Origin of the sequence: Ruminococcus sp. YE282 (assembly GCA_900101355.1) — a bacterium.
GTDB classification, from domain to species: domain Bacteria; phylum Bacillota; class Clostridia; order Oscillospirales; family Acutalibacteraceae; genus Ruminococcoides; species Ruminococcoides bromii_A.
The window spans coordinates 1-57,671 of the sequence record FMUV01000005.1 but is presented as its reverse complement, the minus strand read 5'-3'; the positions used below and the strand labels follow the sequence as shown (position 1 = coordinate 57,671).

The window sequence follows — 57,671 nt, the reverse complement described above, 5'->3', positions numbered from 1 at the left end:
GCATAATCGCAAAATTTTTTCTTTAGACATTCAGCCATAATGAGACAAATACATTCGGACTAATCACAAACAATTTCTTGAATTAAGGATATTAATTTAAAATTCAATAGTTAATTAGTTAATTATCTATTCTTATTTGTTAGAAAATAGTTTACTAATACAATGCTATGATGTTTAAAGTTGCTCATACTTATCTCTTCATAAAACCTTATTTCAAGGAGCGGTTATGTAGCGGTTTCTATTTTTCATCTATTAAAATATTTAGGTTTTTTAATCATTTAACATGACACCTTTCCCCGAAAATGCATGGATTTTTCCTGCTTTTTACTGAAAAGAGTATCAACTTCTTTAAGAATCCTTAACTAATCAAATGCAGTGTAACAAAATAACGCCCAGATGTATCAGGCAGAATTGTTACAATGGTTTTCCAATTTCAAGTTTTTTGCACACTCAATTGCAGCTACGACAATGGTAATGCTTGAAACACCACACAATATGCCTTCCATATCATATTAAATACCGTACATATTTTAATTGATTCGCCGATATTGAGACTTCAATTACAACAGGAAAATCAGCACAATTAGGATATACAATTTTATTCAGCTTAACAACAAGAGAATTTCCTATCAACTCCAAAAGGTTTTGGTATATCATTAATAACCATCATTGGGCATTTTAAATAATATTCCAATCATTCGCTATTTTCATCAATAAGTCATAGGTTTTCTTCCAACCGATACATGGATCGGTAATTGATTTACCATAGCAACAACCGTTCACATTTTGTCTTCCATCTTCAATATAGCTTTCTATCATTAGACCTTTTATCATTCTATTAACCCATCCATACAAATTACATAATTTTATTAGATTATAGCAATTGTAGATTTGATTATTATAGTTTCCTAATGCATTACTGTGACTAACATCCACAATTACAGAAGGAACTTGAAAAACTGGCGTTTTATAATGTTTTCTCAAATAATTGAATTCGCTAATAGTACAGTTTTGTTTTTCTATTCCAAACAAAGAAGAGCCACGTAATATTGCATGTGATAACGGATTTCCATCCGTTTGAACTTCCCACCCCATGTAAAGCATTCGATGCGGCATTTGACTTGCAAAAATTGCATTAAGCATGACAGACAAATCCCCACTGGTTGGATTTTTCATACCTACTGGGCATGAAATTCCACTAGCCAATAATCTATGCTCCTGACTTTCTACAGTTCGTGCACCAATAGAACAATATGTAAGTAAATCAGATATATACTCATAAACATCAGGGTATAATATTTCGTCAGCTGTGCTCAATTCTGATTCGTTGAAAACCTTTATGTGGATTTTTCTAACTTGCTCAATTCCTTTAACAACGTCTTCATTACTTGATTTGTCTGGCTGATGTAGCATACCCATATAGCCACAGCCCTTTGTTCTTGGTTTAGCAGTATAAACACGAGGAATAATAAGCAATTTGTCTTTTACTGACTCTTGAATAATTGCAAGGCGACTTACATAATCAAGAATTGATGATTCATTATCGGATGAACAAGGACCAATTATTATAATCTTTTTTTTCGATACTCCTCTTAAAATATCAGCAATTTCTTGATCGCGTAATTCTTTTTTATGGAACATGTCATGTGAAATTTTAAGCCGCTGTTTTAATTCATTTGGTTCTGGCAACCTATTAAGATACTTCATCAAAATCATTCCCGGTATTGTTATTCTGAATCTGTTAAACTCGATATAAAAAAACTCAATTGCTTTTTTGTGGAGTAAGCTCATTAAGAGATGGCGGCGTAGCCGATCATTTTAATCTTGGCAATAATCTGAAAATATGCTAAGACTTTTTCCCTTAGTTTCTCAATACTTTTTAAATATTACAGAAAAAGGGACTGAACCTAAAAATCATTAATAAGTAGTATTTATCAACAAAAACGTTACAAAAAATATACACATGGTGAAAGCAAACCATCATCGTAGTATCTTATTTCACATAAAACTCTATCACTAGATAAAGCTGTTTATGTTTAATTCGAGCATCGTCTATAGTGAACTGCCAATCAACACACTTTTGTGAGTAGTTGCGATTACAACTCAATGCAGATAGCGTTTCATCAAAAGTGTCAATCGAGGGAATACGCTTCCCAAGAAGAGCTTTGATTCTAAGGGAAGATAACTCTATTTCAGCAATGTCAAGCCTAGAAACATGCTTAAGAGTTTAGTGAATTTTCAACTTTTGAGATATGCGAAAAGCTTATTCAAGAGAGTAAACTTTATAGAGTAAAGGAACTAAGCAAGTTTTACGATCATTATTATAACTAAGACAATCTTTTCTGACTTTGGATATTGTTCGTCTACCAACCACTTATTCTGGTGTGTACAGCTACCGTTTATTCTGAGGAGTAAAACATGCGCTTATCGCCATTAATCTAACGGTTCCGTAAACATGAAGATAGAGCAAGAGCTTTTGTATAAGTATTCACAATCATACTTTTTGACATTATAGCTTTTTTTCATAGGAAGTGGTTCCAAGTATTCATCCATGAATCGGAAAATTTTTTCATTCATAAAGATAACTAGACAACTTTCGTCGTTGCGTTTTTCGCATTTTGAAGATACTCCTCGCTGATGATTCTTATCCTAGGGTAATACGTAGTTTCAGTAATACCGTTAGTTTTGTACCATTTGCCCACTCGCTGTGCCGCAAATATTTTTTTCTTCCCTGATATTTGTCATGCAATTCACTCCTTAGTTTTTGATTCCTAAGTGATTGTATAATGTTGCGCATAGCTTATGTAGGACGAGATTTAGTTGGCAGTTTCTTTTGAAAAGCTATTTCACTTCCGAGAAAGGCATTAACTCCGCACTTTCTGTGGCGCGTATACCTGCTCTACTTGGCACGAAATAATCACATACACTCAAACTATATTCAATCCATTATTCTTGCTTATTATTCTTTTTATAAAGCAAAATAAAAACCCCTACAAGTACAACTATTGTTATTGAAGTAATTTTCAAGCAATCAAAAAATTTTTCATTATTTGAGAGATCAGCAAGTGAATTATTAATCTGTTGAGTATATAAAAAGCCAAAATAACATTTAATATCAGGATTTAACATTGAAATCATAGGAAAAAAGGATATCATCATTCTTATAGGTGTAGCAATTGAGGTTGCAGCACTTTGATTCTTAGTGAACATGGCAATTACTGAACCAATAATCATAGATATAATAATTCCTAAACTTTCAATGACAATATACATTATAAACTGACTAAATGAATACCCTGCCACAAAACCAAAACTGATTGATACCAAAAGACACATAAGAAAAACACTTGATCCAGCACCAATAAAATACTCCACAGATTTAACCCTGAGCATTCTCAGCATCGAAAGTGTTCCACTTTCTTTCTCTTCAGCGATTATGGAATTCATACTACTTAGCGGAGTCATTCCAATATACATTGTTGAAAAAAGATTCGCAAAAAACATATGTGTAAATTGTTCGGTTTTTATCAAAAATGTCATCATTAAACATAAAAAAGGGAAAAGGGTAAATTGTATCAAAATAGCTTTATTCTTCCATAAATCCTTACACTGCTTTTTAAAAATCGCTTTTATCGAATTAATTGACATTATTTCAAACCCTTACCTGTTAATTTTATGAAAATGGTTTCCAAATTAACATCAGATGAATGAATTGACTTTACACAATTATTTTTTAAATAATTATATAAAATATCGATATTCTTGTTGGTTAAGAATAATTTTTCAATTCTTCCATCATCAAAAGTTAAAGCAACTTCTAATTCAGATTGATATTTTAAACAAATCTCATCTGGATTTCCATACTCAACTATTTTTCCATTACTTAATAATGCGATATTATCACACAACTTATGAGCTTCATGCATATTATGCGTAGTCAAAAAAACTGTTGTTTTTTCTTTTTTCAAATCACGAATAACATTATGAATCAAAAGTGTAGTTGATGGATCGAGGCTACTTGTGGGCTCATCAAGAAACAATAGCTTTGGTTTATGAATAATGGCACGAGCAAACAATAATCTCTGTTTCATACCTTTAGAAAGCTTTGAAACAGCTTTATCTTTGCTATCTTCAAGTCCGACTTTTCTTAACACATTAAATATTTCATTTTTGTCAATTTTCAAGATATCAGTGATAAGTAAAAGATTATCAAAGCAACTCAATCTATCATATAAAGAATAATCATCAAACATTATTCCAATGTTTTTCAGTACATCATCAGGAAGCATTTCCGACTTTATTCCGTTTATAATAGTTTGTCCGCTTGTCGCTTTTCTTTGACCGCATAAGATATTCATTATTGTGGTTTTACCAGCACCTGATGGACCTAAAAGTCCAAATATCTCACCTTCATCAACATGAAAAGTAACTTTATCAAGAATAATTTTACCGGCAATAACTTTGGATAATTCATTTATCTCTATACATTTCATCTACTCACTCCGTTTATTATAGGAAGCGGATGAAAAAGCCATCTCACCTTTTGCAACTAATTTATTTTCTCCAGAGTATATCTCACCTTCAAAAGTCGCCATAGCCAAGGACTTATTTTTTCTTCTTACATTGACCTTCAAAATATCTCCTGGTGTTACAACTCTGACAAATTTAAAATCTTTTACTTTTACTATCATCTGAACTTTTTCATTATTCTCACTACCATCTACCGAAGCCATAACAAGAGCACAAGTCTGGGCAAAAGATTCCATCAACAGTACGCCCGGCATAATAGGCTGATCAGGAAAATGGCCTAAGAAAAAGTCTTCATTAGAAGAAACACACTTGATACCAACTGCACTTTTCCCTTCAACTAATTCTTCTAATCTGTCTACCATTTGAAATGGAGGCTTTTGTTTTAAAATAGAATTGACTTCATAGTTACTCTTTTTCACAGTGACAGACCTCCATCAACAATAACAACTTGTCCTGTAATATAAGAAGCTTTTTCGCTACATAAAAAAGAAACAACGTTAGCTACATCTTCAACATCAGCAAATTTTCCTAAAGGAATATTTTCTATATGCTTTTTAATATACTCTTCATTTAAAGCATCGAGCATTTCTGTTCTTACAAATCCAGGTGCAACGGCGTTAACTCTTATACCATAAGGTGCAAGTTCTTTTGCTGATGTCTGAGTCATAGAATTGATAGCACCCTTAGTTGCAGAATATATCACCTGACCAGGTAATGCTATTTTAGAACTCACAGAAGAAATATTTATTATGCACCCACTTTTCTTTCTAAACATTTTTAAGGCGGCTTGTTGCAAACAATATACATATCCAACTATATTGGTATTAATACATCTTTGAGTTGTAGCACCATCAAGCATAAGCAAATACTGATCTTTTACAATACCTGCATTATTTACCAACACATCTAACTGTTTAGTGGTTGCGTTGATTCGTTTAAACATGCTTCTGACTTCGTCATTTTTTGATACATCAGCTTTTATAGATATAGCATTTACACCTAAAGCCTTTATTTCATTTACTGTAGCTTCAGCGGCAGCAGAATTGTTGCAATAATTAATTATTATATCATATCCATTTTCAGCAAGAGATAATGCACATGCCTTTCCGATACCTCTTGACCCACCAGTGATTAACGCTGTCTTAGACATAATCCGCCCCCTTTTTACAATATAACTGGCATAACAGCCCATGTTCCGGGGCCACCGTATACGCCTGTTATAGGTCCGAGGAACTGAGTATAATAATCAATATTATTTATTATCAATAACCTCTCCAGTTTTTTCAGACTATTCTCGCAGTTGGCGTGTGAAATGATAGCGTATACTTTTTTTCCGCTTTTCTTTTCTTTAACAAGTTCTTTTATCATTTCATTAATAAGCCGATTCAGACCATTTTCTCCCTTATAAGCAAACATAGGTGTTATCATTCCGTCAGTAATAGTAAAGTTTTTCAACTTTACTATGTTAGCAAACACGAATTTAAATGTACTCATTCTGCCACAACGGTGCAAATATTCGCTACTTGGATTTGTCATTATCAACTTTGAATTAAGCGAAGAAATCATTGAATTTACAAGCTTTACGATATCTTCAGCAGACGCTCCACGATCTCTTAGATTAACAGCTTCACGTATCATTGCACTATATCCGTTTGAAATCTGAAGAGTATCTATTACTATTACATTACAGTTATTTATACGTTTAGCAGCTACTTTTGCCTGTTCAACTGTATATCCGAGCTTATGTGAAAAATGAATAGATATGATCGTATCACATTTTGAAGATAGTACATTGTATATATTTTGAAATTCACTGACTGTTACCGGAACGGTACGTGGCACATATTTTTTTTCAGCCATTTTTTCATAGAATTCGTTTATTGTATAAACTCTTTCATCTTTGCCAAACTCGGGCGAAATATCATACCAATCCTTTAATGACTGCAATCCTAATCTTACTGTAAGGGGCATCATTACGACATTTTCATGCTCTTTATAAAATGATAACGGGAGATCAGCACTGCTATCGGTTACAATTCCTATCATAAAAAACCTCACTTCCTAAAATATTTTGATAATTATTTTTTTAATATAAGCGCCATTACAGAACCACCAAAACTATGTCCTATAATAACACCATATTTAGTTTCATTATTAACAACAATTCCTTTGCCAACACTATAATCGCTAGCAATATCTTTTGGAATATTACCATCAAGCACAAGAGCACCATGTACAACCTGCAAAGCAGAACCCACAGCTCTGCAATCGCCAACGATTGGCTTAATATTCACTACAGATATCTTCTTGTTACAATGAGCAAAGAGCTTCGTATAGCACTTTCTTTCTGCTTCAGTTTCTCCGAAACCTATGATAAAATCAATATCATCTATAGAAATATCAGCAGCTTTAACTGCACCAATAACAGCATCACTAAGAAGAGATTCTGAAATTGATACATCCCCGCTCTCTAAAGGTTCATGTGTCATAAAATACCCTGCAACTTCAGCATATATTGTAGCATTGCGCTTACAAGCACTTTCATAATCTTCAAGCATAATCGCAGTTCCGCCCTCACCTAACGGGTAAACTTTGTTTCCAATTATATCGTAGAGTTTCTCAACAACATCAGAAATCTCATCGTTTCCGCAAGCAAGCATATTTTCCTGCAAACCGTGTTTGATAACATTTGAACTGTAGCATATGCTCTCAATGCCTGACATATTTCCATTGTTGACGGTTGCAGAATAGCCTTTGATCCCTAAACATATAGAGAGGAAACCACTAGCAGCATTATATACTGTATTAGGAAATACAAAAGCACTTCCGTGAGATGGTCCACTTTTCACAACTCCTGATACGAATGTTGCAATTGATGTAACAGGACCACTTGCAGTTCCAATTATACAACCGATCCTATTTTTATCAATAACATCAAAATCAATCTTAGAATCGTTTATAGCTTTGATACCTGAAATAACAAGGTATTTTCCAAGTCTATCCATTTTCCTGTATAATGCAGACTTAATTTTATAAGTATTATTTTTTATTGCATATGCCGATGATGATTCTTCAGATCCATATTCGGATTTATTTTTGAAATTATTAACTTTGTTTATATATTCATCTACACCTTCAACACAATCTGTAATTACTCCCAAACCTGTAATTGCAATCCTCTTATCAGCAGAAAAAAATGATTCTTTTCCAATAACATCATCATTATACTGTTTCAGAAGAATAGAAGCATTATTTCCACCAAACGCAAATGAATTTGACAAAGCATATTCCATTCCCATTTTTTTAGCAGTATCGATAACAATATTTAAACCACTATCGTCATCGCCCTTAAAATTAATTGTAGGTGGAACAATCGAATCGTATAAACTCTTTATTGTAAACACAGCTTCAATAGTACCTGCAGCACCTAAGCAGTGTCCTGTCATAGATTTTGTTGAGCTTATAAACACATTATTGCCAAATATTGAACGGATAGACTCCTTTTCAGTAGAATCATTCACAGGAGTTCCTGTTCCGTGAGTATTAATGTATCCAACTTCATCTACACTTACACCAGCTAGCTGTAAAGCGCTTCTCATTGCGCTTCTCTGTCCGACTCCTTCTGGATGGGGTGCAGTAATATGATGTGCATCACTACTTACTCCAACGCTTGATACTACACAATAAATTCTTGCGTTTCTGCTTTTAGCATGATCTATGGATTCGATTATTATAGCTCCCGCCCCTTCTCCAAGGTTAATTCCGTCACTTGCACTTAAAGGAGCACAAGCTCCATTTGCTAATGCGTGAAGAGAATGGAAACCTGAAAAAACAAGAGAAGATAAGGTATCAGCACCACAAACTATAACAATATCTAATATTCCTTGCTCAATAAGGTCGCACGCATAACCTATATTAAGAGTTCCAGCGGCACAAGCATTTCCTACACTTGAAATATAACCTTTAATGTTAAAATAATGAGCAATATTTACTGCCATAGAAGAAATTGGCATTTGAAATACTTCTTTTCTATCAACGGATTTGTTTCCTTCAATTAATGCTTTATATACTTTTTCAGATGTCAGTGCTCCACCTGTACAGCTTCCAACAATTACACCAGTTTTTTTATTGTTTTTATCATTTATAATGACACCTGAATCAGTAATCGCTTCTTCAACAGCTGTGAGACAAAAATCTGATACTAAATCAAGTTCTGCTTTTTTAACATTATATCCCTTAACCTCACAAGCGGTCTTTGTATAACATCCTTCAACTTCAATAGATGTTACATCTCCTGAGCCAGGCACGCCTTTTAATGCGTTATCCCATGCCTCTTGAAGATTATTACCAATCGGACAAACCACTCCTAAACCTGTTACAACGCACCTATTGTACATACGCTTCCCACCTCATTAATCTAAACTTTTTATTCTACAAATCAATTCCTCAAGTTTGGACAAATCATTTAAATATGAAACAATATCTATCATAACACAATCAATCTCTTTTGGAACGTCCTCAATACTATTCTTCTTGAATATGCAGTTTCCATTTACATAAAGTGTACCATAAAGCTCCTTTGCGTTTTCACTTTTAACTAAACTGTTGTTCATATCAGAAACATTCTTAATTTTATCAAGTGTAACTTCTATAAAACTCTTACAGATTGATGAACAGTCTCCAACTTTGATATGCTTATGATGCGCAGTTATGCACACTCTGCTTGAAGCAACATAAGTATATCCCAAATCAGCTGTTATAAGATATCCTTTTTCTTTAAGCTTTATGTATGAGGCCTTTTGGTTTTGAGTAATATTACAATGAACACCTTTAACATTTAAATCATTAAGATGTTCAATAACAATATCTGAGTTAGCACTGTTAGTATACATTACTTTTTTTATAAAATCATTCTCGTTTCTTATTATATGCTCGCTCCATGGACAGCTTTCGATATTCTTATTAAGTAAACGTCCAAGTATTACAGAATAATCCACATACTTATATTCTGTTTTCAAATAATAAAGCATACCTAAATCATTAATTATATAAATTATTTTTATGCCAAGTTGCATTAATTCAGCGCAAATTTTCTTACATTCAACAAGATGAGATTGTTGAATTATTGGTATTGCAACAAAAATCATTTTACCAGCCTTAGAAAATTCTTTTATTTCATTATAATATTTTGTTACGTTCTTGAATTTATAAAAACAAAACTCATCACCGAAACAATAACCGTCAAAATTTATTCTTTTTGCTTCTTCTAAGCACTTGTTATCAAACACTTTTGCGATGTTCAGCATTGTTTCACCTCACCCTATAAGATAATCTGTAAATTTACCGTTTTTAGAATACTTACAAGCATGATTATCACAGTACGTACTCTTCCACCAAGTTTCTTCATTGATTATCTCTTGTCTGATTGCCATACAGTCACCGTTTGAAAGAACTGTTTGTACCATCTTTTTATAAACCTTTGTCATTCTTGATGTAATTTTATAAGATGAGGAGCGACCGATTATCTTTAATGAATTAACTCCAGCATCAATCAGATTCTTTACCTGACACAAGGCACAATCACAATTAAAATCAAATATGTGACAAATTTCCACTTCACCATCTTCATTTTTACAAGTGTATTTATTCCTGCACGGGTATCCAAGATCAACTGCTTCTCCAAATTTATGATATAAATGGCATCCTCCGCTTAACATCGCACACGAAAGATGCGCAAAAACGCCAATCTCTATATCTTCACTAATACTTCTAATAGCTCTAATCTCTTCAATATTTGTGTCATGCGGTAAAAAAAATGATTTCACACCCAAAGAATACAAATACTTTACATACTCTTCATTTGAGATCATAAATAAACAGCTCGCAACTACTTTTACATCAGGAAAGGATTTCCTTATTATTAATACCTCACTGAGCGTTGCAACAATTATAGAATCAACACCACACCTAATAGCGGTTTCTACATATTCAAGGTAACCATCAGAAAGTGTTTTACCATTCACTTCATTAACGTCAGTATCCGGTAAGTTGAAAAAATTTGCAGTAAAACTGACAGTAACGCCATGTGAATGTGCATAGTCTATAATTGCTTTTAATTCTTCATCTGTAGTTATGCAACCATCTCTATCACTTGATAAATTTTTTCTTCCCCTATGAGAAAAACTTAAGTTCGCAAACCATTCAGGCGAAAACATTCCAAGATAAATCTCATCAGCCCCACAGGATATCTGTATCTTAGCAGATGCCAATGAATTCACAGGAACTTTTATTTTTACACAATCCATAATACAACTCCTATTTCAGCAATCTATTTCTAGATCCAAATAGCTCTCTATTATTTAACCCAGCGACTTGCACACGGAGTGAACAACTAAGAAGAAATGTGATAACAAGGCATTGTTTCTTATCAATAGATTTAATTTTCAAAATTCTAAATCAAAATTAATCTACTAAACATCATAAAGACCCGTTTTACAAGGGTTCCCTCCGCATGCGAGTCGGGATTTATTAATCAGTAATTTTGCTCTCGATATAGCTACTAAGTTTGTTTAGATTTTCAAAATATTCACTATCCTTGTCAGTAAGAGCGATATTATACTTTTCATCTACACCTGCTACAATTTCAAGCATATCTACTGAATCAAGTTCAAAGCCCCCTTCAAACAATGATTCATTTTCATCAATTTCCTCTGGATTTAAAGAAATATTAAGGTTATTGATAAGAATCTCCTTTAAAGTTGTTAAAATCTCATCACGTGTTGCTTTCATATATTACTCTCCTTTAAAAATAATTATATTATTATTAGCACATGCATCAGCAAAAGACACTTTGCTTTCATCATGTGAAACAAAAACCGATATATTTGACGCGTTATCATGAATTATTTTGTTTATTTTTACAGCTGATGATAAAGACACCTCATAAAGCGAATCCTTTTTGTTGCCAAATGGAATTATACTTCCTTCTTCATCAAAATAACCCACATCACCTAAAACTAAAAAATTTTTGTCACCATGTTCTATCAATACAGACTGATGTCCCTTTGAATGCCCAGGTGTAAATATCAAATTTACGCTAACTTCATCATCTTTATAAATGACTTTATCACCTTCAACCATTTTATAATCGATTCCATCAATCAATTGATTAATATACATAGGGTTTTTTTTATTCGCAATAAAATCATCCATCTCCTTCTTTTGTATATAAATCGGAATATTTCGAAATAATTTGTTCCCCCCACTATGATCAAAATGGAGATGAGTATTGATTATAAAATCAATTTTATTACAGCCAATATCTGCTAATGAATCTGTAACTTTTTTTTGATCTGTAACTTTAAAAAATTTACCTATCGTTCCAAGGCTCGCATAAGTCTCTTTTGCCATGCCCGTATCTACTAAAAAAGATACTTTTTCAAACATAAATAAAAATGAGTAAACAGGATATTCGTCTTCCATATTTGAACTTGGAAATAAACTAAATCCTTTTTTCATACTAAGAACACAGTTTTTTATTATACAAATTTTCATATATACCCCACTACTTTTCTCTGCTGATGATCATATCTGATACTATTTTTCCAGAAGCAATTACACGCGGAATTCCCCCTCCTGGAAATGACCAATGACCTACGCGATAGAAGTTTTTGATAGGTTCTTTTCTTAATATGCCGCCTTTACCTTCTTCCCACCCCATCATTGAACCTTCTGTATTTCCGGTATATCTTTCATAAGTTATTGGAGTTATAAAATCAGTAAAAAATATATGTTCTCTAATATCAGGAAAAACTGTTGATATAGAATCAAGAACCTCTTCAACAACTATCTTTTTTAAATCGTAATACTGTTCATTCCTAGTTCTGTCAAAATCAGTCTTCCAATAATTCATATAGTTATATGGTAATCTAAACCCGATTTCAAGAGTGTTAAAATTTTCAGGTGCATACGACCTATCATGCAAAGATCTGAAATATAAACTTTTCCTACAATACTTCAAATCATATCCAAATACTTTTTCAAGATCATCCGAAGGTAAAAAAGTAATTGTCTCTCCCTTATACCCCATTTTGGCAAAATCATAATCCACGCCCAAGGATATACGACAATAGGATGGATATATTTTTTTATCTTTTATTTTTCTAATAAACTTTTCAGGAAGATTTTTTTCACCTATAAGTTTGAAATAAGTTGCATTGGCATCAATATCAGAAATGATATTTCTTCCATAATATTTTGTTCCATCCTTACATTTAACTCCAACGGCTTTTTTATCCTTAACAATTATCTTCACAACTTCTGTATTTTTTTTGATTTGAGTACCGTTTTCTAATGTTATTCTTTCTAATGCTTCAGGCAAATTATCCTTGCCATTCTCTTTAGTCAAATAATAATAATTTTTTGAATAAGCCCATGCTATTTTACATAAAATAGGGTATATGGAGCGATCAGGAACTGTTCCCAAAGAATATAATATATTTTTTAATTCTTTTGATTTGAACATTGATTCAATTACATCACAAGCTTTTTTCCCTGAATATTTCCTTATAACTGGCATTTTATTTGTAACATAGTTCATGCCAAATTTTACAAAATCCATCAATTTCATATACTTAAATGAGCTATTCATTAAAAGCTCCATTTCATCGCCGAATTTTTTAGCCTCTTCAAAAAATAAAATTATGTTGTCCTTATCATCTTCAAACTTATTAATTAGTTTCTCTTTAAAATCTTCAACATCAAATGACAATAAATACTGACCATTTGTGGTAATTATATTCATCATTGGATCGAATTTTTTAAATTCCACATATTCTTCTGCATTAAGTTCTGCTAAGAAACGTTTTATCATTTTAACATTATTTATCCAATGCGTAGACGAATCAAATTTAAATCCCTTGCGCTTATATTCAACAATACATCCTCCGCAGTTAGCATTTTTCTCAATAAGCAATACTTTTCTTTTAGCTTTGGATAAGAAAGCAGTAGCAACAAGTCCCCCAAGTCCACCACCTATTATAATATCATCATATTTCATTTGATTTCCATCCTATTTAATCACTTTTCCGTCTTTTAATTTAATTAGATTATCACCATACTCAGAAGCCTCTAGTGAATGTGTTACCTGAATAAAAGTTACGCCTTTTTCACGATTAAGCTTACTGAAAAGCTCCATTATTTCCTTTCCTGTAATTGAATCCAAATTACCGATTGGCTCATCAGCTAATATTATCTCAGGATCGTTTATAAGAGCTCTTGCAATAGCAACTCTTTGCTGTTGACCTCCTGATAATTCACAAGGGAGATTTCTTTCACGCTTGCTTAATCCGGTTATTTCTATAAGTTCCTTATATCGTTCTTCATAATCTTTTGCTTTTTTCTTATCAAGCAAAACAGGAAGCATAATATTATCTCTAACATTCAATGTAGGAACAAGATTATAAAACTGAAAAACAAAACCTATATTTTTAAGGCGCATATTACTTTTTTGTTTGTCGTTAAGCTTAACAATACTTTTTTTATTAATCTGTATATCGCCTGAAGTTGGTTCGTCAAGTCCGCCCAAAAGATAAAGAAAGGTACTTTTCCCTGAGCCAGAAGGCCCCATAATACTTGTAAATGATCCCTTTTTTATTGAAAGATCGATATGTTTCAGAATTGGAACTTCTTCTCCTGCTATATAAAATGATTTGCATACATCTATTACATCAACAATTTTTTTCATATATAATTACCTTCCCTTTATCTCTTCGGATATACTCATTTTTCTTGTTTTCATTTCAAGGAATATAAACGAGAGAACACTTGAAACTAAAGCTATTGTGAAAAACATTACAAAAACCGAAGGATTAATTTTAATTGCATATGGTTTATTTATCGCCTTCATTACAAATTTAGAAATATGTATTATTCCCAAGCCTTCTGCAACACCGATCAATCCACCAAATATTCCGCAAGTAAGAGCTTCAACCAGAACTATAAGTATTCCTTTTGATTTTGTCATTCCGATAGATCTCATTATCGCTTTGGTTTTTCTTCTTTCAAGGTAATTCATTATAAGATTATTCAAGAGTCCAAAGAAACATATTATAATAACAACGCATGATAAACCGTTAAAGATGTTGGTTTTCTGTTCACTGCTCTTTTTGCTCACTTCAATTAATTCATCAATTGAAGTGATTGAAATATTGTCATTTGGAAATTCCAAAAAGAGCTTTGTCTCAATTGCAGGATCCTCGCTTTTTATGTAGAACTGACTGTAGTTAACAATATTGAAATCTTCTTTCAAATTTTCCTCACTTATCAAAGCGTAATTTCCGCCGCTTTCAAGCATGGAGTAAAATGAACCAACAACTGTATAATCAACTTTTCCGTCGTTTGTTTCAAGAGAAACAATATCGTTTTCTTTAAGATCATATTTATCCATGAGCATGTATGTCATAATGATGTTTTTGCCTGAATCGAGTTTCTCAATGCACTCCTTTTTTTCAGCTTCTGTACCTTCAAAATCAAAGCTGCGGAAATCTAGATAATTATGTGTATCTATTCCTTCGACCACATTTATTGTCTTTTCACTATCATTTATGGAAACATTTCTCTGCGAAAACAGACCATAACTATCCTGTATTTCTTCTATATTTACGAGTTTGTCCCTAAATTCATCATTCATCGATTGTGATTTAATGATATAATCAAAATGATACGACGAAGAAACAACATTATTTATTTCAAAAACTATACTTCCTGTTACAGTGAAGACAGAGATTGCAGTTGCGACTGCTAACGTAAGTAGCAAAACATTATTAATACTTTCAGAAGAGTTCTTGATGTTTTTTAATGCAATTAATCCTGCATTTCCAAAAAACAAAGAATATAACTTTTCGAATTTGGAGGCTATAAAATGAATGATATATGAAGTAATTCTGAATGCACCTATTATAAGAAGTACAAGAGAGATCGAATCAAAAACTATTGCGCCCTTCTTAAACGGAACATACAATAAACCGATGGCTGCACAAATTATTATCAAAGAGATCATAAATCCGACAAACGAACCTTTTTTCACTTTTTTGATCTCAGGCTGATTTAAAACAATAGTCTTGATAGACTTTTTATTAGCACTTAAAACAGGCAGTATTGCACTGACAACAGCTAAAACGACTGCCCACAAGAATGCTATGATAATATCGATAGCTGAAAAAGTTAATTCGATATTAACATTCTCAAGATCTCCTGTCATACTCATGCGAACAACAATATAAAGTATTAATAATCCGGTAAAGCAGCCTAATATTCCGCCCAAAACACCATATACTGAACTTTCAAAAATAAGCATTAATGAAGTTTGACGCTTATTTGCACCAATGCTTCTGAAAGTTCCTATAACAGGCATTCTTTCAAGAATTAACACTTTAAATGATGAGTAGATGATGTAAAAACTCATTATAGATATAATTATAAGCAAAACATACATCTGCACTATCAAATTCTTTGATTCTTCTTCGATTTCTTCCTCAGAATAAGAATAATCTACTTTTAACTCTGGATTCTCATCCGAGAGTTTTTGGAGTGCATTTTCTTTATCAACATCTGTTTTCAATACAACATACAATTCTGATACACTTTCTTGAGGAAGTTTAAGCATCTCCCTTAGAGTCGTTATAGGTATTATAGCACTGTATCTTTGTCCATCAAAAGCAAACAATCCCGTTTTTTTAGCAATTCCGTAAACGTTAAAGTTGTATTTTACATCATTAATAGAGATCTCAAATTCAGAGCCAATATCAAGACCAAGCTTTTCAGCTGTGTAAGATCCGATTATTACTTCCTTTCCTTCAAAACTTTTATTATCAACCTTATCAAATTCTATAGGATTAAAGTTCTGAATATCATCATAATCAAATCCATTAATTTGGAAAAATAAACTTCCCGATTGGGTTTTTTTATCAAACAAGCCAGTTACATTAAGTTTAGGTATAACACGGTCTGTCGCTACTTCGTTGCAATTAAGATCGGTAAGTTCAAAAAATTGTTTTTCCTTTGATAATACAACAATATCAGCAGTTCCTACACTTGCTTTATATGAATCTCTTTGAAGCTCTACAAGTGTCTTTGATAATGTCAAAGATGCAAACAACATAGCTGATGCCAAACAAATTGAAAGCACCAAAATAAATGTTCTCAGTTTTTTGCTTTTAAATTCTTTTAGTATATATTTTAATAAAATCATTCTTCAGCTCCATATTAATTACATCTTTTGACTTGAATTTCCAAATCGTTCAAGCAAAAAACTACCTATAACTACCTAAATTATAGGCAGCACCGAACAATTTGGTTAGAAAATGGTTGTGGAAATCTTTTGTTTCCAGATTCAGAGCAAAAATTTTCAAGTTAAGTAGCCAAACAAGGTATGTCAGCCAAAATCAAATTTGCTAAGATAAACACGATATTGAGTTTTGGTATCTGTTTTTGCAGCTCTCAATAACGCATTTTCTTAAAATCGAGCTGTCATTTGACAATAGCGGATAAATGCTCAGCATTTTCTTTTACCGATGACTTTTGATGTTCTCTTTTCTTAGCTTTATATTTGCCGCTTCTGCTGAACTCGTTTAACCGGGATGGGTGACGATTAATCTTATATTTTACTTTCTTGCCTTGTTTGTTACAAACGATAGCGGTTTTCTTTTCTATGCACCGGTATAACCGGCGTTTCCGTTTACGGTTTCTTCCTCGCTAGTCAATAGGTTTTCTGTTTGGGTAACGTCATGTTTATTTGCATAGGTGCCAACGACCGTATACACTAATCCGCTGTCCTTATCCACATTTCGTAGATTGTTTCAATCTATGAAACGCAAAGAGTATAAAATAGCAATCTTATAATATCATGTTTTGTCGAATTATGCAATAGATATTTAGAAAATAATTCTAAATTTTTAAATTTTTTTGTTTTAGTTTTTGCTTTTGTGAAAATCCAACAATTACCGTAAAGGTTTTTTTGCAATTCTCGTCAGTTGTTTTGTCAGATTGTTTTAAGTATAAATGAAGCAAAAGAAAGGGTGATATTTACGCCAAAGAAAGGTACAAATATTTATAAGAGGAAAGATGGTCGTTGGGAGGCTAGATATCTAAAATCAATAAGCAAAGAGGGTAAACGGATATATGGTTCTGTATATGGAAAGACGTTTGATGAAGCAAAACTCAAGCAGGATGAGGTTACTCGAAATAACTCGCTGGTTACACAAAACGCCACGAGAGTAGTTTTAAAACTGCAATAAATATCCGTGGAATGGAAAGATAGTATTAAACAGTCGGTAAAAGAATCCACTTATCTCAAATATGAAACGATCATACGTAAGCATATACTTTCTCACAACATCTCAACTATCAATATGTCAAATTTGACAACCAAAGAAATACACGATTTTTCTGAGCATCTTTGCAAAGAAGGATTGTCCGCAAAAACTGTCAATGATATCTTAGTGGTTCTTGGTCTAATTTTGAAGTATGCGGAAGATATTTATAAAATATCAAAACCAAAAATAAAGTTCAAGAAAGTTCAGAAAAAGGAGTTACGTGTTTTATCCAGTCAAGAGCAGACCGTTCTGGAGCATTTCCTTCTACAAGAAACGAACAGCTATAAGTTGGGTATATTAATCGCCCTTTATACCGGTATTCGGATTGGGGAATTATGCGCCTTGCAGTGGGAAGATATTCAGGTAGATAGGATTATCATCAATAAAACAGTTCAGCGACTCAAAGAAGGAGACAAAACAGTTTTATCAGTGACTACACCAAAAACAAGTAGTTCTATTAGAGTTATTCCAATACCACAGTTCCTGAAAAAATATCTGGAATCATTTAGAGGAAAAGGTTCTGTATTGAAGAATCGAAAAGGCAACTTCGTCGAGCCGCGACTATTGCAAATGACATTTAAAAAGTATATTGATGAATGTGGATTAGCAAAAACAAACTTTCATGCGCTTAGACATACTTTTGCTACAAGATGCGTAGAAAGCGGCTTTGATATTAAGTCCTTGTCGGATATCCTTGGTCATTCTGATGTTAAAACAACGTTAAATAGATATGTCCATTCAACAATGAACCAGAAAAAGAAAAATATGGATTTACTTGTGCCGCTCGCGACTATCTAAATGGTCAGTTTTTTAGTCAAAGCTTTAAAAAGGTTAGGGTTTATGCGAACTTTGAAAGATATTTCATAGATTGAAACAATCTGCGAAACAATTATAAGAACTAAAAGGTAGTTTTCTGGAACTGCCTTTTTTTTATATCCTTTTTATTACCGTCTTACTTTGTTTTTTCGCATACCTCATTGCTTCAAAAGCACCACCATATTCTCTCTTTACATAGACAACTACTACACTACACCAATCTACAATTAGACGATTCCGTTTTTTTATAACGGATTTGAAATGTGTATCAGCAAGCTCCGTAGGAAAAAAATATCATCGTACAATGAATAAAGATAATCTCCGGTATCATTAATTCTTTTCGTCATGTAAGGCTTCACGAGAATTAACCTGACATTAGGATAAAGAGTTTTAAGTTTTCTAACTGCTGATGAATATAATTTATCAAACTCTCCATCCCCACCTGTATAGAATATATCACAACCTTGCTCTGCTGCTTCTTTAACAGCGGAGTATGTTTTTTCAGAGATATTTTCAAACACTTCTCTATGACCAAAACCACAACATGCCTTACCCATGTTTACCTACCCCACTTACAATTAAATGTATTTTAGATATATTTTGTATCTATTTTTATCATTATAACATATTTTAGAATTAAAATAAAGCCATAATAAATATAAAGTGGGGTATTTTTTATGGCTGTTAAGAGTTTATCTATTCGAATTGATGAAGAAATGTTAAACAAGCTTCATGTTGTTGCTGATTATGAAGGTCGTTCAGCGAATAGTCAGATTCTGATTCTCATTCGTGACGCAATAGAAAAGTATGAGGAAAAACACGGAAAAATCGAACTGTAAAAAAGGAGGACTGCCATCACCGACAGTCCTCCACTTCATTTTGTCGCTTCATTCATTACTCTCACACCGAGCTTGAAACCTACCGTGAATGCATCACAGGTTGATAAGTCCATGCGCTCATTCAGATTTGATCTGAGTTTCTCGTATAACTCAATCTGCTCTTTTGAAAGTGATTTTTTCAATTCACCTTCTTGCTTCATAATCAACTGTGTTAACTTGTTATACTCTTCATGGTTCTCTATTCCGCGCTCGTTCATAGCTATATCGCCATACCACAAACTTTCGATAAGTGTCATTTGATCACCGCCTTTCAAGCACAACAGTATACCACAAGTTTTTGAAATAGCCAGACCAAAGCTAAAGATTTTTCAAAGTATAAAGCAAGCTGCTGTTCTCGCCGTTATAGCGATACCGCTGCTCTGTTTCGATCAGCTTGGCTTCCCGCAAATCTTTGACTGCTCTGCGCACTGTAGCCGCCGACAATTTTGTGTCGGCGGCTATTCTGTTTACAGAGGGCCAGCACACTCCGTCTTTGTTGGCGCGATCCTTGAGATAGATATATACGACAAAGGCTCTGTGAGGTAAATCCATTCTATAAATCGGTTCAAGTCTGCCTATTTTCGCTCACCACCGTTCCGATGAGTGCGAGGCTGCATAGGTCTGGTATGCGGCTTCTGGATCCTCTGCTGCTCGATCACGCGCTTATTGCCGCTGCCTGATTTTGAATCATCTTTTTTATCAGATTTCTTTCTTGTGGCAGGCTTCTCCTGCTCTTCGTTCTTGGCAAGATGACTTGCCTGCTCAAACGGCACATCCTTGTTCGCTCTCGCTGCTTTTACACCGCCTGTGCTTGTATCATCCTTCTTCTCCTTTGCCGCCGTCAATAAATCCGGATGATATTTCTTGATGATTGCGTCTGTAAGCTCTTTCTTGACAGCATAATGCACCTCACGGTTGCTGTGTTCCTCCACTGAGTAAGGAGCTTCAAAGCTTATCCCCCACTTGAAGAATAGCTTCAGTTTGACCTTCATAGGATGCTCCGCTGTTTTCATTACCACAAAAGTACCTTTCGGAAGGTTCTTGAGCTCATCGGAAGTCATCAACGGTCGCTCTATCATCTGAATGGACTGAGAAGGATTATCCTTGCTTCTGCTCACCGAACCGGACATGACTGTTCGAGAACCGAGCGCTTTGGATAATGTTTCAGCCGAGGTGCTGTTCGGAGCAAATCCACCGAAAATCGTCAGCTGAGTATTGTCTATGATAACATCCGCGCCCTCTTTGCCATAGTTCTTCTCTAACTGTGCGAAAGACTGGATGATTGGCACGATCTGCAATCTACGTGAACGTGATGCAGAGAACATCATCTCTGCCGACTCGATTTTCGGCAGAGTGCCAAATTCATCACAATAGAATACACAACGATTTTTCAGCTTCCCGCCGTTCTCATCTGCTACGGCGAGTATTTCTCGGTACAGCTGTTGGATAATCAGCGAAACCATAAAAAATTTACCGGGATCCTCTTCGGGCATAACAATAAAGATTGCCGACTTTTCGTTGCAAAACTTCTCGGCGTCGATTTCCGTATCAAAACAAAGTAGCTGCTCTAACTCTGAGTCAAGAAAAGCATTCAGCCTTGATAGCGCTGTCGACATGACCGATGCCATTGTATCTTCCGCTGTGGTTAACGCGGCTCCGGCAAACCACTTCGCCTTATGGTTTTCGGGAAGCAGATCCATTACTTGTTGGAATTGATTTTTGCCCTTCTTGTTTGACGGAGCAAGAAGCTCCTGGATAATTTTGTAAACGGACACGATATGCCGTTCATCCGGCTTGCAGAATTCCGCTACAAGCAGGATCGTCGCCGTCAGCAATCCCTCTGCTGAATCGTAGAAGTAAGCGTTTTGTCCGTAGGAAGCGGAGTCACCACCCGACATGATGATTGTCTTGGCTATGATCTTCGCGTACTTCTCGGCTTTTGCTTTGTAAACGAGCTTATCGGGATTGGCTTTGAACAAGTCTGTGTACTTATTCACGAGGTGCAGAAGGTTATTGCCGTTGGAACGTGTTGGGTTTCGAAGGTCGATCACGGAAATATTGTAACCGTAATACTTGGATGCTATCTCTCCATAATTTCGTACCACATCTCCCTTTGTATCGGTTGATAAGAATGACATTCCGGTAGCACAAGCGTATTCGATACAAGGATATAACCAAAAAGCAGTTTTACCGACACCGGCGGCGCCGATCATCAATGCATGTACGTCGCCTGTATCTACCATAGCTGTAGTCGTTCCTTTCTGAATGGGCTTGGGGATATACTTCTTGTTTTTCTTTCTGCGAAGCTTGTTTCTCAGCTTTCTGAGTCTGTACCATACTCGCCGCAGGAAGTTTGAGAAGATCATCAACTTGCGGTTGGTACAGCCTACCACTATCCCCTGCTCCTTCGGTCTGCTTTCGGGATCCTCACGCCACTTATCCGGTTCATAATTGATGTGCTTATAGATTCTTTTGATTTCCTTTTTTGTTGCCCAACGTGCCGTTCCATGCTGACCGTGTCCTACTGTCTTGTCCTTGATGTTGTTGAGGTTGTATCGGTTGGAGAGTGACAACACCAGAAAAAAGAATAACAGTAAACCACCCACGGCCGCAATCATGATTCCTACGCCTGACGGTAACATAACTTCTCACTCCCCTTTCCCTGATTCAGCCAGTCCTGATTCCAATCCTTGTGCGTCGGTAACAGGATATGGTTTTCAATACCCATTTCATTGAGCTTGACTTTTATCCGTTGGTTGGCTTGCTGTCCCCAAAAATCGTTATCGAAACACAGATACACCTTTTTGATGTTCGGATTATCCTTGAGACATTGAAAAAGCACCCTGTCCGAAACGGAGCAGGATGCCGCATAGCTGTGGTCATACCAATTCTCTTTGTGCATAGAGATAAACGAGAGCATATCTATCGGCGCCTCAAACAGAAATATTTTGTCCGACTTGCCGTGCCAGTGAAAGCTGTATTCGGGCACGCTGCCCGATACGTTTCCCTTAAATGAGCTCTCCGACAATGATCCTCGCTTGTGATAGTGCCGAGGCTTACCTGTTGGATCGTAGCCTACAAACACGGCATTGTGATATTCCTCATCCTCGAAAATCATCTTGTTGTGGATAAAGGCATTGAGGACATCTCGGTCGATACAGCGACTCAAAAGCAAGTAAGCGTAGGCTCTGCGCATATCAGAGTTCGGCTTGGGAGGTTCCAACACCTTCGGCTTTTCCTCGGCAGAAAAAGAATGAATGATTTGTCCGCCGCCATGATTGAGCAGGAAAGCAACTGCTTCAGGATAGTCCTTGTGATAATATCTGCGGACAAAATCTATCGCGTCGCCGCCTTTCTGATCGTACTGATTGAACCAGAGGTTTCCTCTCACGGTCACTTTCTCGGATCCGTCCCGCCATTCAAATTCCGAACCCGACCGCTTGAGTTTTTCGCCCTGGCTTCTGAGAAGCTGCACAAGGTCAGTGTTCCTCGCGCGTTCTCTTTGCTCTTTTGTAAAATAATTAAATACTGACATTACTTCTCCTATACATCTAACTTTTATTCAAGAGTTTGTCTGTCTATCTTTCTGTTGTAGTTATCTTACTTTGGGCTGTTATACCACTCCTATCATCGTGATAGGACGGTCCTGTCACCGAATAGGTATAGTTGCCCCTTGATAGTAGTTTGTATTTTTTAATGAAGTCCGAGACCGAATTTCTTGTCATCAATTTTCTGACGGGTTTTTCGGTCTGTTTTTACTTTTCTGCGATGTCTGTTTTGCTCTATCTGATTCTGGATGATTCGACTCAGATGATGAAGCAGAGACATTGAACACATCGCAACGGACGCGCCTCTCCCCTTGCTGTGACTGTTCAATAGCTGCAAAGCGTAAGGATTGCCGTTCTTCGCTGATTCAATCAGATACTCATAGGCGAGTTCGACATTCTTCACTACGCCGTTGCCGTACAGATACAGCTTTCCGAGTTGATATTGTGCATAGGGATTACCTTCTTCCGCTGCCGTTTTAAGATAGAACACCGCCTTGTCAGTATCATGAAGTTCGTTCAGATAGATTTCCCCAAGTTGATAAGCGGCGTACTGATTGCCTGCATCGTAGGCTTTCTCAAAATGATACACGGCTCTGCCGATGTCTTGAGGCATATCTACCCCTTGATAGTACAGCTTGCCGAGCTGATATTCCGCGTACTCAAAGTTATCTTCTGAAAGTTCTTCCAGCAGCTGTACGGCAATATCCGGATATCGGGGAATGTTTTCTCCCGACAAATACTCCTTTGCCAATAGGAACTTGGCGTACCGATTACCGCTGTTCATTGTTTTGACTAACCAATCAAAGCCTTGTGAGATATCTTTCGACAAGTTATCACCGAGTAGCAATTCTTTGCCGAGGTAGTACATCGCTATATCGTTCCCGTTCTCAGCCGCTTCTGTCAAATATCTCAAAGCCAATTCGCTGTCATTGCCAATGACATCTCCTTGCAGATATAACTTGCCCAACAGAAATTGAGCGTAGCTATTGCCTAAACTTGCTGCCATTTCAAGATAATCAACCGCTTTGAGAGGATCATATCCGCTGTAGTCCTCTCTTAGATGCTTCTTACCGAGTCTGAACATTGCTTTGCTATTCTTAAGCTTATCTGTCTCTACGGAGTCTGCAGCCTCCGTATCCACATCCGGCTCTTCAGGAACTGTTTTCAAAAAGGAAACGTTTGAATCCATTGTTGAGTCAAATTCTTCATCGTATAAGCTTTCTGACTTTATCCTTAACGCTTCAGCGATAACATGATTCTTGATTGGCTTGAACGTATCATTGTCCACCAAATGGATCCGTTTCGGGAGCTTATCGGTGTAGGTCCGCAGTACCTCTTCCCTCTGATCATACCAAATATCATAGAGCTTTGCGATTCTCTCGTCTTTAGAAAGTTCAATGATGATGTTGTCTACGATATCTTTAACCTCCGCTTTTAAATAACCATATTGTTTCTTACCACTGACGCGTGACAGTCTCTCCGAGAGCTGGCGAAGGAGGTTTTCAACTGTCGGGTTATCATAATCACCGTTGTTGATCTGACTGACGATTTCCGCGACAAGAGTTTTACCGTCGGCTCTCAGCTTATCTCTGCTCTCGGTTTGCTTGGCATAAATAGATACCAAGTCTTGAGCGAATATTTCTCTTGCGAATGAGGAGCGTAGGTTTTCTATTCCTCTCTCCGTCAAATATCCCTCGTCCGGATCGGTTGAATACAAGATAAGATGAACGTGAGGATGATGAGATTCATTATGAAACGCAGCATACCAACGAAGATTTTTTATACTAATCCTCATATTCTTCGCCATAGCAAACGCCTGACTCCGGAGCATATCTCTCCATCTTGCACCGTTGTTATAGTCCAACCGTTCAGCGTCTTCTCTTCTCAAAGAAATAATCGCAGTCCAGATATTACCCTCATGCTTATTGAGTTCTTCCTGCACTTTTGTCAACTGAACAGGTACACCCTTGTCAGTAAACAACCCATGCCGACCAAATTTTTCAGCACGGGGACGGGTAGCAATATATTTTGCGTAGCTCTCTCTTCCGGCTATCTCATAGCTATTATCCTCAACCGTGCGATTGATAAACTCAGAAGCAGTCGCTACATTATGCTGTGCAAGATAGTCATGATACTCCAAGCTGTCAGCAGAATCCGGGAAGTCCTTCAACAGTTTATTTATCAACTTCTGTTGCTTCACAGTAACCGGAGCGAACTGTTTTGAGTCATCAATCTTATCTACTCCTTCACGTGTAGCTATATATTTGACATATCCTCCGGCGCTTTGTTTCCCTTCCGGCTTAAGATATTTGAACTTAGTTACTATCTTCGCCACAAATTACAAGCCTTTCTGCCAATTATCCGCTTCATCAAAAGTAAAGATACCGTTAGTCTTTTTGACTTCCTTGATACATTCACCGCGCAAACTATTAAGGACTTCTTTATCGACTCCCTGATTTGCCGCTACGACATTCATAGTGATAGCGAGCTCAACCGCTAACTTAAAAATCAATTTGCTGAGTCTGTTTGTATTTTCTTTGAGTAAAGAATCCATCGTTGACATAACAACTGTAGATAAATAAGGAATATTTGTATCGGAAGAAAGATAGCTGACATAGAATCTGATCGCATTTTCTATGAACTCGCTCTTACTAAAGCAGTTATCTTTCTCGAAATATTCGTCTACAAGATCTAAAGCCGATTGATTTACATACAATGCAAATCTAACCTTTTTATCGGTCTTATCCATGCTTAATTCACCTCAATTCTTATTGACACACAGTTTTGAGTACAAATAAAAGGCTTTAACAACGGCAAATCGGTTTCTATGACACACAAGCTGACACAAAAGCTGTTTTATGACACACACTTTTTTGAAATCTCAAAACCCCAAAAAATGGCTTTGCAGTCGGCATTGCCGGCTGCTGTGAACTGCGTGTGGTCGCGTCTGCGACACACACGCTTTCTCCTGCTTACTTTTCGACCGCCGTTTTATACCCCGATTTGCCGATGGTGTTGCCTTTCGTGTAATTCTGCAAATAATCGCCCGTGTTGGCTCTCCCTCGTTCAAACGGCTGTGTCCTGCCTGAGTTTAGAAAAGCCGACACAGGGCGAACACGGCGATCACAGGCGCATTGTACTGCCCTCGTTCTCACCTTCAACATTGATTTCCTGTAGATATGATTTAATCTCTTCATCAAACTTTGCGCGCTTCTGCGCTTCGTTAAACTTATCGCTCTCAGTTCTATCAAGGATATCCGAGATAACATTCATATCGTAACCAACCATCGTTCCATCACTGCCGCGCATTTCAAGAGTACCTACTTCAAAATCATAATGCACTTCGCAACTGATTCTTTTATCATTTGCTTGTGCGTCTGACAGAACATTAAAGACAGGCTCGTCAAGATAATCATAGGAATCGAATTTATCAACAAGGCAATCAAGAGTGTACTCATCTTTCATGTATATGAAATCACAGTAGTACTTGAGAGCCGCGTCGTACAATGAATTGATTCCCTTCGCCGCTAAGAAGAATTCATCTTCATCCATATTGTGCATACGGATAAGCGCGAAGCAATTATCGTACTTCCACTGACGGTTATGCTCGGCAACGATTTCAGCGTCCACTTGCTCCTTCACTTCGGGAGGCACAAGCTCATCGTAGAGCTTTTCCATGTGATTGATCAATTCCATACGCAGCTCTTCTTCCTCGTGATGGAAGCAATCGATCACTGCATTGAGCTTATATCGGTTGTAGTCGAAATCAAAATTAGTTTCAAACATTTTCGCTCACCTCGCTTTTGTGTTCACTCGGTTTTGAGCGAGATGATTTTGGTCTGCTAATGGTTTGCGCGGAAGATTTTAAATCAAGAAACTCACGCACGTTGGCAGGCACATATTTTGTATAGAGAGCGTCGAGCGCTTTTTCGAGTTCAGACTTCACATTGGTATCGCGCTGCTCCATATAAAATTTGACAGCAGAAAGTTTCTCGCTGTCATAAGCAATGCTGATATTCTCTTTCTTCATTTGCACCTCTTATGATATATTCATATTGTTTGTTTCACTGGATGTTTGACCTGTTGCACAAGCCGCTTCATCAAATTCTGTTTCGGGATGTTCAAATCCGTCCATCTGACAATTAGTTATCTGCGTATTCACAACATCACAATTCGTCATCGTCGCGCTTGTGAGGAGCGAATCGCACACAACAGAATTTGAAATATCACAGCCGATAAAGTCGGCTTGAATAAAGTTTGATTTGTTTGCAAAGATGTCTTGCATATAGCAGTTTTCAAAACGTGTTGACTCCATCTCGGCATTACTGAAGTCTGTTGAATGCATATCGCAGTTTTCAAACACCGCACCTTCACAATAGCTGTTAGACAAATCCCTGCCGTAAAGATTAAGATTGTTCAGATAACAGTTTTGGAAGCTGGCGCGTTCACCGCCTGCGTCATTCAACCACAGAACATGCTTTGCACACATCACATCAACTTCCTGCTGAGTAAGCAAGCGTCTGTGACCATACTGATATTCGGGTTTCACATTGATAAACAGATCTCCGCAGTTTTCTTCGATGTCATCAAACTCAGGTCTTTCCATCATCATGTTCTGGAAGAGTTCATGATCGAGAAAGCCTTGATATTCAGACTGATAATAGTCGCCCACAGCAGAAAGGGAGAGAGTCGCTTGTCCGTCCCGGTGCGTGTTCAGCACTTCTTTGGCATAGTGTTCAACCAAGCTCTCCATATCCTTATTTGATTCTTCCAACGAAGGATACTGTCCGAGTCTGCACAGCTGTCGTGCGTTTGAAACATACGCCGAGTATCTGGCGTAATCATATCCCTGTGGATCTACGAGGATACCATCATCTCCTTCGCTGTCAAGAAACATAACACACGGAATTGTTGAAGTGTTTCCGTATTCGAGCTTATCCTTGTACTCCGAAATAAAGTCATAATCTTTAAGCGGATTACATTTCAGTTCATTGAAATCTCCGTGGCTGATTTCAACTACCTTCGCTACCTCACATCTATGCAAAGCATAATCGTCAGCCTTACGAATAAGGTGTACATTCAAAATCATTTGTTTTCACTTCCTTTCATAAGTTAACGCCGATAGTTTCCCATCGGCGTTACAAATTGATATTCTGTTCTTGTTCGGAATCGGGTAATATCAAATAGCACCTGAGCAATTCTTCCCGTTCCGGTTCCGGTCCAAAGAATTCCGTGTCTTTGATACAGCTGTTCTCAATTGATATGCAACTGAAATCGCAGCTGTCAAAGCGCGTTCCCTCAAAGTCACTTTCAATGAAATCTGCTTGAGTGAAATTGCAGTCGATGAAGGCGGCTTTCTTTGCCTTGACTTCCTCGGCTGTCGCATTCGTGAAATCGCACTTGTTGATTTCTGCCTGATTAAAGCTTGCACCCATAAGCAATGCGTTTTGGAATTCCGAGTTGGTTATGATACTGTCATCAAAGATCGCTCCGGCGAAGTTCTTGCCTTTGAAATCAATACCATCCATCTCGCAGCCTCGAAAGTCCGCTTGTTCTCCGCCTGCGTCATGCATCCAGAGGATATGCTTGGCTTCCATGATATCGATATCATCCTGATACAATCGGTAGTATTCATCATCACTCAGGTGTTCTCTTCCTATCTTGATGGTGTACACTCCGTCATAGTAATTGATATCATCAAACTCAGGGCGGTCACGAAGCATATCGAGGAATAGGTTTTGATTGAAATCTCTGAATTTGAACTCGTCATAAATCTCATCAAAATCAAGATTGTACTCTCCGTCCTCCTGATCCCGCAAGGCTCTCTGTGAATAGAGTCCGACAATACGCGTCATCTCTTCATCGTGCTGATCAAGCGAGCTGTACTGCATATGGGCAGGCATCCTTCTCGCGTCGGGAACAAACGCCGTGTATTTGGCATAGCCTGTGTCGCTCGGAATCACTATCAGTCCGTACTTCTCATCATCGCAAGTAAACAGAATCGCCTGGTCAACCTCGGCTGTTCTATCAAGCATGTGAAGGTATGGCTTGATAAATTTTGATTCCTCTAACAGATTTGTCCGCAGATGATCGAAGTCCTCTATGGATAGCCCTACGCTGAATTTGATATCACACTCATCAAAATCAACTCTGCTGCGCTTGGTTTCAAACTGTGCTTTGTAAATCATTGGTTCTCACCTCCTTCGTGTAACAACAAACAATACCACATTTTTATTAAATATCCAGATATTTTTTACCTCACTCCTATTTATGGAATTTGTTATACGCTTTCTCGGCGTTATCCGCTCTGCGTGCGTCCTCAAATGAATAATCACCGCATCGCTCATAGACTCTTTCAAAAGCTATCGCCGCCGTGCGTGTATCGGCTCTAAGGAATTGCTGATAGGTTATTCCGTTATAGTTACCGCCGTAAGTCGCAAACTCTGATTCGATTGTCTTGTGCAGATAATCGCACTGTTCCTTGATTGTCGCACCCTTGAAATTTGATGGGGCATATCTCAGACACCACTGACACAATCCGTAAAACTCATCGCCGTTAAAATGACCGACAACATCCCAATCGAGATCAAGAGTATCTCCGCCGCATTCTCTCATCATATTACCGATGATGCCTGCAGCTACACTGTCTGAATAGCCGTAGCTTTTTAGATACTTCCACACCTGAGTTGCCGCGTCACCTGTTGCTGAGATATCCGGCTGTTTGAACTTACCGTATCCTAATATCTCTTTATTACCGATTGAGTATTGACATTCGCAGACCTTATCTCCACTGTTGCCTTCAATCGTATAAACCATACCGTTCTCAACTTTTTCGACAATGCCTGTGTGATCGCCCTTGCCGTCCAAACCATCATTCGCCCAATCAAAGAAAATGATGTTTCCGGGGCTTGGCGTTGCCGAACCGGGCAGCCATTGATTCTTGGATTTGAACCAATTAACACCATCGTCAACGATAGAGTATTTCGGCACTAATCCCGACTCGATATATCCGCATTGATTCGCGCACCAAGAAACAAATATGCAGCACCAATCAACTCTTGATTTAAATCCGTACCATTTCCAATACTTTTCGCCGCCGACATTGCCTATCTCTTTTTTGGCTACATGAACAATATCGTAATCCGATGATGACGTGTAAATGTACGACATCAGCTTTTCATAATCTACTACCTCAATGGTCGTGCCGAAGGTTCTGTTGATATTGCTGATGAGGTTTTTAGTGGTTTGATTCTTCTTGAAACAACCAACGAGCTTTTTCACGAAGTCCTTATCCGAAACCTTATCCTGCAGGAATAAGACCGTTATAACCCTTGATTGCAGAATCTGATCGTCGGTATATTTCTTTTTCTTCATCTCGCTCTCAACTTTTTTGAGCAGTTCTTCAGCTTTGGATATTTTTGCTCGTTCTTCAGCTGTCAATTGTGCTTCTATCTTCTGCGAGAGTCCGGCAGTATCAACACTGATACCTCCCGAAAAGAACGAGACTATCGCAATGACAGGCATAAATATAGCGAGAAGGATGCAAAGAATAACGGTCAGTGCTTTTTTCAAAGCGTTCTTGTTTGTGAGTATAGCCACAGCTATTTTCTTTAGCGCGGCTCCTATCGTTGCGCTGATAAAAATACCTCCTAACAGAAAAACACCAACCGACTCAGCCAGTCGATTGGTGCTTCATTTTATTATGTATTCAGTTATTTACTTTGCTTTTATATTTATCAAAAATCAGATTATAAAGCTTGATTATAAAGCCAACAGATATAGCGGCGATAATACTTCCTTCTCTCACTCCCTTGAGTTCCCCTAAGAACACAAGACAAATGATAGCGGAAACAGCGATATAGAAAATATCAAAGAAAATCTTGACGTTTTCATACCGCTTGCCCGTCACTTCGCTGATTGCTCGGTTCATCGCTTCTCCAGGGAGCATTGCCACCTTACCCTTGAACTGTAACCAGATTCCGAAGGCGAGAACAAAGCAGCTTATTGCCAGATACAACAGCTGTTCAAAGTAATTGTTCACGGGAATATCCCGAATCAGCCAACAGGACAGATTTGTCAGATAGCCATATACAAATGCCAATACCGTCTGAATGATAATTTCAACCGGCTTGCATTTGCGCCTGAGCAGGATGACCTGAACAGCTATTTGGATCACACTCAGTACATTCAGCCAGCCGCCGAATGAAAACAAGCTGCTCACCAATGAAACCGAATAAGGCAACGAAGCCACTGGCGAAGTGCCCAAACCCGCTTTAGTTGAAAAAGCAACACCCATTGAAGCGATAAACAATCCTATCAGAAACAGCGAATACTGCCCTATTATTTTTCTAATGTTTTTATTGTTCATTGCAACTTTCCTGATGTTAATAATTATCGTTTCGGGTACGTTTTCTTGACATACTTGCTCACCCATATCTCGTCCGTATAGTCGCTGTACTCATACATCTGGCAGTCATTGTATAAATCATCTGCGATCTCGATAATTACATCGTACAATTCAAGGTTGTTCTTATACTTATCCGGGATACCACTTAAACCTACACTTGCGCCCACGATGTTACCGGCTATAGCTCCTGTTGAGTCGCTGTCGCCCTTGTGATTAACTGCGGCGATGAGAGCCTTATCAATGTCATCAGGATATTTCAAAGCACAATAAACCGCTATCGCGAGCGCTTCTTCCGCTACCCAGCCCTGTCCGAGCATGTGTATCGCTTCAAGATCCGAGATATCTTTGGCAGACAACTCCACAGCCTTATTCATAAGACTGATATAGTAACCAATATCCTTTACGTCCCTGAACATATCGGCTGTTGTCTTTAAGGCTGACCTGACAGCTTCTTCTATGCTGATATCCTCATGGGCCAAGCGTCTTATGATATGAACCAAAGTCGCCGCCGGGATATATCCAAGCTCATGTCCGTGTGTGATGGCAGCTGCCTCTGCTCCTATCATATCGAGTTCCGAATCGGATTTAATTCCATTATCGAAATATAGTCCGACAGGGGCTACCCTCATCACTCCGCCGCAACCTTTACTTCTATTGATCGGTTCATTCACTGAACCATTTGCACCAGCGCTGATTGCGGACATACAAGTATTTCCGGGCGCTCTTCTGTGAAACAACTCCGGGATATTTACCAGCCAAGTATACGCATAAGGGTTTTCCTTATCAATAGGGTATCTTTCCGTCTGTGTTCTATACCAATCTTTGTAGCAATAAGCGATATATGACGGATACGAAGCCATGATCCCGCGCAATTGTCCTCTGGTCGTTCCGAGCAGCAAACCGTTTGCAGTAAATAGCGTCATCTGCGTATCATCAGATATCAGCGCTTTGCCGTTTGTCAGCTCATATTCTGTTATACCGCTCTCACCGAATTTTTGAAATATGCTTTTCTCATCAAAGAACTCAATGGCATATCCCAATGCGTCGCCTGCAGCGCCGCCAATCAAGCAACCTCTATATTTATCTAAATTCTTCATTTGTTTTTCCTCACAATATCTTATACATTCTCTTGCAGTCAAAGCTCCAGCTCTTGATCACCTCGTCATCCATACGAGTATAGCCGAGCTTTTCATAAAAGCCGACAGCTTCTACGCGACTATCGATTCTGATTTGATTATAGCCGAGTTCTTTGATCCACTTCTCGGCTTCCTTGATAACTCTGCTGCCGAGGTGCTGTCCGCGATAATCGGGGAGCACAACAACACGTCCGACAAGTACCGTGCTGTTATCTAATTCATAGAATCGGCAAGTCGCCACAGGGTACTCGTCATCCAACAGGACTATGTATTTGCTTTCATCTCCGTCATGCTCGTCAAACTCATCTTGCAAAGCTATGTGATGCTGACGGTTCATGCCCTGAATTCTGACGGAATACGCTCCTGCTCTCTGCCAAGTTTTCTCTGCTCGAAGCACTTTAAAATCATTCATATAAATCACCTGATGTATCATTCTTGCTCAATGGTTGGTTTTTGCATTTTCTTTCTGTCGTAAACCTTCTTGCTCTTGACCACTCTGGTGGTCGGCTTCAAGCCGTTCCAGTCACGGCGACTGCGAGCATGGTATTTTTTCTGTGCCTTTTTGCTTTGCTTGTTTAAGGGTATCAGTTTCACACTCCTACCTCCGAGTTAAGATTGCTTCAACAAATTATATTTATTACATTATTAAGCAGATTTAAACCATTCTATATTATCTATTTCTCTAATCAAAGCATCCCAATTATCTTGTGCATACCATTTAATCTTGTTTCTTTTATTATCTCTTATTATTTCGCCAAGAGTAATATCAAAAAGTTCTTCGCCTTCATCAAACAGTACCCATCGAATTCCATTAGTGTACAACACCTTTTCAAAATATTGAATATGCCCTTGTATTTGTTCATCTTTTTTATTCAATTCTATAGTTGGCATTTTTGCTTCAACACATCCATAAATAGTAATATTATCTGGATCCTTTTCACGGTTTAGTATTACAAAATCCGGAAAACCTGCATTACCATAAAACTTTTCTGAAACAGGAGATTTTCTTCTATTAGACACATCACGAACCGATAAATTGCATTTATTCTGTGATTCTCTGATTAAACTTGCAATTATTGAATATAGCTCAATTTCTACGCAACCATTTTGTATAAGCGCTAAATCAATTTCATCTTTATAATTCTGATACTCTCTAAAAAAAGACATTTTCTAATCCTCCGTAGATTTCGAATCATCTTTTTTATGATACCAGAAAAATTCAACCTTGTCCACAAACCTCCGCAAGAAAATGCGGAGGTTTTCTTGGACAATTCTTCTGTTATCTGCCGCCTGCTTTACCGAACAAGGCAGATTTGTATTTCGGGGCGATGACCTGGAGCAGATATCGCTCGTTTCCGCATCGATAAAGGCAAGTACCCTGTGAGCTGAAACGAATCAGCTGATACTCATTCGGCTCGACCATGAGCGCCTCTTCATAGTCCCTGGCGTTGATATTGCCGGGATAGAAAAGGAAGTGGTGAGTCGGGATGGAGAACAAGGGCTTTGTGAACTCCTTGATGTCGGGAAGCAGAAAATCCTCGATATTCTGCGAAGCGAGAATGACTGAGCTTTCCTTCTTGCGCACACGCTTCATAGCGTTGCGGATATACTCGATGGCTGTACGGTTACTCAGAAAGAGATACAACTCGTCAATGGAAGCGACCGTGTTGCCGATGCCGAGGAGCTTGTTGCTCATATACGACAAAATATTGAAAAGCATGGCGTCCTTGAGTCGGCGGTTCGTATCAAGCAAGCCCTTCACTCCGAAGCACAGGAAAGTGTCATCGGTAATGTTGGTGTGTCCGTTGAAATACTTGCTTTCCGCACCGATACACATAGAATGCAAACCGAGGCATACTTCCTGCAAGGTCTGCTCGGTATAGATGTGCTTGCGCTTTGTGTCAAAAGATTTGAACTCTTCCTCGCAGATTTCATAGAGGTCTTTCATGATCGGGAAGTCCGACGGTTTCTTCTGACTGTAGTCAGTCGCGTCTGTAATGCCGAATCTGGCGTAGAGCTTCATCAGCAGGATTTCGATGGTGTCAAGCTGCTGATCGGTAAAATCCTTGTAGGCGCGGAAGAAGTCTTTGAGAAAAGCAATGTGCTGGCTCAGCCTTGTTACACGCTTGAAAGCGTTAGGCGTGTTCTCATCGTTATCTTCATCGCTGTTCTCTCCCCAATCCTTTGGTTCAAGCGGATTGATTTTGTACTGACCGTTCATGAAATCGATATAACAGCCGCCGAGCGAAGTGGTCAGGTCTTCGTACTCAGCTTCGGGATCCAGACAAATCAAAGCCTTACCGCTCTCACGGATATTGGTGAGAAGCAGCTTCAGCAAGAACGACTTACCTTGACCGGAGTTGCCGAGAATCAGGACGTTTGAATTTGTCTTGTCCTCTGTTCTGCGATCAAAGTCCACGAGGATATTCGTGCCGTATTTATCGCGCCCGATATAGAAGCCATTGGGATCTGTCTTGCCTGAGAAGTTGAACGGGAACATATTCGCTACCGATGAAGCCGGTAAAACACGCTCATAGAGAGAGCCGAACATATTCGTTCCAAGCGGATTCACAGAGAGGAATCCTTCTTTCTGCCGGAGCGTGAGCTTGTCCACCTTGATCTTTGAACGCGCCAGTTCCATGTCGATGTCGGTCTGGAGCTCCTTGAGCTTCTTCTTCGATTTCGCCTTCAGCTCAATAAACACGGAGCAGTGTAGCAGGATTTCTTTCGAGCGCTGCATATTAGTGATCAGCGAGGTAACGTCCTGCAAGTTGCCCTGCGCCTCGATTGTTTCGGATACGTTGTTGCCTGTCGATTGCAGCTTATTCTTTCTCTCTGCGTTCTGCAAAATCTTTCTCTGCTCGAAGGGTTCAACAAGGCGGTTGAAGATACGCAGCGTTACGCCGTTGCGGTCTGCAAGTTGAGATAATAACGCCTGTTCCTCTGTAGAAGGCGCGTACTCATGGATCACCCACGCGCAGCGATAGCTGTCGCCTACGATATAGTAATTTGCTTTGAAGCTGATGGTCGAGGGCAGGATCATATCAAAGAAATCTTTGGTGTAGATCTGCTCCTTCTCATCAGGCGTTAATTCTTTCGGTTTTCTTTTGAATAAAGACATTTTTACCTCCTGTCGCGTCATTTGCAACGGGAGGATCTTTGGTTAACAGTCATCCGCATTGCAAATGACTGATAAATAGTTTAGGTCTTATCCCTTGACGGCAAGTACCACGATCCTGTCATCCTTCGCACTGCCGCAGCAAGTGGAGAGCGTAAGGATCTGCTGACCGTATTTCGGTGTGATTCCGGTCTTGTACAGAGAATTTTTGAGAGCGTAATTGATCTTGGTATCATACTTTCTATCGGTTTCGGCTTTCAGAAAGTTATACCAATAATCGGTCGACTTGATTCTCATGACAGAAAACACTCTGTATGCCGCCGCACCTTCCTTTGTTTCAAGCACCACATTGGGATGCGCGTTTCTGTAGCTTTCATACTGATAGTTACATAGATCGGCAAACATGGTACCGCCATTCATGTGATGTCCGTAGATGATAAGGTTGTCATCATCTGCCGAACATCTAGCATCCAGAAAGGGTGTACCGCTGTAGCTGTAGTTGCCGTAAAAATCTTTGTACAGATACTTTTCGGGATCTGAGGGAGTATGCATGACAGGATAGCTGATATTCGTACCGCCGATGCTTACCCAGCCGAAGCAGTCACCGTTCATATTGATGAGCTCCGCGATGGAGTGAGGCTGATAGTATTCCTGCTGTTCGTATTCAACAGCCATATTTTGTACTCCGGCGTCTGTGCCTTTTTCATCATCGCCATCCTCCTTGCAAATCACGGGACTGGGAAATCTGATGCGCGGCTTGGTTACCGTTTCCTCAATCTGAGAGAACGCGTCATCAGCCTCTTTCTCGGTATTCGCTTTATTCACGATAGAATAAACGCAGGCAAAAATCACAATGCCGAACGCGAGGATCACGGCAATCGTGCCGAAGATACTCTTCCAATTCCTTACTTTCTTTCTCTGCATAGGTTAATCATCCTTTCCGTCTTTCAAATATTGGATCCCGTCATAGTCGGGAATGCTCTCGCCGTTGAGACTCGCATCATAGTAAATGGCGAGGAAGCGCTTGATATCATCCTTCTTCAACCGCTTGATGTCGAAGTTCTGCTCACTGATGATCTTCTCTACCCTGTTCGCAATCGTCAGCACCTGATCGTCGGACGAGTTTTTACAGCGAACGATAAAGAGAAACTGTCTGGCTGTTGAACCCTCAACATTAAGATTATCGAGGAATTCAAAATCCTTCTTGAGCAGTTCTCTGACACCCTGATGAGGTTCTTTGTCGATACGCTTGAGCAGATAGCTTTTGTTGGTATCGAAACACTCAGCCGCATCGGTGCAGTTCACCTCGATATCGGGCACAGCAGAAAGTACCATCATCAAATGGTTGATTTTGATTTCAATGTTCTCATAGGAGAGAACAGAGATATTGGTCGGAACTACGCTGAAAAAGACAAAGGTATTCTTGCCTACCTTCAAGCCGTGCTTGGTAAAGGTTTTGATGCCGAGAAGATCTTGCACGGACTGTCCTTTTCTCTTCTTTTTGTTGATGCTCTTAAACTTTTTCCGTTCAGCTTTAAGAGCCTTCTTTTCTTCTTTCGTCATTTATCGTTTTCCCTCTTTCCAGATGAATTTCTGTTGTGTGAGCATAAAGTATTTCGCTGCGTACCTGATAAAATCCAACACGGTCGTGTCTGTAAAGCGGATCGACAGAAAGGCAAAAGCCAATGTCAGCGCGAGAGGTACAACGATTCCGGTCTGCGAAAGAATAAGGATCGAGAGCAGCAAGGCTACACACATAATGGCAAAATCACGCAGCGACCACAGCCAGAGGTTGGCTGTGGCGCGAAGATTCTGCGGATATAAATAGGTTTTCATAATTTGGGGCCTCCGTAGTCTAAAAAGGTATCAAATGCTTCTTGACAAAAGTCCTTCGGGGTTGTGCCGTAACGGTATTTCAGCTTTTCGGTTATCATATCCTTGAGAAGCTGCGCTTCGGATTCAGTAGGCTCATAATCGAAACTTTCGGAATCGAGCGGTTTATCAATCACACACTCAACTTTGATCGTGTCCTTGTAAGGATTGTACGTTGCGTACATATTCAGCCAAACGTCATCATCTGATGTGTCCACACCGAATTTCTCATCTACATCAAACCACGTTTCAACATACGCCGTTATTTCCTGTCCTGTTTCGGCGTCAACCTCAAAATCATTGTCAATAGCGATATCATCTCTTGTCAGTTCGTTATTACTGTTCATCCGGTTCTCCTTAAGAAGCGGCACGGGCAACCGAGCGCGTCAGATTCACTGCGGTAGTAGTGGCGTGTACGACAGACATCATATTCACCTTTACGCTCGAATCCAGACCGAATTGCTCCGCAATCCTCGGCACTTCATTTGCCGAAAGCATAACTCCGAGACCAAGCAGCATATTATCTGGGAATATCATCAAGCCCAAATACAACAGCGTTGTTTGCATGAACGCCGTCAAACAGATAGCGATCACCTGTTTCATCCACTGGTTGAATCCGTCTTGATAACCTCTCGGAATGCTGAACATATATAAGGAACCTACTGCCATCTGAATCAACAGGATACCGCCGCGCTTGATATTGGCGAAGAATATCTTGACTACGCAGTAGGCAAAAGCGATCATCGCAAGAATGTTGAACAGACTTAACGATACGTTTCCCGAAAGAGAAAACGCACCTTTCCACAATTCCGTTGATTCTTCCGCTAAACCAAGTGATTTTCCGCTTGCGTTTAGCAGCGACAAATCCTTTGCGAGTGAATTCTGCAATGAGATACAGAACTTGTACAGTTCAACAGGTATTATGCCAATCAACGAACAAGCGAAAAATCCTTTGAGAATATTGATAGCCGTTGTCTTAATTGATGCTCTGCCGTTTTGATACTCTACCGCGACATCAAACACGGCAACTACCGTACCTACAGCAAACAGCGCCCATCCGAACATTGTAAACAGACTGATAGTGGATTTGACAACATCGAGGTCGAAGATTTCTGCGCCCATGTTGCCCATCTGCGTGAAAAAATCCGCTACTGCGTTGTAGATCTGTTCGTAGATCCACTTCAGCATAATATCAAAGATGGCACTTGATATCTGCTGTCCTAACGATCCGAATGCGTTTCCTAATAAATCACCTAACCAATCAAACATTTAAAAACCACCCCTTAACTGAGGACAGTCCAAATGTACATTGGCGCGGTTAATGCGAACACAAGACAGCCAAACAGAATAGCGGGCGCGGCAAATTCAAACTGACCGTGCTTTCTGTAATCCATATACGCCGTTGCCAGCTTTACGAAAAACAGAACGGCAAGGATCATATCGATAACGGGGAACACAACATTGTTGACCACGTTCTTAATCTGAGTCTGAGCCGAGTTCCAGGTACTCTGGATGGCAGACGAGACATCTCCCGCCGCAAAAACCGTTAACGAGGACATGGCGATGAACACGAGCGCGAATAAAACGCAGGCAATCGTTGTCAGAATCCTCTTACCTTTTCTTTTTGCCGAGTTTTTTGGCATACTTTTTACCTCCGGTTTCTAAATCTTTTTCTGTAATATATCTGATGTCAAGCTTTAAGTGCTTGGCAAAAGTGATTTCCTTCTTCATACCTTCCGTGATGTTATCACCGAATACCCATAAAGCATCGGCGCGAAACAGCAGTGAGGTTCCGGCTGTCATTCCGAGAGTGCGTTCCTCATCGACCGTATCGTCCAGTATCTCCGCATAGAAATGCGGTATGACCGGAGCCATACCGCACTCTAAAACGAATTTACCGTATTGCTTTACTTTTTCGAGGTTCTCAGTAATGTTACCGCGTAAAGGAGAGCAGACATACACGTTTCTCATCAGTCATCGTCATCCTCATCTCTCTTTTTGAACTTAAGAAAGAGGAAGGCAATGAGACCACCAACAGCGATCGCGCCGAGACCGATAAAGAATCCCATGTTGGACTCATCGCCGGTCTGAGGTGTATCGGGAGTGGGCTGCTTTTCGTTAGTCATTTCAGCCTTGACGATCTGACCGTCCTCTTTGATCTCAAAAGAGTAAGGCTTGGAATCGAGGATATAGCCATCCGGGGCGTCGAATTCCTCATAGGTGTACTTGCCGTAACGAAGCTTGAACTTGGCTACGCCGTTCTTGTCGGTATATCCTTCCGCTACGATGTTGCCGTTCTCATCCTTGATGCGGAATCCTGCATTCGGGAGGAGCTTTCCAGTCGCAACATCTCTCTTGGTGATTTCAAGCTCTCCGTAGATGGGCTTATTGATAAAACCTACGCCTGCCTTGTTCTCAACATTGACAACGTCGCCGTCATCGCTGATCTCAAAATAGTGGTAGTTATCATCCTTGACGAAGCCTACCGGGGCCTCCGCCTCATACATAAAGTAGCCGCCTTTTACGAGGTCTCCGAGAGAGTAATTGCCCTTTTCTGTTTCGGACTCGGTCATAGTATCGATAAGGATATCGACATCCTTGTTGAATTCACCGTCGCCGTCAACATCCGCGTAAATCTCGAACACAGCGCCGGACAGCTTGTTTTCGGGGTACTCTTCATCTACCTTCGTTGTGACAACAGTTCCGCGCTTGAGCTTGTTCTCGATCTCCTTGCCCTCGTTGATATGGACTTCCTCCACATCGATATCCTCGGAATAGGCGAATTCAAACTCATACTTGGTATCGTCGATCACATAATGATCATCTGTAGTGTACTCCTGAACATAATACTTACCGAAGGGAAGCTCGGTTTCGAACTTAACATTCCCATCTTCATCGCAGTAAACGATCTCAATCAGACCGTCCTTCGGGATAAACTTGCCGTCCTCGGCAGTAATATCCTCGTTGGCATAGATAGCAAAGGAAACCTTTGTGAGCTCGGTTGCTGTACCGAGATTCAGCTGTTCGTATCTTTCAACGATTTTCTTGAGAGTAACCTCTGCTTTTTCTCTCTGATTGTGTACAGTGAGATCGGTATTGGTTACCTCAACGGTTTCGCCCGCGTAGCTGAGTGTTACGGGATACGTCTCCGCGTTTCTGATATATCCATATGGGCTCTTGGTCTCACGAATGAGGTATTTGCCGAGGTAAAGCTGTTTTGTTACAGCCTTGCCCTTCTTTGAAGTTGTGACGGTATCTACTACCTCACCCTTCTTGTAGTGAACCACGCCGTCAGGTGTCTTGATATCCTCTGCGGCTGTGATTTCAAACTCCGCGCCTTCGAGGTAACCTTCCTCGAACACGGGGATATATCTGGTGATCTCTTCAGGTTCGGTTACTTCCTCGGTCGGAGCCGTTGTTTCCTCATCAAAAATCACTTTTGTGGGTTCTGTGGGCTTCTGAGGCTTTGTGGGTTCTGTCGGCTCAAAAGGAGCGGACGGATCCATTGCAGGCGCAGTGGGCTTTTCGGGTTCGGTAGGTTCAGTCATCTTTGCGTCAACCGGCACGGTAGTTTCGGGTTCTGTTTCCTCTGTGGGGGCGGTCACGGTTTCCTCGGTTACAGTCTTATAGATATCACCGAGCTTGAAGATAGTGATCGTACCCTTTTCAGCCTTGTTGTACTGTTCGAGGGTAACAACGGTCTTTGTACCGTCAACATTGAAATCAATGGGCTTGCCGTCAAGGACATAGCCCGTACCGGCTTTGACCTCGATGAGTTGATACTTGCCGTAGGTCAGCTGAATCGGGAGCTTGATAGTACCCGTCTTATCGGTGAAGAAGGTATCCACACCGTCAGCCTTTACAAGAGAGCCGTCCGCTTTCTTGATTTGGAAGCCGAAGCCGGCGAGAGGTATGATCTTCTTGCTCTCCATGTCCTTCTTCTGGATGACGATCTCGGAGCGCTTGAGTACATTCTTGAAGCTCACTTTTGCGGTTTTGCCGTATTCAACAGTTACCGTCTGCGACTTCTGTTCAACATATCTGTCGGGAGTTTTCTCGGTCACGGTATACTTGCCGGGAAGCAGATCAGGGATATTGATTTTTCCGTTCTTGTCGGTCTTTACTGTCTTATTGAAATTGTTACCTGTTACGGTAAACTCAATATCAGCGACGATGCCGTCCTCAGAAGTCTTGATGATATCGAGAGCTCCTCTGTTAATCGTGTTGTGGAATTTCACGGTTGCGGTCTTACCGTACTCAACCTTGACCGTCTGCGGATCCTGCTTTTCGTATTTCTCTGACGGTTCCTCAGTTACGGTATAGCTGCCGGGCAGAAGATCGGGAAGATTGATTTTACCGTCCTTATCTGTCTTTACGGTTTTGTTGTAGTTGGTACCTGTGACCGTGAACTGAATGTCGGCTACTACGCCGTCCTCGGAGGTCTTAACGATATTAAGATTACCGCGATTGATCGTGTTGTTAAACTTTACGGTTGCGGTTTTACCGTTCTCAACCTTAACAGTCTGCGCAGGCTGCTTTTCATACTTATCCGAGGGAGTTTCCGTTACGGTATAAGTTCCGGGGACGAGTCCCGCGAGAATCAGTTCGCCGTTTTTATCAGTCTTGGCAGTCTTGTTGTAGCTGCTGCCCTTAACGGTAAACTCAATACCAGAAACATTGCCGTCCTCTGCGGTCTTAACGATTTTCAGATGTCCCGCATTAGTTTTCAGCTTGAAAACAGAAGGCACGGGATCAGGAGCCGCAAGACCTGTGATAACGTCCTGCTTGGAGGAATCGCCGTGAGCGACAAGCACAGAGTTGCTCGAAACAGACGGTACTGTCTTATTGATTGACAGCGTCTTTGCTTCGGTAATGGGAGAATTAGTGGAAAGCGTCATCTTGTTGCCTGAAATGCTGACGGCGATATTGCCGCTTGTCTTGTAGTTGAACTTTGAAAGAACGCCGTTGCTGTCGGTCAAAGTGATCTGATACTTGTTGTCCTTATACTCCATCGTGTGAGTAGGAGCTTTTGAAGCCAATACCGCCGCAAAGGAAGGTACGGTACTGTGCGCCGCCATAGCTTTGGAGATAGAATTGTAAACAGACTTAACGCCGGGATTCTTATCCCCTGCGCACATACCATCAATATACTTGGTGTTGGTACACTTGAAGCCTTCGCTTGTATTACGGCATCCGGTCATAAGTTCCCAAACGATGATCTGTGTAGCAATCCATTTCTGACCTTCTGTTCCCGAAAGGTTTTTACCGCTTCCGGGCTTGCCGTAAAGCAATGCAATATTGATTGCCTTTCTCTTGGCCGCAGAAACACCGTCCCAAACGGAAGACTTTCCTTCCGTAAGCTGATTGCCCGAAAACAGGCTGTAACCGGGTTCGATACAGTAAGCGTCTTTGCCGTCCGCGTAGATCCTGCAAAGCTCTTCACCTGGAGTACCGACTGTAACATTGCCGTTGGTAACGGTTTTCGCAAACTTGATGATGTTGCCTGAGGTATCGTAGCAATAATCAAATGTGATCGTTGTCTTATCTCCTGTTTTCGCCGATACGGGAAGTGTGAAGAACACTGAGAGAATCGTCACCGCCGCAAGAATCAGCGCAGCAACTCTTTTGAAATTTTTTCTTGAAACAATTTTGTCCATGTGCAATTCCTTTCTTTGTCATAATAGAATAGGCAGAGGACACGCCCCTGCCGCATTAAAACTGTGTTTTGTTTTACCCGATGGGCTTGTCGCCAATCATAACCTCATCGCCTGCCTTTGCATTATAAATTGATTTATCTCAACTTACAGCTTCATCCGGTGGGATTCATCACTGTTAAGATTTGCGAACTTTTCTTCCAATCCTGATAGGATCTTTTCGGTTTGCTTATCGGTATATCCGCAAAGCGCCTTACCTACGAGTTCTTCCAAAACTTCGGATTCGTCATCTGTCAGGATTAAGGTTTTCATAATTTCAACCCCTGCCCTTCTTCGCAATCAGAATCTTCGAGAAGATACGTCGTCTGTTCTGCGTCCTCTCCAAGAGATTTCAGAATATTGTTGAAATCCTCAACATCGTTACAATCACGGATACCGAAATCAACACATCTTTGCTGAATTTTCGAAACGTCTATGCCGTCGGCAATGAGAAAGTCGTTGAGCTGCAGCCAAGCCTTTCCCTTATCCCAATTCACGCATAGCATAGTTGGAAATCCGCCTGTCTGATCACATTGGAAATCCTCTGAGGTGTAAATATCAACAGCGTCTGTATCTTCGTTGAGACTTTCGATTTTGTCTGTGAATTCATCGTAGGTCATAATCGCATACCCATCCCTTCGTCATCATCCTCATCGAAGTCATCATCGTCATAGTCATCGCTCTCGGCGCTGTCCGTGATATTGACGTATTCTCCGATGATGCCAAGTGCTTCTGAGTAGCTGCCGGATTTCGTTATCCTGCTGCACATCTCAGACGCTTCTTCCTTCATTCCGTTCTGCTTAAGAGTACGGGATGCAATGCCCATCAGATTGAAGATGTTGCCGTCCTGTCCTATCAAAGCACAGTCCGGTTTGGCTTTTTCTTTCTGCTCTGTTTGGAAACCGCCAAGATTGTTCTCAACGTAATCTGAGAGCCATGTGCTGCCGAAGTTTTCATTGGTAGCGAGCCGCCACATAGCGAATTTACCGGTATCAAGGTGAACGTCATTGCTGAACGGGAACAGAATGTTCGTCAGCCCTTCGTGTTCAAACACACTCACATCGCTGAATTTCGTGCCGTCAATCAGCACCTTCGCGTCGGTCAGCATTTCGTTTATACCGTCAAGCCACTCCTGCGGATCTCCTCCGCAGCCTTGCAGGATCAAGCCTTCTTTGCCCTGCATCTTCCTCAAATCTTCTGCTTTAATCGTAGTTATCACAACTTCATACCTCCTGATTGTATGGGTTCATCATCGGTTTCTTCTTCAGAGAAGTCTGTGTGGGTAAATTCTTCCGGTGTCATAAATTCTCCGAGAAAGTTGGGTTCTGAGTCATAATCAAGTTCGATATACCCGTCAGTTCCGAAATCGAGCGGTTCTTTCGTGATGAACGAGCCTGCATGATCGATCTTTACTTCGGGTTCAATTGATCCGAAATAAACATTGTCGACGCCTTTTCCTTCTCTGAAATCATAACGGTACATGCCGTCCGGGACTTCGCTGTCATCAATACGTCTATCAACGTATATACCTTTCACACCACACACTTCCATGAGTTCAAAATCATATGATTCGCTCTCGCTAAGCGGAGTTGGAAAATCCACATTCTCATACAAAGACCTGTTGCAAGCAGATACGATTCCATAATTTGTGACCTTCGCGCCGAGTGCTTCGAGAAGCTTTTGGGCATCGTCATGAGAAGAAATCTTTTCAAACCATTTGCCGTCAAAATCTGTTGGCGCGTGGTAGGCAAGATATCTTTTAAAGAATTCATCGGCGTTTTCATCCTGATAGCACAAACTGTATCTATCAAGCACTTCAAATACCCGCTTCATTTCTTCAAGAGAGCCGATGTTTTCGGCTTCAATGATTGCTTTGAACAAAGCCCTATTATCATAGGACTGCATAAGGTATTCATTTGCAATGATATTGAGCGTTTCTATATCATCCATTGAGTCAAAGACATCCTCGTCGATCTGGGGTATGCCGCTTTGAAGTTGATAATAGACACAGTCCTCAATGCTGTCTGCGCCGAGCTTTTCGGCAAACTCGTGGAGTTCGTCAATACCGATCGGCAGTTCAAGCCACTGCGCGCTGTCTAACACTTCGCCGGGATCCTCTTCGGGAGCTTTTGCCACAAGAAGTCTGAAAACCGCATTTTCAAAATCCTCTGTCGGAGGAATATGCTCTCCGTCATATACTTGTGGATTTTTGTAGCCATAGGTGGCAACGTAGAAGCCGTTGATAAAGTATCCTTCATCGTTATCCATCTGCTGCTGTCCGATAGCTTCATAGTCGAGAAACTTCAGCGCCGAATCAGGCAGATTCTCTAAATCTGTGATAAAGCTGTTTTCTACGGCAAATCTGCCGAGTTCTTCAAGATCAGTTATATCGGGAACAAGCGGAACAGCGTCCAAGCCGTAAGTCAGATTTATTAAATCTTTTACGGAAGGAAGTTCTTTTCCCTCTTTGCCAAAGTATTTCTCAGTTACCGCGTCGTAAGCGATTTGCTCGTGGCGTTCTAATGAGTTCAGCCGCTTTGCAAGAAAGTTGAGTTCCTCGATGCTTGTGGTATCGAGCCTGACATTATCGAAATTGATTCCGTCAGACTCATATACCGAGATATCCCGATAGATGTTGACGTGTTCCATATACCTAGCCTGCTGTTTGGCATTCTCGATCTGCATTTTTGTCGCAGGCAAATCAAGTGAAGAATAGAAGTATCCGTCGCCGTTTTCTTTTTCGGCGGTTAGTTCAATTTGTATCCATGCCATTTTTACACCTCCTACATTTTCATAGTGGAGCCTTCATCCTCAACGGGAGTTTCTCCCACACCCCAAGGTTCGGCTTCATAGATTTGCTTTCCTCTGTAGGTGATCGCAGTGATCTCCTGTGGATAGAACCGTGAGCCTTCCTCAAACATATTGCGGAAGTTCTCCCTGTCCTTCGCGGGCATATCCCATGAATGATAATCCATATACGCATTACATCCGAGGTTGAACGCCGGATATTTGAACGTGAAATCCTTTCCGTCACGTTGAATCGTAACATTAACGGATTTTGCTCCGCTTTCGTTTACCGCCTTGCTGATTTCTCTCTGGCGGTGGAAACGGGTATCTTCCTGAGCTTCCAATTTTTCAAGACAATCCTTGATGTGGTCGTTCATATACAGTTCAAGCAACATATCATCCTGATGCGTTTGCCAATACTCTGTCGCCGCTTCTTCAACGGCCGCAGACGGGTATTTGAGATACCGTATCATCTGCGCTTCTTCAAATCTGTCACAATCATAGTCGCATTGGAATTTCACATCTTCTGATGTTTCTCCGTCCAAGAACTTTTGGCGGACAGTTGATTCAGCGTAGTATTCCTTGAAATGGTCAAGCTTTTGCTGATATGATTCATCCTCAAAGAACGGACTCCGGAGATTATCTACATTATCGTCTACGATATTGGTGATAAAGCTGCGAACAGAAGCTTCAAAATCGTCACGCAACGAGAAGACCGTCTTTCTCGAATCAATATCAGGCAAATTACCTTTTAATACACTTTGCAAATCATAAAGTCTGCCATCAAGTTTGTTGTATATACCGCAGTAATAAAATGCCTGTGTACGGGACAGATTGTTTCCGTTGCAAACTCTCTGGTAATAGAGGAAGTCAAAGTCATCATCATATGGGATTTTGACCAGGTTCTTCTTATCACCTCTCTCTTCAATCACACAGTGGTGAGCCGCGTCGTTTTCGAGCCAAGTGGATAAATCTGCATATTTCACAGCTTCATCCCTCCGCTTTGCTGCTGAGAGAGAAATTCGTTCATCTCATTCTCGTCATAGATGAAATAGTGATCGGCACTCCACATGGAGACATAGAGGTCACCGTCCTCGGTTTCGATAGGTCTTTGTTCAAGACCTTCTCCAAACCCATCCGAATTCTGACCGGACACCCACTCTCTGACTTTCTCTTTTTCCTCTGATGTGAATGGCTCACGAAGCTTGAAATCCACCTTGCCGTAGAGCGTACCGTTCTTCTCGTCTACGCCCCACCTTGCGGTAACCATCTTCGCCCTGGCGTTTTCATCATCGTAGAAATATTCTTTCATATCATCCAAATCGGAATCCTGTTCTTTATCTACGAGCTCTTTGATATCCCACTCGTAGGAACAAAGGAAGCGGTTGTCGACTTCATACTCATCGCCGTACTCTTCATCTTCGAGCCTGCCGACAAGCGGAAAGTAGAAGGTTTCCGTGTATTGTCCGGCTTCATAAGATTGCTTTCTGATATCTTCCATCAGCTCCTGCGGTGAGGAATACTGATCGTGAATAATATCCGATTCTATCGCTTCTTTGACTTCATCGGGTGCGTTCATAACCGCGTGTGCCAGATTATTTACATCTCTCATCGTATGGCTGTCATTGAACAGCTTGATCAAGTGAGCGCCGATGTCGCTGTCGGCTAACAGTTTTACTTTGATTTTGGAATCAGCCGATATGGGGGTGTTGTGGGATAATTCGCGACCGACTGAAAAGAGTTTCATGTCAAGGTCGCTTCTGTCACAAGGCAAATCCACCACAAGGGTATTGCCTCTGTTAGTTACAACTGCTGTAATCAGCATAATTTCACCTCGCTTCTGATTATGGGAGTATAGATCGTGAATTCTGAATTGCCGTGCTGATGCACATCGGGATGATTGAGGAATTTCTCCCCTCTGCCCGTGTAGGCAGCGACCTCATATTCATTGGCGTTAAAGATTTCTCCTTCGCCATAGAGGAAGGATTCCACCTTCGCCTTGATTTCACGGCAACTCATATTGTCGCATATAAACTTCTGATAAATCAGCCAATCCTCCAAGTCATAGTTGCTTGTGGGGATCCCGCCGCACAGAAGCTGCGCTGTATTTCCGTTATCGGCAGTCAGCGTTACTTTTGAGAACAGAATAGCCATTACATGCCTCCCATTCTGAACGATTCATCATCCTCTTCATCAAAATCCTCGTTGTCGGTAAGGATAATGAAATGAGACGATTCGATTTCATCAACTTCATCACTGTGAAGGAATTCCTCACCTCTTGTTGCGATATATATAAGATCATCATCACTTGCATTCTCCGACTCTCCTTCTCCAAACGAGTAAGCTTTGGCATTGACCTCAATGCTCTCCGCATCAGAGTTATCTTCAAGGAATTCATTGTAAAGGTCAGCGTTTTCCAAATCCTCTTCGCTGTTTACGATGCCACTGCAAAGGAATTCATCTGTAGAACCGTTGTCGGCGGTAAGTGTTACCTTTGAGAAGAGCATAGTTTTATTCGGTCTGTCCGTAAAATACTCGCTTAGATAATCAATACCGCAGTCTACGATTTCAAAATCTGTCATTCCGATAACATTATGAAGTGAATTATAAATCTCATCGTCATCGTGAATGTGAGAGGTTATCCAAAACAACGCACTGTCAAACAGTTCTTTTCTTCGCTCATCGGTCATATCACATGCCTCCCATTCTCATAGAGTTGTCGGCTGTATCAAGCTGATCGAGAATCTCGTCCAGTCCGGTATAACCAGCATAGTAGATGAAGCCGCCTGATACGAATTGACCTGAATGCTCGTCCGCGATATATTCTCCGAACTGATCGAAGTTGAAGAAATCTTCCAATTCCTCAGACAAGTCGTAATCGTCGGAGTGATTGATGAAATATCTGCCGACTTCGTCATAGTCGCCCTCATCAATTTCGGTAATAAGCTCAAAGTCATCAGCGCTGTCTATCAGAACATTGATGTCGCTTGACGAAGTTGCACCTGTGTATTCTAAAAGAGCGGCTACCTTATTGGGATCGATATCATATTCATCCAGTGTTTTCAAAATACTGTTCAACTCGTTGATGCCGTCTTTTTCAAACACTTCATTGAACGAATCAACCAATTTACTGTATCTGGCATTCGTCAACTCAAGCGAACATTCACACGCTTCCAAATCCGGTGCGCCAAGTCGCTTTAGTGCTTTTCCGAAAGCAAGTTCGGAATCAGGCAAGAACACCATTTCAGATTTCCCGTTGTACTCTATCTCGATATCCACGATGGACGCATTGTAGGCAAAGTACGGGAACACTTGACCGTCATAGAGTTCTTCAAGCGGTTTATCCTCCCTGAACAGGAGCCCTTTGGGTGTAAATACTCCGCGACCTGAATTCAGCAGATTCATACCGACTTGGGCGTAGTGCTCGTCATACTTCGAATCAGCAGGAACACTTCCCTCGGTGTTGAGAATATATTCTCTGCCGACCTTTGTCATGTCGCTGATGTCTTTGATCAAAGTAAACTTATCAAGGTTGAACGAAAGATTTATCAAATCTCTGAGGCTGCCCATATGCTCATGATCAACTGCGACTACAAACTGATCCATTTCGTCGTCATCCAAACAATCAAGTCTTTTGGCGAGGTAATTCAGCTGATCAAGATTCACTTCGCTTTTAGAGAGTACAGAAAGCACATTGGGATAATCTATAGCCCTCACATAGAATAGCTTTGTTGTATCAGTCGGCATATAGTTTTCCTTCAATAACCGGTCAAGCTCATCGTCATCAATCGGAAATTCGATTTCCGCAATTATTCCGTCATATTCAATTTTCGATAAGATATTCATAAGTTTTCTCACCTCGTTTCTAACAGAAAACACCCGAAGCGAGTTCGGGTGTTTCGATATTATCCATAGACTACATATATTTGATTGTTACTTGCGATCACGTTGAACGCGATATCTCCGGGTTCGGCACTGCTGCCGAAGTAGTATGGCAGATAGCCGACCTCGTCATACCCTGCGGAGATCACACTGTCGGTATCGCTGTAATCGCTGACATCAAGCGGTGGAAACCATCCGGCGTTTCCGGTATTAAGCGAGGAGTTATACACCATACCGAGTGATGTTCCGTAGCCAATCAAGGCGTTTGTTACGCGCCCGAAGTCGATTGATTTCTTCTTCGGCTGTTCTGCGGGCTTCTCGGTTTGCTTTGGCTTTTCCTCGGATTTAGGTTTTTCCGTCTGTTTCGGCTTGCTCTCTGACTTTGGCTTTTCCGTAGCCTTTGGCTTGTTTTCTGACTTCGGAGTATCAGCAGCTTTGGGAGTTGATTCCGCTTTGGGCTGCTGTGCCGGAGCCTCATTATTGCTTGTTTGAGGAGAACCGGACTGTTCTCCGTCATTGCTGTTATTCTGCCCAACACTGCCCGAATTTTGGCTTGTTTCGGTCTTTTTCGGCTTGCTCGGCTTAGTTGTCGATGGCTCGGATTTGTCCGACACAGGCGAAGTTTCGGCGGTAACCGATTCGGTTGCAGCTGTCGTTCCCTGCGTAGGTTTCTCCGCTTCATCCATTGTTGAAACTACTGTTTTGGTGGTACTTGCGACTGATGATTCTGTCGTACCGTTGGCTTGTGTACATGCGGTAAGTGCGTTTGCCGCCATAAGGATTGTTAATATTATTGCGATGTTTTTCTTCATATTGATCGCGCTCCTTTCTTAGCAAACACAATACCACATATTTTCAAAATAGCCAGACCAAAATCACATTTTTTGTCTGAAACCGTGAGAAATATCTTCCTCGTCCTCAAAGTCCTCGGATTCTTCCTCATGCTCGTCATAAATATCGCAGCCTATAAGAGAGAATATTTTCAACATTCCGTTAACACCTCCCTGCTGACATTCGGGACAGTGTTCAAGGTGAGCCGTCATCTCGATGTTGTCCTCTGTCATAATCAGCTCATTGATTTCTTTTTCCTTCTGCTGTTCTTCCGTCAGCTCCGGTTTTTTCCTCATGATTACATCCTCGGACGGAAGCTCGGCACTTCATCGGGTTCTTCATCGTAATCCTCAGAGCCGTATTCAGATTCCTCATCCTCGGATTCGGCGTAGTTCTCCCCCTCGTCCTCGTCCTCAGACTCTTCAAGTGCCTGCTCGTAGGCGTCGAGTACCTTTGAATTGATCGCTTCTCTTGCCTCTTTGGAAATGGGATGAGCGTAATCGGCATACTTTGTTTCGCCGTTGCTGTCCTCATAGGAATAGGACGGCATGGAAACGAACAACCCTTTCTTGGAATCCATAACGCGCAAACCGTGAATGGCAACTGCGCCGCCGACAGTCACACTTGCGAAAGCGCGAAGATTGGTGTCGTTATCTACGAGATTATCGATCTTGGCATTGATTCTCGGCATAGGAGCCTTTTTGCCTGTGTTTTTGTTTCCTTTATAGGTGTTGGTTTTAGCCATATTGTAAAATCCTTTCTTAAAAACTGATAATTCTGAATCCCATATCACCGGCTACCTCCTGGTCGCTGATTTCTTCGGGTTCAGCGTATTTCTGCATATATTTCTCCGCTTCTTCATCTGTAAGGGAGCGGAATTCCTCACCCGCGTCGCCGCAGACAAAGAACGGACCTGCAATGATACCGCCGTAATCAAGATGGCGGTTTCCTTTCATGCCGATGAGCTTTGCTTCATCATTGCCGACGATAACAGTACCGTCATCGTTATCGATCGGCTGAATCAAGCCGCCGACTGCATTCTGAAGATCTCTGAGGTCTGTTCTGATGCGGATATCAAGAGGCGTATTGTTCGGGGTGACATATACCACTCTCATACCCTCCTGCTCCTTAGCTTTGGAAGCGTTGAAGTCGATTTTCTTGAAGCCGATATCCTGAACGAAGTAGGAGCCGTTCGGCGTTACCAAATCCTCATTCTCATTACACACCTGAACGACATCCGAAACTGACAAACTGTGTCCTTGATGCGTCATCGGACGGCTTGTATTGAACAGGCGGTAAACATCTTCGAGATTCTCCGCTTCTACATCGCCGTAGTAGACATTCTTGTAGAGCGACGGATCCACACCCTCTTTTGGAAGTCCAAAGAATTTCTTGCCGTGAGTCCTCTCGCTTGACTCCATCTGGTAGATTTTTAGCCTCATCTTCTCGAAGCTCCTGCCTGCTGCGCCGCCCACTTCATCGTAAGATAAATGAGGGCTTCGCGCTGCTCCTGCTCGGTGAGACCGTCCAAAGCATCCTGAAGCGTGATTTCTTCCTCGACCTGTTCGGGTTCATTCGGCACAGGCTCTGTGGGTACTTCCTCGCAACCGTCGCAGATAAACTCTCTCGTTACCAAAACGGAGCCGTCGGGCAGATCCGAAAAGGTTATGATGTCGCCTTTCTTCCAGCCGAGTTTCATGCGGATGGGATACGGGATGGTTGTTCTTCCTTCTTTGCCTAAAAACTTGATCAATGTCATTATTTCGTACCTCTCTGTCTTGTCATTTTCTCGCGGCACTCTTCGCAAACGCAGTCACAGCCGCACTGTTTCATTTCTTCCGAAGTCATTCCGGAATCCTGAATGACGATCACGCCCTGCTTTGCGGAGAAAGTCACCACATTATGGGCGGGGATCTTTGCGGTCAACAGGATTTCCACGGGAATGCACACAAGTGCCATGTCGTTAAAGTCAGCAAATTCTTTTTCCATTGTATCTTATACTCTCCTTCATAATGGTATCTATATCTTTAATTGCTTCTATGGGTGTAAACAAATCGATCTGCCACGAGAAGTTTCGCGCTTTCTCGCTCAAATCATAATTGGCAATGAGGAGTTCGGGAAACTCCTTGCCGGGATCATACTTCTGAACCATGCTGTGTACCCGCTTGAAATCATAGAACGAATAGCCTTTATACAACTCTCTTATTTCGGGACAATCGTTATATGATAACAGCCACTTGCCTTTGGCATTTACAAGCGTGTCATGCAATCTGACGTGATCTTCCCAAGTGAATCCGCAGTCATATACATACTCACTGCTGAAATACGGCGGATCACAGTAGAAGAACGAATCCTCACGATCGTAGTGCTTGATTAGCGTTTCGAAGTCCTGATTTTCCACAACTGCGTTATTCATCCTGATGGCAAGCTGCTCGATTCCGTCATACAGTTTGCTGATGTCAAACGGCTGACTGGCAAAGCTCTTGCATGAGCTCGAATAGCTGTGGCGAATCAGTTTGAGGAAGGTCGCTGCTCTGTGCAGATCGCAGTCGTTCTCTATCCTGTTCTGGATTTCAAGGACAGCTTTGGCTACATCAATGTCGTAAAGGACTTCCGTGAGCTTCAGTTCTTCCTCGAAATACGGATTATGGAAATCCTCTGTGTTGATTCGGCGCTTCCATTCCTCGAAAAAATCTCTTGAATTCAAATGGCAAAAGCCAAGTTCGACTTTGAAAGCGTTAGGTCGAAAGATCATCACTCTAAACAGATTTGTCAGATTGCGGTTGTAGTCGTTGTAAACTTCAAACTTGTCCTTACGGCGTTTTCCGAGAAGCACAGCACATGAACCGCCGAACGGCTCAATGTATCTGTCGTGCTTATCGGGGAACATAGCATACAAGATATGAAGTATCGGACTTTTGTTTCCCACCCAGGTGACCGGGCTTTTGATGTTATCACTCTCCCATCCGGCGAGCCGCCGTTGGCAATCCCCACCGCAAAGGTTTCTGCTAATGGATAGCATCGTTTTCGGTGGGGCTTCAACTTACTGCTCACGGTAAAAATGTATCAACCGCCCTAAATGCAAAAAGCAATATCAACCATTACATTTAGAAACGATTGATATTGCTGTAAATTACTTTTTATTCCGTATCCTGTTCAAACGGGATCACGTTTGTACGGTGTCTGGCGTGAGGAGCTACCCTCGACTTTTTCAGCGTTTCGATCTCAAGCTTGAGCTTCTCATCGGAGAGCTTCTTTCCACGCTCTGAATTTTCAAGCGATTTGATTCTCTCATCCAGCTCATTGTACTTTTCCTCTGCCCTTTCACGAGCCTTCGTATATGCTTTCCTCTCCGTTTCCTTGAAGGTATCGATCCTCTTGGAAATCTTGATATACGCGAAAAGGATGGCACAGCAGAAAAGGACGAGAAAAACTCCGATGATGATTCCTAAAAATACTGCTGTTGTTTCGTTCATTATGAATTCCTTTCTTCGACTTCCTTAATAACTCTGCCTATGGCAGTTATAACGGGTACGGATACCGCGTTGCCTGCCATCTTGTATAACTGATTGTCCGAAATGCCTGCGGCAAGAGCTTTGTCAAATTGTTCATCTGTAAATCCCTGCAACCGCCAGCACTCTCTCGGCGTTAATCTGCGGATCCTGCCGATATGATACTCTCCGTTCTTATCTACGATCAAAACCGCAAACGGCGCGTTTTCATCTATTTCTTCAAGGAAGATGCCCGACCGTTCCGCTTTTCGTCTGCCGATGCCTGCGTTGTACCTTGCGGTTATACACCTTGCAATCTCCGTAAGCTGTGGATCGGTGTTCAAGTCCACAAAGTAATAAGCCTGCGTCGCGCTCGTTGTCAGCGTATGGGCGATTTCATAACCTACCCTACCGCGTCTTGAATTGATCGTTGCGTAAGCCGTATCGATGGTATCGCCGGGTTGAGCGATTTGAAAACCCTTTTTTGTTTTCACCTTGATTCTCAGTCCGAAATCCTCAATAAGATAGATACCTGTCTTACCGCCGAAGCCGCCTGTTCCGCTTGTGAGCGTTACGCCTACTCCGTCTGAGGAGTAAAGCCGCTTTCCCTGACAGCCTCCTTTGAGCTGTAAAGGAGCGTCCCCACTTGCTTGTGTGAAAGATAATACTTTTCCTGTACATTTTTCTCGATTATATCCGACAATGTACACCCTGCGTCTGGCTTGCGGCACTCCGTAATCTTTGCTGTTAAGCACTTGCCACGTGACATCATACCCCAATTCGTCCATCGTACTGAGGATGGTTGCAAATGTCCTGCCGGAGTCGTGGTTAAGCAATCCGGGTACGTTTTCAAGCAACAAATACTTAGGTCTTTTAACCTCGGCAATCCGGGCAATTTCAAAGAACAGCGTTCCTCTGGCGTCCTCGAATCCGCCGCGCTTTCCGCAGATGCTGAACGACTGACAAGGGAATCCTCCAACGATAAGATCAATATCGGGCAAGTCTTTCGGATCGATTGTTCTTGCGTCCTCAAAGTATAACTCTCCTTCTGTATCGTATATAGCTTCATACGCTTTCTTGGCATACTTGTCGATCTCACAATAGCCGACGCACTCAAAACCGTCTATGGCTTCAAGTCCCGACCTGAAACCGCCGATGCCCGAAAACATATCAAAGAATTTGATAGACATAACTTGTCATCTCAAATCCAACAGTATAATTCATCACCTCTACATCTTCATTTTCATGCCGCTTGATTCTTCGGGAGCTTCGTCCTGATTCTCTGCAGCGTTGTTTTCTGCTTCAACTTCTTCGGAAGACAGTTTTCTGAATGAATCCTCATCCCTGTTTAATGCAAGTGAACTTCCGTTATCCCAATTCACATGGATCTGAGCGATGTCATCAACAAACATCACGCTCCCCTTTGTTCCGCTCGGAACAGGAGCAAACGGATCGTTCATACAGAGGCATTCCACTCTCGTGCCGGGCGGATACATACTGCGGAGACCTTCTGCCTGTCTGCGAAGTCTTTCGTATTCGTTCATAATTTTTCCTTCCTGAAGCAATGCTTCTACATGATTTCCCCGAAAGCAAAACCGAATTCAGCCTTTTCAAGAGCCTGCTGCTTCGGAACTAAGATTTCGAGAAGCTTTGCGCGGTATTTCAAATCCGTGATTTTATCAAGGTAGATGCCGTAAGTCGTAAGTAACAAGCTGCCGTTTGGCTTTTCCACTGTCACCTCTCCGTACATTCCTTGCTCACAAATGAAATCCGCGACTTGCTCAATATCGAAGAGCTTCTTCTCTGTTCTGACTGAGTGTCCGATCAACACGGGGTATTCTTCAGTCATTTCCTCCCTCCTTTTGCCGGTCTGATATCTGCTGACACTGCACATCGTTACCTTTCTCCCTTCTTGATAACTGCCGTACCGAATCTGCGAATCAGAATGGCATTACAGATATAAAAAAACTCCTTGTCACAGATGTTTCTGCGAAAGGAGATCTCTTTCAGTGATAATCTTTTTGTTCCGAGATAGAGGTCATTCGCAAAATCAATGAGCACTCTGTCCTTCGGTTCAAGATCTGATGTCATACAAAAATACCCTTGCGAGGTATGTACGGCGTGATCCCAAATATTCGGGCGGATGGTCAATGTGTAAACACAGGCTATGTGATTAAAGTCATCCTCATTGATTTCCTGCATAGCCGCTTCAAAGGCCGCCTTATGAGCTTTACTGCAGAAGAGCTTGTTGCCTTTGTATTTAGCGAGTAGATCGATCACACGATGCGCGAAAGGGATATACCGGTTGTCGAGCAGGAACGTTTCAACCAAATCCCTTGTGATGATTGCGTTTGATTGGATTTTCCTTTTGATATACGGGCAGTGAGCTTCTACGCAGCTATCGAGCTTGCAGTCACAGTTTCTGCATTCGGAACAGCTGTCGGCAAACTCCCAAACCTCTTTTCTCTCAAAGTTAGGCACGACCTTCATATCGCGCTCAAATCTCTGCAGTTCTTTATTTTCGGTGAAATGCATTTCTCCAACTCCTTTTTCGTTTTTGTTTCAAATTCTTCTTTTAACTTATTCATCAGCCAGACTCCGTCAACTGCTGTCAACATATTAAAATACGGAGACCTGAAAAAGCTCTCACATTCAATGATTGTATGTCTGTCACAAGCACTTTTTGGACACAACCATAAATTTTTCATTGCTTCCCTGTAATCATGTGCCGCTTTTATGATGATTGCATTCGCTAATTCCTCGGCCGCATATAGCATTGGATCTACATACAAAATAATCACCTCTTCAAATTTTTTTTGCAACAAAAAAAGAGCCAATCACTATACTTCTAAAACAAAATTAGAAATATAATGATTGGCTCTTGAATTATTGTTATGTACCAACCGCCCAAGATGTCGGGAGCGGGCGGCTGGCTTGAAAGGAGAACAATCAAAAAAGGCTCAATGTCAATAATTGGGGTAACCCGAAAAAATGAAAATGAATGAAATATTAAAAACAAGCGATAGCGTCAAGTTGTCGCTTGTTTTTGACAATTGACAGATTTAAGAGAAAATATATGTAAAATACGATTACGAAAACGGTTGAAATTTCTGTAACCGTAAGCGTTGCGTTTAAGGACTTTGATTTTGTTGTTGCAACCTTCAGTAAAGCCGTTTGTGATAGTGGAAGAAAATGAATTAAGAATACCTGTAAGCCAATTCATCATAGTATTTGCACACTTTTGAAGTTGAGGAATATCACTGTCAAGTGCGGAGTTAATCCAATCAGACATAGCAATTTTAGCCGAAT

65 protein-coding genes and 2 pseudogenes are annotated in these 57,671 nt (G+C 40.7%); 2 read left to right on the top strand and 65 right to left on the bottom strand.

The genetic code is table 11. From position 1 onward, the window contains the following. Positions 1-678: 678 nt before the first annotated feature. The 15 genes and pseudogenes from BLP46_RS03260 to BLP46_RS13525 form a co-directional block, all read right to left on the bottom strand. On the bottom strand, positions 679-1,707 hold the full coding sequence (locus BLP46_RS03260; RefSeq protein WP_207645198.1) for a 3-deoxy-7-phosphoheptulonate synthase: 1,029 nt from the start codon (positions 1,705-1,707) through the stop codon (positions 679-681). Between the two features lie 1,239 nt (positions 1,708-2,946). Beyond that, the gene (locus BLP46_RS03255) at positions 2,947-3,648 is read right to left on the bottom strand and encodes an ABC transporter permease (protein ID WP_092975543.1); all 702 of its coding nucleotides are present in this window, start codon (positions 3,646-3,648) and stop codon (positions 2,947-2,949) included. Further along, complete coding sequence (locus BLP46_RS03250; RefSeq protein WP_092975540.1) at positions 3,648-4,493, bottom strand: ABC transporter ATP-binding protein; 846 nt, start codon at positions 4,491-4,493, stop codon at positions 3,648-3,650. The genes BLP46_RS03255 and BLP46_RS03250 overlap by 1 nt, the downstream gene beginning before the upstream one ends. Then, a complete protein-coding gene (gene fabZ, locus BLP46_RS03245) occupies positions 4,494-4,949 on the bottom strand; it encodes a 3-hydroxyacyl-ACP dehydratase FabZ (RefSeq protein WP_092975537.1) in 456 nt (151 codons plus the stop codon). After that, positions 4,946-5,680, bottom strand: a complete 735-nt coding sequence (locus BLP46_RS03240) for an SDR family NAD(P)-dependent oxidoreductase (protein ID WP_092975534.1) — start codon at positions 5,678-5,680, stop codon at positions 4,946-4,948. Before BLP46_RS03240 ends, fabZ begins: the two co-directional genes overlap by 4 nt. Positions 5,681-5,694: 14 nt before the next feature. Beyond that, on the bottom strand, positions 5,695-6,576 hold the full coding sequence (locus tag BLP46_RS03235) for a DegV family protein (protein ID WP_092975531.1): 882 nt from the start codon (positions 6,574-6,576) through the stop codon (positions 5,695-5,697). A gap of 32 nt (positions 6,577-6,608) precedes the next feature. Beyond that, positions 6,609-8,927 (bottom strand): beta-ketoacyl-[acyl-carrier-protein] synthase family protein, encoded by a 2,319-nt coding sequence (locus tag BLP46_RS03230; protein ID WP_092975528.1) that lies wholly within the window; start codon positions 8,925-8,927, stop codon positions 6,609-6,611. 15 nt (positions 8,928-8,942) lie between these two features. After that, a complete protein-coding gene (locus tag BLP46_RS03225; protein WP_092975525.1) occupies positions 8,943-9,836 on the bottom strand; it encodes a hypothetical protein in 894 nt (297 codons plus the stop codon). A 9-nt stretch (positions 9,837-9,845) separates the two neighbouring features. Continuing rightward, entirely contained in the window at positions 9,846-10,835 is a 990-nt protein-coding gene (locus tag BLP46_RS03220; protein WP_092975522.1) for a peptidase U32 family protein, read from the bottom strand. Positions 10,836-11,058: 223 nt separating this feature from the next. Further along, the gene (locus BLP46_RS03215) at positions 11,059-11,319 is read right to left on the bottom strand and encodes an acyl carrier protein (RefSeq protein ID WP_092975519.1); all 261 of its coding nucleotides are present in this window, start codon (positions 11,317-11,319) and stop codon (positions 11,059-11,061) included. A gap of 3 nt (positions 11,320-11,322) precedes the next feature. Further along, positions 11,323-12,048, bottom strand: coding sequence for an MBL fold metallo-hydrolase (locus BLP46_RS03210; RefSeq protein ID WP_167669159.1), 726 nt, complete (start codon positions 12,046-12,048; stop codon positions 11,323-11,325). Positions 12,049-12,094: 46 nt separating this feature from the next. After that, a complete protein-coding gene (locus BLP46_RS03205; protein WP_092975513.1) occupies positions 12,095-13,588 on the bottom strand; it encodes a phytoene desaturase family protein in 1,494 nt (497 codons plus the stop codon). A gap of 12 nt (positions 13,589-13,600) precedes the next feature. Beyond that, positions 13,601-14,275, bottom strand: a complete 675-nt coding sequence (locus BLP46_RS03200) for an ABC transporter ATP-binding protein (RefSeq protein ID WP_092975510.1) — start codon at positions 14,273-14,275, stop codon at positions 13,601-13,603. 6 nt (positions 14,276-14,281) lie between these two features. Beyond that, a complete protein-coding gene (locus BLP46_RS03195) occupies positions 14,282-16,780 on the bottom strand; it encodes an ABC transporter permease (RefSeq protein ID WP_092975507.1) in 2,499 nt (832 codons plus the stop codon). Positions 16,781-17,231: 451 nt separating this feature from the next. Then, positions 17,232-17,369, bottom strand: a pseudogene (locus BLP46_RS13525) (IS5/IS1182 family transposase); the annotation flags it as partial. 462 nt (positions 17,370-17,831) lie between these two features. Between BLP46_RS13525 and BLP46_RS03185 the strand changes: the two are divergent. Beyond that, positions 17,832-18,701, top strand: coding sequence for a tyrosine-type recombinase/integrase (locus BLP46_RS03185; RefSeq protein ID WP_092975501.1), 870 nt, complete (start codon positions 17,832-17,834; stop codon positions 18,699-18,701). Positions 18,702-18,964: 263 nt separating this feature from the next. Here the strand turns inward: BLP46_RS03185 and BLP46_RS03180 are convergent, their stop codons facing one another. Further along, positions 18,965-19,276, bottom strand: a complete 312-nt coding sequence (locus BLP46_RS03180; protein ID WP_092975497.1) for a hypothetical protein — start codon at positions 19,274-19,276, stop codon at positions 18,965-18,967. Positions 19,277-19,396: 120 nt separating this feature from the next. On the opposite strand from BLP46_RS03180, the gene BLP46_RS03175 reads away from it, so the two are divergent. Next, complete coding sequence (locus BLP46_RS03175; protein WP_092968886.1) at positions 19,397-19,558, top strand: type II toxin-antitoxin system antitoxin; 162 nt, start codon at positions 19,397-19,399, stop codon at positions 19,556-19,558. A gap of 35 nt (positions 19,559-19,593) precedes the next feature. Here BLP46_RS03175 and BLP46_RS03170 read toward each other — a convergent pair whose 3' ends face one another. The 49 genes and pseudogenes from BLP46_RS03170 to BLP46_RS13265 form a co-directional block, all read right to left on the bottom strand. Further along, positions 19,594-19,854, bottom strand: coding sequence for a DUF6809 family protein (locus BLP46_RS03170; RefSeq protein ID WP_092975494.1), 261 nt, complete (start codon positions 19,852-19,854; stop codon positions 19,594-19,596). A gap of 61 nt (positions 19,855-19,915) precedes the next feature. Then, the gene (locus BLP46_RS03165) at positions 19,916-20,149 is read right to left on the bottom strand and encodes a helix-turn-helix domain-containing protein (RefSeq protein ID WP_092975491.1); all 234 of its coding nucleotides are present in this window, start codon (positions 20,147-20,149) and stop codon (positions 19,916-19,918) included. Between the two features lie 23 nt (positions 20,150-20,172). Beyond that, positions 20,173-22,239 carry a VirD4-like conjugal transfer protein, CD1115 family gene (locus BLP46_RS03160; protein WP_502685986.1) on the bottom strand — a complete coding sequence of 689 codons (2,067 nt, stop codon included), beginning with the start codon at positions 22,237-22,239 and terminating at the stop codon, positions 20,173-20,175. Further along, positions 22,221-23,132: a DUF3991 and toprim domain-containing protein gene (locus BLP46_RS03155; protein WP_092975488.1), complete on the bottom strand. Its 912-nt coding sequence runs from the start codon at positions 23,130-23,132 to the stop codon at positions 22,221-22,223. Before BLP46_RS03155 ends, BLP46_RS03160 begins: the two co-directional genes overlap by 19 nt. 158 nt (positions 23,133-23,290) lie before the next feature. Continuing rightward, entirely contained in the window at positions 23,291-25,480 is a 2,190-nt protein-coding gene (gene mobP3 / locus BLP46_RS03150; protein ID WP_092975485.1) for a MobP3 family relaxase, read from the bottom strand. Positions 25,481-25,483: 3 nt separating this feature from the next. After that, positions 25,484-25,894, bottom strand: coding sequence for a hypothetical protein (locus BLP46_RS03145; RefSeq protein ID WP_092975482.1), 411 nt, complete (start codon positions 25,892-25,894; stop codon positions 25,484-25,486). Between the two features lie 374 nt (positions 25,895-26,268). Beyond that, positions 26,269-26,931: a hypothetical protein gene (locus BLP46_RS03140; protein ID WP_092975479.1), complete on the bottom strand. Its 663-nt coding sequence runs from the start codon at positions 26,929-26,931 to the stop codon at positions 26,269-26,271. After that, on the bottom strand, positions 26,924-27,175 hold the full coding sequence (locus BLP46_RS03135) for a DUF6103 family protein (protein WP_092975476.1): 252 nt from the start codon (positions 27,173-27,175) through the stop codon (positions 26,924-26,926). Before BLP46_RS03135 ends, BLP46_RS03140 begins: the two co-directional genes overlap by 8 nt. Positions 27,176-27,184: 9 nt before the next feature. Beyond that, a complete protein-coding gene (locus tag BLP46_RS03130; protein ID WP_092975473.1) occupies positions 27,185-28,234 on the bottom strand; it encodes a pentapeptide repeat-containing protein in 1,050 nt (349 codons plus the stop codon). A gap of 49 nt (positions 28,235-28,283) precedes the next feature. Continuing rightward, positions 28,284-29,333 carry a pentapeptide repeat-containing protein gene (locus BLP46_RS03125; RefSeq protein ID WP_092975470.1) on the bottom strand — a complete coding sequence of 350 codons (1,050 nt, stop codon included), beginning with the start codon at positions 29,331-29,333 and terminating at the stop codon, positions 28,284-28,286. Between the two features lie 76 nt (positions 29,334-29,409). Next, the gene (locus BLP46_RS03120) at positions 29,410-30,744 is read right to left on the bottom strand and encodes a phage tail tip lysozyme (RefSeq protein WP_167669158.1); all 1,335 of its coding nucleotides are present in this window, start codon (positions 30,742-30,744) and stop codon (positions 29,410-29,412) included. Positions 30,745-30,853: 109 nt separating this feature from the next. After that, positions 30,854-31,513, bottom strand: coding sequence for a YczE/YyaS/YitT family protein (locus BLP46_RS03115; RefSeq protein WP_318259440.1), 660 nt, complete (start codon positions 31,511-31,513; stop codon positions 30,854-30,856). Between the two features lie 23 nt (positions 31,514-31,536). Continuing rightward, positions 31,537-32,649, bottom strand: coding sequence for an ADP-ribosylglycohydrolase family protein (locus tag BLP46_RS03110; protein ID WP_092975467.1), 1,113 nt, complete (start codon positions 32,647-32,649; stop codon positions 31,537-31,539). A 10-nt stretch (positions 32,650-32,659) separates the two neighbouring features. Continuing rightward, positions 32,660-33,100 (bottom strand): GNAT family N-acetyltransferase, encoded by a 441-nt coding sequence (locus BLP46_RS03105; protein ID WP_092975463.1) that lies wholly within the window; start codon positions 33,098-33,100, stop codon positions 32,660-32,662. A 17-nt stretch (positions 33,101-33,117) separates the two neighbouring features. Beyond that, on the bottom strand, positions 33,118-33,282 hold the full coding sequence (locus BLP46_RS12955; protein WP_167669157.1) for a hypothetical protein: 165 nt from the start codon (positions 33,280-33,282) through the stop codon (positions 33,118-33,120). A gap of 51 nt (positions 33,283-33,333) precedes the next feature. Continuing rightward, a complete protein-coding gene (locus BLP46_RS03100; protein WP_092975459.1) occupies positions 33,334-33,855 on the bottom strand; it encodes a hypothetical protein in 522 nt (173 codons plus the stop codon). 112 nt (positions 33,856-33,967) lie between these two features. Then, entirely contained in the window at positions 33,968-35,809 is a 1,842-nt protein-coding gene (locus BLP46_RS03095) for a VirB4 family type IV secretion system protein (protein WP_092975456.1), read from the bottom strand. An 87-nt stretch (positions 35,810-35,896) separates the two neighbouring features. Beyond that, on the bottom strand, positions 35,897-36,631 hold the full coding sequence (locus tag BLP46_RS03090) for a class B sortase (protein ID WP_167669156.1): 735 nt from the start codon (positions 36,629-36,631) through the stop codon (positions 35,897-35,899). A 102-nt stretch (positions 36,632-36,733) separates the two neighbouring features. Beyond that, positions 36,734-37,369: a hypothetical protein gene (locus tag BLP46_RS03085; protein WP_092975450.1), complete on the bottom strand. Its 636-nt coding sequence runs from the start codon at positions 37,367-37,369 to the stop codon at positions 36,734-36,736. Next, complete coding sequence (locus BLP46_RS03080; protein WP_092975447.1) at positions 37,370-37,642, bottom strand: hypothetical protein; 273 nt, start codon at positions 37,640-37,642, stop codon at positions 37,370-37,372. After that, positions 37,639-38,025 carry a hypothetical protein gene (locus BLP46_RS03075; RefSeq protein WP_092975444.1) on the bottom strand — a complete coding sequence of 129 codons (387 nt, stop codon included), beginning with the start codon at positions 38,023-38,025 and terminating at the stop codon, positions 37,639-37,641. Before BLP46_RS03075 ends, BLP46_RS03080 begins: the two co-directional genes overlap by 4 nt. A 10-nt stretch (positions 38,026-38,035) precedes the next feature. Further along, on the bottom strand, positions 38,036-38,947 hold the full coding sequence (locus tag BLP46_RS03070) for a conjugal transfer protein TrbL family protein (protein ID WP_318259438.1): 912 nt from the start codon (positions 38,945-38,947) through the stop codon (positions 38,036-38,038). Between the two features lie 14 nt (positions 38,948-38,961). Then, positions 38,962-39,321, bottom strand: coding sequence for a DUF3852 domain-containing protein (locus BLP46_RS03065; protein ID WP_092975441.1), 360 nt, complete (start codon positions 39,319-39,321; stop codon positions 38,962-38,964). Further along, positions 39,290-39,649 carry a DUF7768 domain-containing protein gene (locus tag BLP46_RS03060; RefSeq protein WP_092975438.1) on the bottom strand — a complete coding sequence of 120 codons (360 nt, stop codon included), beginning with the start codon at positions 39,647-39,649 and terminating at the stop codon, positions 39,290-39,292. Before BLP46_RS03060 ends, BLP46_RS03065 begins: the two co-directional genes overlap by 32 nt. After that, the gene (locus BLP46_RS03055; RefSeq protein WP_092975435.1) at positions 39,649-43,335 is read right to left on the bottom strand and encodes a SpaA isopeptide-forming pilin-related protein; all 3,687 of its coding nucleotides are present in this window, start codon (positions 43,333-43,335) and stop codon (positions 39,649-39,651) included. The genes BLP46_RS03060 and BLP46_RS03055 overlap by 1 nt, the downstream gene beginning before the upstream one ends. Positions 43,336-43,479: 144 nt before the next feature. Then, on the bottom strand, positions 43,480-43,644 hold the full coding sequence (locus tag BLP46_RS12950) for a hypothetical protein (protein WP_167669155.1): 165 nt from the start codon (positions 43,642-43,644) through the stop codon (positions 43,480-43,482). Further along, on the bottom strand, positions 43,641-43,991 hold the full coding sequence (locus tag BLP46_RS03050) for a hypothetical protein (protein WP_092975432.1): 351 nt from the start codon (positions 43,989-43,991) through the stop codon (positions 43,641-43,643). Before BLP46_RS03050 ends, BLP46_RS12950 begins: the two co-directional genes overlap by 4 nt. Further along, positions 43,988-44,590, bottom strand: a complete 603-nt coding sequence (locus BLP46_RS03045; RefSeq protein WP_502685985.1) for a hypothetical protein — start codon at positions 44,588-44,590, stop codon at positions 43,988-43,990. The genes BLP46_RS03050 and BLP46_RS03045 overlap by 4 nt, the downstream gene beginning before the upstream one ends. Then, the gene (locus tag BLP46_RS03040; RefSeq protein ID WP_092975429.1) at positions 44,587-46,143 is read right to left on the bottom strand and encodes an LPD28 domain-containing protein; all 1,557 of its coding nucleotides are present in this window, start codon (positions 46,141-46,143) and stop codon (positions 44,587-44,589) included. Before BLP46_RS03040 ends, BLP46_RS03045 begins: the two co-directional genes overlap by 4 nt. An 11-nt stretch (positions 46,144-46,154) precedes the next feature. After that, positions 46,155-47,144: a hypothetical protein gene (locus BLP46_RS03035; protein WP_092975426.1), complete on the bottom strand. Its 990-nt coding sequence runs from the start codon at positions 47,142-47,144 to the stop codon at positions 46,155-46,157. Beyond that, the gene (locus BLP46_RS03030) at positions 47,141-47,983 is read right to left on the bottom strand and encodes a hypothetical protein (RefSeq protein ID WP_092975423.1); all 843 of its coding nucleotides are present in this window, start codon (positions 47,981-47,983) and stop codon (positions 47,141-47,143) included. Before BLP46_RS03030 ends, BLP46_RS03035 begins: the two co-directional genes overlap by 4 nt. Further along, on the bottom strand, positions 47,977-48,312 hold the full coding sequence (locus BLP46_RS03025; RefSeq protein ID WP_092975420.1) for a hypothetical protein: 336 nt from the start codon (positions 48,310-48,312) through the stop codon (positions 47,977-47,979). The genes BLP46_RS03030 and BLP46_RS03025 overlap by 7 nt, the downstream gene beginning before the upstream one ends. Next, complete coding sequence (locus BLP46_RS03020; protein ID WP_092975417.1) at positions 48,312-48,848, bottom strand: hypothetical protein; 537 nt, start codon at positions 48,846-48,848, stop codon at positions 48,312-48,314. Before BLP46_RS03020 ends, BLP46_RS03025 begins: the two co-directional genes overlap by 1 nt. Before the next feature lies 1 nt (position 48,849). Beyond that, the gene (locus BLP46_RS03015) at positions 48,850-50,004 is read right to left on the bottom strand and encodes a hypothetical protein (RefSeq protein WP_092975414.1); all 1,155 of its coding nucleotides are present in this window, start codon (positions 50,002-50,004) and stop codon (positions 48,850-48,852) included. 59 nt (positions 50,005-50,063) lie between these two features. Continuing rightward, entirely contained in the window at positions 50,064-50,852 is a 789-nt protein-coding gene (locus BLP46_RS03010; RefSeq protein WP_092975411.1) for a hypothetical protein, read from the bottom strand. 63 nt (positions 50,853-50,915) lie between these two features. Beyond that, positions 50,916-51,167, bottom strand: a complete 252-nt coding sequence (locus BLP46_RS03005) for a hypothetical protein (RefSeq protein ID WP_092975408.1) — start codon at positions 51,165-51,167, stop codon at positions 50,916-50,918. Between the two features lie 2 nt (positions 51,168-51,169). Continuing rightward, positions 51,170-51,616: a SpoVG family protein gene (locus tag BLP46_RS03000; protein ID WP_143000433.1), complete on the bottom strand. Its 447-nt coding sequence runs from the start codon at positions 51,614-51,616 to the stop codon at positions 51,170-51,172. A gap of 16 nt (positions 51,617-51,632) precedes the next feature. Beyond that, the gene (locus tag BLP46_RS02995) at positions 51,633-52,313 is read right to left on the bottom strand and encodes a DUF3846 domain-containing protein (protein WP_092975402.1); all 681 of its coding nucleotides are present in this window, start codon (positions 52,311-52,313) and stop codon (positions 51,633-51,635) included. Continuing rightward, positions 52,310-52,507, bottom strand: coding sequence for a hypothetical protein (locus BLP46_RS12795; protein ID WP_143000432.1), 198 nt, complete (start codon positions 52,505-52,507; stop codon positions 52,310-52,312). The genes BLP46_RS02995 and BLP46_RS12795 overlap by 4 nt, the downstream gene beginning before the upstream one ends. A 3-nt stretch (positions 52,508-52,510) precedes the next feature. Next, positions 52,511-52,630, bottom strand: a pseudogene (locus tag BLP46_RS13520) (AbrB/MazE/SpoVT family DNA-binding domain-containing protein); the annotation flags it as partial. Further along, positions 52,630-52,860, bottom strand: coding sequence for a hypothetical protein (locus BLP46_RS02985; protein ID WP_092975396.1), 231 nt, complete (start codon positions 52,858-52,860; stop codon positions 52,630-52,632). The pseudogene BLP46_RS13520 and the gene BLP46_RS02985, both read right to left, overlap by 1 nt. Then, the gene (locus BLP46_RS02980; protein WP_092975393.1) at positions 52,841-53,800 is read right to left on the bottom strand and encodes a DNA adenine methylase; all 960 of its coding nucleotides are present in this window, start codon (positions 53,798-53,800) and stop codon (positions 52,841-52,843) included. The genes BLP46_RS02985 and BLP46_RS02980 overlap by 20 nt, the downstream gene beginning before the upstream one ends. Before the next feature lie 211 nt (positions 53,801-54,011). Continuing rightward, positions 54,012-54,347 (bottom strand): hypothetical protein, encoded by a 336-nt coding sequence (locus BLP46_RS02975; protein WP_092975390.1) that lies wholly within the window; start codon positions 54,345-54,347, stop codon positions 54,012-54,014. Then, a complete protein-coding gene (dcm, locus tag BLP46_RS02970) occupies positions 54,347-55,552 on the bottom strand; it encodes a DNA (cytosine-5-)-methyltransferase (RefSeq protein WP_092975388.1) in 1,206 nt (401 codons plus the stop codon). The genes BLP46_RS02975 and dcm overlap by 1 nt, the downstream gene beginning before the upstream one ends. 39 nt (positions 55,553-55,591) lie before the next feature. After that, a complete protein-coding gene (locus BLP46_RS02965) occupies positions 55,592-55,906 on the bottom strand; it encodes a DUF4314 domain-containing protein (protein WP_092975385.1) in 315 nt (104 codons plus the stop codon). 26 nt (positions 55,907-55,932) lie between these two features. After that, positions 55,933-56,211: a hypothetical protein gene (locus tag BLP46_RS02960; protein ID WP_143000431.1), complete on the bottom strand. Its 279-nt coding sequence runs from the start codon at positions 56,209-56,211 to the stop codon at positions 55,933-55,935. A gap of 47 nt (positions 56,212-56,258) precedes the next feature. After that, on the bottom strand, positions 56,259-56,897 hold the full coding sequence (locus BLP46_RS02955) for a hypothetical protein (protein WP_092975379.1): 639 nt from the start codon (positions 56,895-56,897) through the stop codon (positions 56,259-56,261). Beyond that, the gene (locus BLP46_RS02950; protein ID WP_143000430.1) at positions 56,849-57,154 is read right to left on the bottom strand and encodes a hypothetical protein; all 306 of its coding nucleotides are present in this window, start codon (positions 57,152-57,154) and stop codon (positions 56,849-56,851) included. Before BLP46_RS02950 ends, BLP46_RS02955 begins: the two co-directional genes overlap by 49 nt. A 236-nt stretch (positions 57,155-57,390) precedes the next feature. Next, positions 57,391-57,671, bottom strand: a 281-nt coding sequence (locus BLP46_RS13265) for a transposase (RefSeq protein ID WP_318259437.1), incomplete at its 5' end; no start/stop codon positions are given.

Bases quoted from the DNA above. Each gene is read 5' to 3' on its own strand.
- BLP46_RS03215 (WP_092975519.1), bottom strand. From the start codon at position 11,319: ATGAAAGCAACACGTGATGAGATTTTAACAACTTTAAAGGAGATTCTT.
- BLP46_RS03005 (WP_092975408.1), bottom strand. From the start codon at position 51,167: ATGAGGAAAAAACCGGAGCTGACGGAAGAACAGCAGAAGGAAAAAGAA.
- BLP46_RS03205 (WP_092975513.1), bottom strand. From the start codon at position 13,588: ATGAAATATGATGATATTATAATAGGTGGTGGACTTGGGGGACTTGTT.
- BLP46_RS03225 (WP_092975525.1), bottom strand. From the start codon at position 9,836: ATGCTGAACATCGCAAAAGTGTTTGATAACAAGTGCTTAGAAGAAGCA.
- BLP46_RS03030 (WP_092975423.1), bottom strand. From the start codon at position 47,983: ATGCTGATTACAGCAGTTGTAACTAACAGAGGCAATACCCTTGTGGTG.
- BLP46_RS03210 (WP_167669159.1), bottom strand. From the start codon at position 12,048: ATGAAAAAAGGATTTAGTTTATTTCCAAGTTCAAATATGGAAGACGAA.
- BLP46_RS02995 (WP_092975402.1), bottom strand. From the start codon at position 52,313: ATGAGGCTAAAAATCTACCAGATGGAGTCAAGCGAGAGGACTCACGGC.
- BLP46_RS02965 (WP_092975385.1), bottom strand. From the start codon at position 55,906: ATGAACGAATACGAAAGACTTCGCAGACAGGCAGAAGGTCTCCGCAGT.
- BLP46_RS03135 (WP_092975476.1), bottom strand. From the start codon at position 27,175: ATGAAGAAAGAGAATATCAGCATTGCTTATGACAGCGAGAAACTTTCT.
- BLP46_RS03145 (WP_092975482.1), bottom strand. From the start codon at position 25,894: ATGGATAAGACCGATAAAAAGGTTAGATTTGCATTGTATGTAAATCAA.
- BLP46_RS03230 (WP_092975528.1), bottom strand. From the start codon at position 8,927: ATGTACAATAGGTGCGTTGTAACAGGTTTAGGAGTGGTTTGTCCGATT.
- BLP46_RS02975 (WP_092975390.1), bottom strand. From the start codon at position 54,347: ATGAACGAAACAACAGCAGTATTTTTAGGAATCATCATCGGAGTTTTT.
- BLP46_RS03020 (WP_092975417.1), bottom strand. From the start codon at position 48,848: ATGACCGATGAGCGAAGAAAAGAACTGTTTGACAGTGCGTTGTTTTGG.
- BLP46_RS03050 (WP_092975432.1), bottom strand. From the start codon at position 43,991: ATGACCTACGATGAATTCACAGACAAAATCGAAAGTCTCAACGAAGAT.
- BLP46_RS03010 (WP_092975411.1), bottom strand. From the start codon at position 50,852: ATGAAGAAAAACATCGCAATAATATTAACAATCCTTATGGCGGCAAAC.
- BLP46_RS03165 (WP_092975491.1), bottom strand. From the start codon at position 20,149: ATGGATTTACCTCACAGAGCCTTTGTCGTATATATCTATCTCAAGGAT.
- BLP46_RS03080 (WP_092975447.1), bottom strand. From the start codon at position 37,642: ATGAAAACCTATTTATATCCGCAGAATCTTCGCGCCACAGCCAACCTC.
- BLP46_RS03130 (WP_092975473.1), bottom strand. From the start codon at position 28,234: ATGATTTTGAATGTACACCTTATTCGTAAGGCTGACGATTATGCTTTG.
- BLP46_RS03140 (WP_092975479.1), bottom strand. From the start codon at position 26,931: ATGTTTGAAACTAATTTTGATTTCGACTACAACCGATATAAGCTCAAT.
- BLP46_RS03235 (WP_092975531.1), bottom strand. From the start codon at position 6,576: ATGATAGGAATTGTAACCGATAGCAGTGCTGATCTCCCGTTATCATTT.
- BLP46_RS02955 (WP_092975379.1), bottom strand. From the start codon at position 56,897: ATGCATTTCACCGAAAATAAAGAACTGCAGAGATTTGAGCGCGATATG.
- BLP46_RS03250 (WP_092975540.1), bottom strand. From the start codon at position 4,493: ATGAAATGTATAGAGATAAATGAATTATCCAAAGTTATTGCCGGTAAA.
- BLP46_RS03220 (WP_092975522.1), bottom strand. From the start codon at position 10,835: ATGGATTGTGTAAAAATAAAAGTTCCTGTGAATTCATTGGCATCTGCT.
- BLP46_RS03240 (WP_092975534.1), bottom strand. From the start codon at position 5,680: ATGTCTAAGACAGCGTTAATCACTGGTGGGTCAAGAGGTATCGGAAAG.
- BLP46_RS03115 (WP_318259440.1), bottom strand. From the start codon at position 31,513: ATGAACAATAAAAACATTAGAAAAATAATAGGGCAGTATTCGCTGTTT.
- BLP46_RS03040 (WP_092975429.1), bottom strand. From the start codon at position 46,143: ATGGCATGGATACAAATTGAACTAACCGCCGAAAAAGAAAACGGCGAC.
- BLP46_RS03075 (WP_092975444.1), bottom strand. From the start codon at position 38,025: ATGAACAGTAATAACGAACTGACAAGAGATGATATCGCTATTGACAAT.
- BLP46_RS03155 (WP_092975488.1), bottom strand. From the start codon at position 23,132: ATGTCAGTATTTAATTATTTTACAAAAGAGCAAAGAGAACGCGCGAGG.
- BLP46_RS03260 (WP_207645198.1), bottom strand. From the start codon at position 1,707: ATGAAGTATCTTAATAGGTTGCCAGAACCAAATGAATTAAAACAGCGG.
- BLP46_RS03015 (WP_092975414.1), bottom strand. From the start codon at position 50,004: ATGAATATCTTATCGAAAATTGAATATGACGGAATAATTGCGGAAATC.
- BLP46_RS03000 (WP_143000433.1), bottom strand. From the start codon at position 51,616: ATGGCTAAAACCAACACCTATAAAGGAAACAAAAACACAGGCAAAAAG.
- BLP46_RS03065 (WP_092975441.1), bottom strand. From the start codon at position 39,321: ATGCCAAAAAACTCGGCAAAAAGAAAAGGTAAGAGGATTCTGACAACG.
- BLP46_RS03195 (WP_092975507.1), bottom strand. From the start codon at position 16,780: ATGATTTTATTAAAATATATACTAAAAGAATTTAAAAGCAAAAAACTG.
- BLP46_RS02985 (WP_092975396.1), bottom strand. From the start codon at position 52,860: ATGGAAAAAGAATTTGCTGACTTTAACGACATGGCACTTGTGTGCATT.
- BLP46_RS03255 (WP_092975543.1), bottom strand. From the start codon at position 3,648: ATGTCAATTAATTCGATAAAAGCGATTTTTAAAAAGCAGTGTAAGGAT.
- BLP46_RS03070 (WP_318259438.1), bottom strand. From the start codon at position 38,947: ATGTTTGATTGGTTAGGTGATTTATTAGGAAACGCATTCGGATCGTTA.
- BLP46_RS03125 (WP_092975470.1), bottom strand. From the start codon at position 29,333: ATGATTTACAAAGCACAGTTTGAAACCAAGCGCAGCAGAGTTGATTTT.
- dcm (WP_092975388.1), bottom strand. From the start codon at position 55,552: ATGTCTATCAAATTCTTTGATATGTTTTCGGGCATCGGCGGTTTCAGG.
- BLP46_RS03170 (WP_092975494.1), bottom strand. From the start codon at position 19,854: ATGACACTTATCGAAAGTTTGTGGTATGGCGATATAGCTATGAACGAG.
- BLP46_RS03100 (WP_092975459.1), bottom strand. From the start codon at position 33,855: ATGTCTTTTTTTAGAGAGTATCAGAATTATAAAGATGAAATTGATTTA.
- BLP46_RS12950 (WP_167669155.1), bottom strand. From the start codon at position 43,644: ATGAAAACCTTAATCCTGACAGATGACGAATCCGAAGTTTTGGAAGAA.
- BLP46_RS03200 (WP_092975510.1), bottom strand. From the start codon at position 14,275: ATGAAAAAAATTGTTGATGTAATAGATGTATGCAAATCATTTTATATA.
- BLP46_RS03175 (WP_092968886.1), top strand. From the start codon at position 19,397: ATGGCTGTTAAGAGTTTATCTATTCGAATTGATGAAGAAATGTTAAAC.
- BLP46_RS03085 (WP_092975450.1), bottom strand. From the start codon at position 37,369: ATGACGAAAGAAGAAAAGAAGGCTCTTAAAGCTGAACGGAAAAAGTTT.
- BLP46_RS03060 (WP_092975438.1), bottom strand. From the start codon at position 39,649: ATGAGAAACGTGTATGTCTGCTCTCCTTTACGCGGTAACATTACTGAG.
- BLP46_RS03055 (WP_092975435.1), bottom strand. From the start codon at position 43,335: ATGGACAAAATTGTTTCAAGAAAAAATTTCAAAAGAGTTGCTGCGCTG.
- BLP46_RS03025 (WP_092975420.1), bottom strand. From the start codon at position 48,312: ATGGCTATTCTGTTCTCAAAAGTAACGCTGACTGCCGATAACGGAAAT.
- BLP46_RS03105 (WP_092975463.1), bottom strand. From the start codon at position 33,100: ATGAATGATTTTAAAGTGCTTCGAGCAGAGAAAACTTGGCAGAGAGCA.
- BLP46_RS02960 (WP_143000431.1), bottom strand. From the start codon at position 56,211: ATGACTGAAGAATACCCCGTGTTGATCGGACACTCAGTCAGAACAGAG.
- BLP46_RS03095 (WP_092975456.1), bottom strand. From the start codon at position 35,809: ATGTCTTTATTCAAAAGAAAACCGAAAGAATTAACGCCTGATGAGAAG.
- BLP46_RS03160 (WP_502685986.1), bottom strand. From the start codon at position 22,239: ATGTTACCGTCAGGCGTAGGAATCATGATTGCGGCCGTGGGTGGTTTA.
- BLP46_RS03110 (WP_092975467.1), bottom strand. From the start codon at position 32,649: ATGAAGAATTTAGATAAATATAGAGGTTGCTTGATTGGCGGCGCTGCA.
- BLP46_RS03180 (WP_092975497.1), bottom strand. From the start codon at position 19,276: ATGGGTAAGGCATGTTGTGGTTTTGGTCATAGAGAAGTGTTTGAAAAT.